Genomic DNA, 56,035 nt, shown 5'->3' on the forward strand with positions numbered 1-56,035 from the left:
GGGGCATCGCGATCCATCCCGGTTCATGTCAGCCGACGCCATTCTGACGACATCAAGCACCAACTGCCCGAGTTGATCTTGCTGAGATCACCTCAATGGAAGCCGTTCAGGGATTTGCGGATCATGAGGTGCCTGAGCTGAGGATTACCGCCGTGGCCAGGCACAATCAGATCGTGAAACCTTTTCATCCTGAAGTCGCAGCTCAGAGCGGTTTAGCCGGTAGAGGTGAACACCCAGGCCGCCAAGCAGGTCGTCGGGCGATCCTGTCCGGTCCAGGCAACTCCACACCACCAACTCCCGAGCTGTCCAGCTGGGAAGATGAAATAGCTCACTGATCACTAAAATCCTGAGTTCACACTGGCCAAGGTGCGTCACGCCGCATTGCGCCCAGCCCCATCATCCTGTGACGACCGGGTTCTGTGCCTGTCGGTGGCGGCTGGCAGCATGACGACATGACTATGCAGCCCCTCGACATCTCTTGGCTCTGCGGCGAATACTCCGAGGAGTGCTACAGCTTCATCTACATCCGTGCCACGCCTGAGCAGGTGGTTGCCCGCCTCGGCGGTCGATGGGAGGACTTCACGCCGGGTCCCTTCCCGGACGACCCGGATCACTACCCATGTTCTGGGGAGCCTCTCGGCGTCACCTCCATCGGCGATTGGACGTTCGTTTTCGACCCTGACTGGCTCGGTATCTGCGAAGACGTGATCACTGAACTCTCCGAGGGCACCCGCCTCGTCTCCCAAGCCGCACTCGCCATCAAGGGCATGGACTACTTCTACTGGTGTGAGAACGGCGAGATCCGATTCTGCTCCGGAGTCGATGACGAATACGCGACGGAGACCCCGGACGAACTCGTGGACACGATGGCGGAGATCGACAGGCTTTACCCATCGTTTTTCCCGTTCTACGAAGGGCCGGCTTTCCTACTCGTCGAGCACCTGACCGGGATCAGGGTGACGGAGCAGCTACTGAAGGGCTCCACGTTCATGTGGGGCGTCGTACCAGAACCAACCAAGTCGTAACGTTGGCCGATAGTGAGCCTTCTCCATCCTGAAGCCGCAGCTCAGAGCGAGTGGACCAGTAGAGGTGAACACTCAGACCGCCGCCGGGCAGGTCGTCGGGCGATCCTGCCCGGTCAAAGCAACTCCACATCACCCGCTTCCGAGCTGTCCGGTTGAGAGGATGAAAAGGGCTCCGTGGACTTCCAGGATTCCCCGCTTCTGAAAGCTGCCCGGCTCTGTCCCGTCGACGTCCGGACCGAGGAAGCCGGCATCAGCGTGGCCGACGTGCTGGAGTACCTGGAACATGACGAGTGGGAGACGGCCCTCCTCCTTCTCGAAGAGCTCGGCGACGCGCATCCTCAGTGGCCCGAGTTCTGGAGCCTGCTGGCCGGTGCCGCTCGCCTGATTTGGCTTCATGGGGACGCCGACCGGTGCGAATGGCGATGTGGTGAGGCCCGCAACCGTGCCGACCTCTGCCTTACGAGCGCCGAGAACGGAGGCCGCATGAGCCCCGTACCTCTCCGCGGAGTGCTTCGGCCCATGTGGGACATCGTCCTTTTCACGCCCGAGGATGAACCCCTGCTCGGCATCGCCCGCCTCTGGGTCGAAGGTCGTGATCGGCTGGAGCCAGGTGAGTGCGGGTCGGTGAGACTGCTTCCCCTGACCTTCGAACACTGGCGGCACCTCGAACCAGACGATGTGATCACCATGCACGAGATCCGAACCCCTATCGGGACCGCGCATCACCGAGATCACTCTGCCCGTGGCAGCCGGTTCCTAGTTGCAGTTCTAGTTGCAATCCAGCCCCGTTCAGGAGGGACCGGCCGCGCCCGTTGGTCAAAGTGGAACTGATTTGAACGGGAAGATCAGAGCTGCTAATACGGTTTACGTTTCCCTCACGACATCTGGTCAGGACGGCAGGAGGCAACCCAGAAGGTTGCGCCCGAGTGCGCCGTCTTAGAATTGACGCATGCCAGGCTTTGAGATTGTCACGCATGTCATGGCTCCTCCGGAACGAGTCTTCGACATCTCGTTGAACGTGGATGTTCACGCAGCCTCAATGGCGGGATCTTCCGAGGAAGCAGTCGGAGGCGTGACCGCCGGTAACTTGAAGCGGGGTGATACCGTTACGTGGCGGGCACGACACTTCGGTATCCGTTGGCGAATGACGTCTACGATCAGCGCTTACGATCGCCCTGGATATTTCGTCGATGAGCAGGTGTCAGGACCTTTCAAACGCTGGTATCACGCTCACTATTTTCGACCTTACGGCCACGACGGTACGGTAATGAGCGACGTCATTGAATTCGCCGCGCCTCTCGGTCCTCTCGGGAGGATCGCTGAAATGCTGGCTCTCCGTCACTACATGCCCAAGTTGATCCGGGCCCGGAATCAGTACATCAAGCAGGTTGCCGAAGCCAATCTCACCGCCGATTGAGGATCTCCTCGCTACTTGGGTAATAGAGGATTGGCAATCCCCTGAAGCCGTGGAGACTTTTCTATGCGGCGATGAGCCGCTGACGTCTCGCCGTGGTGGCCGCTCGGACAGCCGTGATCCGCTGTTCGTAGATGATCGGCGGTAACCCGTCGGCGGCGGGTGTTGTAGAAATCGGCGATCCTCACCCGGGTGGCGAAACGGCGGATTCAACTGGTCGTCACAACACCTCGATTCTCAAGGAGGATGTTGTGGCGCAAGGAAGGGCGTGTGCGTTGGGGCCGCGGTGGTTTCGTGAGGGTGGCGGTAAATCGCCGATCAGCCTGGATCCACCGAGCAGGGGGCTCCACCTTGCCCCCGTGGCCCTGGCCCGCTTCCCCTACGGGCATCGACGGCGGACGGGATGATCAGGGCGCGGAGGTGTGCGCGGCGCGCAAGAAAAGCCAGGTCGACGGCTGATCGTCGTGCAATTGGCGTGCAACAGGACAGGGTGACGACGGGTCGACCATGGTCACTCATGACCCGCCGCAAGCCCAGGTCAGCGGCCCTACGAGGCGGATCCATGCGATTCCCGAGCTGACAGCGCGGGTTCGATTCCCGTCACCCGCTCCAAGATCCCTCTTTACACCGAGCGAGGTCTCCGGCCAGGAGACGCAACAGCCCCTCTGGGCCCTCACGGTGTGGATCATGTCCGGTAGGCAAGGACATCGTTCGCACCAACGACGCCTCTCTCGCACAGTCGCCCCCAGCTCATGCTCTACCCATGCGCAGTACGCGTTCCAGGCAGGAGGGAGGCTTCCCGCCAGTTGCCGAACGCGCCCGTCCGCAGGTCCTCGGGGGACGGAATGCCGTCGATGTCGGCCGCCAGGAGAATACGTTCCGGCCCCGGGATGAACCCTGCGGTCTGCAGCGATTCGGCAGGCGATGGTGCGCCTCCACTCGATCGGTTCGCAGCGTGCGGCGAAGACCTCCTGTTACCGGCGGATCGGTCCTGCCAGGTCGTCGCAGGCGGGACCAGCGTGGTCGACGGCCCCCGGGGAGGCGTTCACGAACGCACCCGGTCTGGAGCGGAGGAGAGGCGAGGAAGATCGCTTCCCGGGAGAGAAATGACCGTTTCCCGCGCTCACCGGCGCATAAACGCTTGCGACTGCCTCCAGGCCCGATGGCGATGCAGTCGCACTTGCGAGGAGATAGCGTCAGCGGCGATGGCCGGAGCTGAAGTCGGCGGCGACGAACTGCTCTGCCGTCGGCGCACGTTCAGGGTCGGTGAGCCATTGCGAGGCAAGCCCGACGAGCAGGGCGAGGTAGTGTGATCCGATCGCGTGGACCTCGCCCGGATCGCTATCCGGCCCGAGGCCGGCGAACGCCCGCGCCAGCGAGGCCCTGGCGAGCTCCTGACCGCCGACGATCATCCCCCGGATCTCGTCGTCCTGCCGTACGGACGCGACAGATTCGAAGTTGACGAACCACAGCGATCGGTTGGCCTGAATCGAGTCGATGATCCGACCCCACAGGCCTTCCTGATCGCCGAGCCCGGACCGCGTCCCACCGGCGACGTCGTCGGGTTCCTCGAGTACCGCGAACAGCAGCTCGCCCCACTCCGTGTTGAGATCGCGCAGGGCCAATGTGAGCAGCTGCTCCTTGGACCCGAAGTGGTAGTTGATCGACGCCTGGTTCGCCCCCGACGCCGCGACCAGGTCCCGCACGGTCGTGTGCGCGTACCCCTTGGTCAGCAGACAGTCACGCGCCGCCAGCAACAGCTTGTCCTTGGCACTCATATGCTCTACCGTATCAAATAAACATTCGTATGAAACGATCGTTTAAAACACTCTTTTAGAGAGGTGCCATGACCCGGTATGCCACTGCCGCGCCCACGCCGCCCGTACTGCGCATCCGCGCTCTCCGCTGCGAATATCCAGGAGAGGCCGGACCCATCCACGCCCTGCGCAACATCGACCTCGATGTCGCCCGGTCATCCTTCTTAGCGATCATGGGACCGTCGGGGTCCGGCAAGACCACCCTCCTGCACTGCGCCGCCGGGCTACAGAATCCGACGTCAGGCTCCGTCGAGCTCGACGGGCAAGACCTTCGCGGGCTCGATCAGACACAGCTCGCGCAGTTGCGCCGACGCCGCGTCGGATTCGTCTTCCAGTCGTTCAACCTCCTGCCCGCGCTCTCGACCATCGACAACGTCGAGCTCCCCCTGCGCCTGGACTCCCGGAAGACCGAACCCGCGCGCACAACCGAACTGCTCACCCGCGTGGGGCTCGGCAACCGGGGCGGCCACCGCCCTCATCAGCTATCAGGCGGCCAGAAGCAACGCGTCGCCGTCGCGCGAGCATTGATCACCGACCCCGACATCGTCTTCGCCGATGAGCCCACAGGCGCCCTCGACATTCGCAGCGCCAGGGAAGTCCTGCGGTTGATGCGTGAACTCGCGGACCACGGTCAAACGATCATCATGGTCACCCACGATCCGGTCGCCGCCTCCTATTCCGACGCCGTCCTCTTCCTCGCCGACGGCCGGATCGTCGATCACCTCCCTCACCCCACCGCGCAGCAGGTCGCCGGCAGAATGGCCGTCCTGGTCGAATCGGCGGAACAGGCCGCCCACGATACGGCGGTGAACCGGTGATCAAGATCGCCATGCGCTCTTTCGCGCATCACCGCGCCGCCGCGATCGCCACCGGCCTGGTCACGCTCGTCGGCACCATCCTGGTGACGGGCATGATGAGCCTGCTCGGCACCGGGCTGGCCGAGAGTACGGTCGCCGCCGACCGCGCGTTCCTGGTGCAGTTCCCGCTCATCATGGGCGGCTGGGCGGTCGCGATCGTCCTGTTCGCCATGGTCTCGACGATCAGCGTCGCTCTCACCGGCCGCGCCGGGGAGATCGCGGGCATCCGTCTCATCGGCGCGAGCCCCCGACAAGTGCAGCAGATGCTCGCCATCGAGACAGCGGCCATCTCGGCCGTCACGGCGCTCCCGGGCCTGGCCACCGGCTACATCGTCGGCTGGATCGTCACACAGAGCATCCATTCCGCCGGGCTCACCGACGCGGCCTCGGTCTTCGCGCCCGGCTTGCTCCTCCCGATCCTCGGCATGCTCATCGTGCTGGCCACGAGCGTACTCGCCGCCTGGATAGGCAGCCGCTCCCTAGCTCACCGCAGCCCTGTAGCCGATGCGCCTCCGCCCCCACGCCGTCGCACGGGACGGCAACCGGGACGGCGACGCCGAATCGCCGCGGCGATCATGATCGCCGCCGGCTTGGCCTCATCGGCCGCGGTACTCGCCATGGACCCGACCGACGTGCTCACCACCGCGATGACCGGGCCCGGCTGCGTACTCGTCGCCGTCGGCATGTGCGTCCTCGCCCCGGAACTCGTCGCCGCGGCGAACAGCACGCTCAATGCCTTCCGCCCAGCACACACCACCGCTCCCTCCCACCTGGCCGCGATCAACCTCTCCGCGGCCCCGGACCGGGTACGACCGACCGTGACCTTCCTGACCCTCTTCGTCAGCGTCGCCGCAGGCACGCTCAGCATGCAAGGCATCGAGAACAGCGTCGGCACGGCGAACAGCACAGCTCAGGTCCTCGCCTCGATCAACTACTTCGTCGTCGCCCTGATCGCGGCATTCATGGCCATCGCCCTCACCAACAACCTCGTCGCCTCCATCACCCAACGCCGCGCGGAGTTCGCGGTCATGTCCCTCATCGGCTCGACCAGCGCCCAAACACAGCGAATGCTCGTACGCGAGATCGGTGCGGCCACCGCCATCAGCACCATCGCCGGAAGCATAGGAGCGTTCGTCACCGTCCTGCCCTTCGCCATCGTCAAAACCGGCAATCCCCTACAGGCAGCGGCCCCCCTGCCCTACGCGGTCACCATCGTGATCGGGATCGGCGTCACCCTCGGCGTCACGTCTCTCGTCGGAAGGCGCGCCATCCGCACGGCGTGAGGTCGCGGCAGGCAAGGGAGCGCGCCGTTGCGCACCGGCGCCCTCTCCCACCCCTAACCTGCCGCCCACCGGTCGCACGCCTCGGAAACGCGAGATCCCGTCCGGTCAAGACGATCGGACGGGACTTCCTTCAGGCCATCTCACGAACGGCCCCGTGGGTGCCCAGCGGTCCATCTCGCTCGGCTACGGCTTCCCACAGCGGGTCCCGCGGCCCCAGGCCCCGCAGTTGGTTCTCGTACGCGGCCGGCGGCGCCTCAGCCGCTCCGGTCACGCCGCCCCCTGATCAGTCCCGGCCCGACCTTATTGGTGGCCTGTTGGATCAAGCTTTGTGCCGGGTGTCACCTGATTAATGCTCATTCGAGCGTTTCGGGGGAGGTGGGTGATGACCGCTCGTCTGCCGTGCCCGGTGGCGCCTGGTCCAACGCGCCCCCGCCCTCTGAGATCCAGCGTCCACTCGCCGTCGTCGGAGCCGGACATGCCCTCAACCTCTACGCCCGGATTTAACAGACCACCGGTAACAGCCTGGCGCAGCGGTCTCCACAGCTTTTCCTGCTGAACGGCGGCGTCTTCACCTCCTGCCAAGGCCGGCACACCATGGCTCGTGTACCAGATGCGCGCCAGAACAGGCGGGGAACCACGGTCACTCACGGGGACTCGACCCGCCCTGACCTGCACCCTTGTTTTCCCAGCTCAGGGCAGCCAGGTCAGTGGATGATCCCCACCGACAGCGCGGGGTCGATTCCCGTCACCCGCTCCACTCATGAAGGCCTAGGTCAGGATATGAACCCAGACCCTGGATCTTCGTTAGCTTCTGAAGTAACTCTCTGGGCCAAGAGGCCTTCGGGCGCTTGCTCATTCGGGCCGGCGCCGCCTGGTGCGATAGTGATCGGCACGTTCCGCTGCCATACGTTCCCGTCGCTCCTGAGTCAGGATCTCTTGGGGACTCGGCACCCGCCGCTTCTCATGTCTGATCGCCAGGCGGATCGCCCAATAGAGAAAGAAGAACACCAGAACCGCCGGAACGGCCCATATCACCAGCAAGAGCAGAATCTCGGTGAACCCGATCGCCATCTGATCCTCCGTGCAGGGGAAACCAGCATGCCCGATCTTGCAGACTGCGTCCATCGAGGACTTCGCCCAGTCGTCGACCTAAGATCAGCTTTCATGTGCCATCGACACCGTTCCATGATCACCATCTGCAGGGATCAGGCTTGTTGGTCTCGGCCCCGCCAAGGGGCGAATCATCGCCGCCTTGGTGTTGGAGTGGCCCATCCGCGCCATCGGTTTCCTGAGCGAGGCGCCGGTCAGCACCGCCAGGGTGTTGCGTCGTGAACGTGGATCCACGGAAGCCCGGCACCCTTGAGCGCTTTCGCCCAGACCTTCGTGAAGTTGCCGCACCGGAGTCGTGCGCCTTTCTCTCTCACGGAGTCCGGCTTCGTACCGCCTGATTTGGTTGCCGCGGACGGACCGACGAGGTGACCCTGACGAGGGCTCTCTCAGCAGAAGCCTGACGACAGGAAAGCGGCCTGACAGGGCGGACGTCCGCGTGCTAGGCAGGCCGGGGTACGGAGGCCCATTCGGGGAGTGTGAACCATCGGGGCACGGCGCGGCGTAGCGCTTCGGGACCCTGCACCTCGACCGCGTGCAGGCGCAGCGCGTCCGACCAGCTCAGGTTGCCGCGCCAGACCTCGACCATGCTGCGCACACCGGCGGTCACCGTCACGGTCACGGCGTGGCCAGGGTCCGTGTCGCAGACATCGACCTCGTCAGATGTGATCACGAGCCACCAACGGCGACTGTTGGACGGCACGTCCGGGAACTGGAACTCGATGACCGTCCGCCCGTCCGGAACGGCGGTCCGGTCGACGTTGCGGTGCATATCCCACAGCAGCAGCTTCGGGTCCAGGTCCTCGTCGCCCAGCTCTCCGATCCAGCGAATGCCCCAGGCGGCGAGTGCCTCGACCACTGGTCGCAGCTCGTGGCCGGCCTGGGTCAGCACGTATCGCACATCGTTGTCCTTGACGTGCCTCTCCACGATGCCGGCATGTGTGAGCTGGTGCAGCCGTCGGGACAGCAGCGTGGGGGACATGCGTGGCAGGCCGCGACGCAGCTCGTTGAAACGCTCGGTCCCGCACACCAGTTCCCGGATGACGAGCAGGGTCCAGCGTTCGTCGAGCAGTTCAACGGCCTTGGCCACGGGACAGAACTGACGGTACGAGGAGCCCATGTCCCGCAGTCTAGATTCAGCCGCCACGAATGCCAGCTACCCCGATCGGGACTCGGCCGGATGCCGGTACAGATCGTGTACTGGATAGCGAATTCGTCCTTCCTTACCGTCGATTCCAGTCCACCGCAGATCACGATGAGGGAGCAGTACGATGACCGTCCAGAGCGACCCGCCAGTGGCCGACCGTGCCCTGAAGGCCAGGCATCGCGCCATGTGGGCGCTGGGTGACTATCCCGCGGTCGCCGCCGAGATCATCCCCGATCTGGGCGCGATCCTGGTCGAGGCCTGCGGGGTAGGACGCGGGGACAGGGTGTTGGATGTGGCCGCCGGGTCCGGGAATGCCGCCATTCCCGCCGCGCTGGCCGGGGCGAGCGTGGTGGCCAGTGACCTGACCCCCGAGCTGCTGGAGGCCGGGCGGGCCTTGGCGGCGCGGCGCGGCGCGGAGGTCGAGTGGCGACAGGCAGACGCGGAGGCCCTGCCGTACGCCGACGGCGAGTTCGACACGGTCTTGTCCTGCGTCGGGGTCATGTTCGTTCCCAACCACCAGGCCGGCGCCGGCGAGCTGATCCGGGTCTGCCGCCCGGGCGGCACGATCGGCCTGCTCAGCTGGACGCCGGAGGGGTTCATCGGTCAGATGTTCGCGACGATGAAACCGTATGTACCCCCACCTCCGCCCGGCGCGCAACCCCCTCCGCTGTGGGGCAGCGAGGATCACGTCCGTGCACTGCTCGGGGACGCGGTCACCGACGTCGAAGCGCGCCGGCAGACGGTCACGATCGACCGGTTCGCTCACCCCGGCGCGTTCCTTGACTACTTCAAGGCCAACTACGGCCCGACCGTCGCCGCCTACCGAGGGATAGCCGGGGACCCCGACCGGGTCGCCGCCCTGGACCACGCTCTCACCGAGCTGGCCCGCAGTCATCTACAAGGTGAGGAGGAAACGGTGATGAAATGGGAATACCTTCTCCTCACGGCACGCAAGCACGACTGACGACGAGGACCATCGATAGCCATCCTCGTGCCACAGCTGCGGGAAGCCGGGTGAAACCCCTCATCGGGCCGCCATGGCGGCCCGAGGTCGGCGCGTCTCGATACGGTACGGCCGTGGCTGACATTCACGAACTCATGGTCACGATGGACCTGCGTGGCGACCTGCCCGAGACCGAACTCGCCGAGTTGCGCTGGCACTTGGGCCTCGGCTCGCGGCCCGAGCACATCACCGAGAAGACGATCGTCGTCAACGAGGTTCTCGATCTGCTGCCCGACGAGCAGGAGCCGGTGCAGGATGAGAACGGCCACTGGGTGATCAAGGAGTTTCCGCAACCGGCGCGGGAGGACGGGTCGCCGTACGCGGCCTCGAAGATTCCCGGCGCCGGCTGCTCGATCCTGGTGCGCGCGGATGACCACGCCGACGAACGCTGGGCGCTGACCTGCCGTTGGGAGGTCCACCCCGACGGGCATGCCGAGGTGGCCGAGTGGATCGACTGGTTGACCGCCCGGCTCCACAAGAACGAGTCCTTTTTCGGTTACCAGCGCTGGTACGAGGCCGATGAGCCGGAACTGCTCAGCGTCCGCGATGGGAAGGTCGTGACGTGTCGCGACGGCGCATTCGTCCCGCCGTTCTGGGATGAACCTGACGCGAACTGAGCGTCGATCACCGTTCTATCTGGACCAAGGTCGCTCACGGGAACTCACGGTCACTCGATCGCCTTGACCTGCATCCCTGTTTTCCCGGCTCAGCCCGCCAAAAGCAGTAGATGATTCCCAAGCTGACAGCACGGTTTCGATTCCCGTCACCCGTTCTCCTTCAGGGCCCTGGCGGGGCGGAATCACCTCCGGCACCATGAGCGAGGGCCCGCCCTTCCGAACTCGGAGTGAAATGGTTCAGGGCGGGGTGGGCTCGTTCAGCGGGTTCACCCGGTCGCGTGCCGCGATGGCCAAGGCGATGAAATCACGAAACCGCGCGAACTCCTCCTGGTTCATCTTCAGTCTCGTCCCCCCTGTGACCTGGTCGTCGCCCCGCCTGGCACCGAGCCGAACCTTGAACCCGTCGCCGTGCGGCTGGACATCCACCCCGAGAAACGCCACGTGGTATCTGCTGCTCTCGGACAGATCCCGGTGAAAGATCTCAAGGGTTCTGCCGTCCTGCACCAGGATGTAGTCGCCGAGCTGAAACTCCGCCGCCATAGCTCCCACTTCGAAATCGTGTAGACAACAGTGCCCCCGACTGTCCCACAAGCTTTTGGCGTACGTATCGGCAATCCGGAGGCCCGAACTCCATGCTGTTCCCGTCGAAGACGTTGTAGATCGTCACCCGGCCCTCCGGGAGGACGAAGCCGACTACGAAGCCCCCGGAGAAGGCTTCGTCGGAATCGACAGCCACCCTGCTGCGACAATGCACCCGACCATGGGAATCACGAGTGCCAGAGCCAGATCAGGCGACCAGTCCATCACCTTCTGGCCCAACACCAGAAGAAAGGCGAAGACCGCTATCAGCAGCATCGCCCACCCGTAGCGGCGGGGCTCGTAACGATCACGCCAGAGAACGGGCAGCAGAGCAGGAATCCGATTGGCCGTCAGCACGTAGGCGCCTATCACGACGTCCAGGAACGCCGCTGTCAGCACGAATCCTTGAAGCAGGGTAAGACTCATTCAGGTCGGCTCCTCCAGCATCTGGAAAAGATCCTCTCATGGAGACTGCCGCGAACTCCCTTAGACTCACCGCGCATGCGACCAAAGTTGATCTTCGCTCTCGTCTTCCTCTACGCCGTCACGGCGGCGCCCCCGTTCCAACTGAGGGAGTTGCGGCTGATCGTCCATCCTGCGAGCAAAGAGGCGGCCGAGGTCTACTTCCAGCCGATCCACCCTGTGATGCTCAGATCGTACGAGGGGATCGAGCCGTTCAACCAGGCGTTCATAGCTGCCGAGCAGCGGGCGGAGGCGTACTCGCATGACCTCGCTCCGCCGTACATCCGGCATGGGCCGTACCGGCTGGTCACTCCGTACGTCACCGAACGGGGACGCGAACTGGCCGCTCTGCCGTTCGCCGGAACATACCAGTCGGAAGGGAAGACAGTCTCGTACAGGATCGTGCCCCAAGCGGAACAGGTGAAGAACAGCCACGCTGAACTGAGGGCGCTACTGGAGAGAGAGGGAGACGATCCGCTCGACGAAACGGAGGCCTCCCTGAGCATGGGGATCTATGCGGAACTCAACCGCGTGGTTCTGGAGGTGAACGCATTCGACCAGAATTTGCGGCGCAGGTTGGCCGCAAAGCACGGAGGACTCATCGCTATCCAATGGAGCCCCTTCGAAGAGCGATTAAAGCTATTGCCCTTGAAAGGCTGAGGTCATGTTCGGGGCAGGCCGGTCATGGCTCTTGATTTCCGTGGCCGCACACCGGAGAAATGAGATATCCGGACAGCAGAGGCCTGTCGGCTCGGATGCGGCCGCAACACGAGTGCCTGCGCTTTCGAGCGGCGAACACGGGCAGCACGGCGAACATATCCCGCCGACCAATAAATGATGTCCGATATGCGTTGATATGGAGGACCGAATTCATTTACCATGGGGAAAGACTTTCCGTTCGTCCTGGCGGAGTTTTCCGCGGGGTCTCGGCGGAGTTCGATTTCCAAGGCATGGAGAGTGGCATGACGGCTTCATCCGGTATCCGCGGCGGGCTCGACCTGAGCGGGCGGGCCTGCATCGTCACCGGGGCCGCGCAGGGCATCGGGGCGGCCGAGGCTCGGCTGCTGGCGCGGCGCGGGGCGGCGGTGCTGTGCGCGGACCTGGCGGACAGCGGGCCGTTGGCCGAGGAGATCCGGGACGCGGGCGGCACCGCCGCGGCCTGGCGGGGGGACCTCGCCGAGAAGGGCGCGGCCGAGGACGTGCTGGACGCGGCCGAGGGGTTCGGGGTGCCGGTGTCGGTGCTGGTGAACAACGCCGGGATCGTCCGGGACCGGATGGTCTTCAATCTGGACGACGAGGACTGGGACGCGGTGCTCGCGGTCAACCTGACCGCGCCCTTCCGGCTGTGCCGGGCGCTGGCCCGGTACTGGCGGGCGCGACCGGGGGGCGGGCGCCGGATCGTGAACACGAGCAGCGAGTCGGGCCTGTACGGCAACGCGGGACAGGGCAACTACGCGGCGGCCAAGGCCGGCCTGGCCTCGCTGACCCTGACCATGGCGGCCGAGCTGGGCCGGTACGGGGTGTGCGTCAACGCGATCGCGCCGCGGGCGCGGACCCCGATGAGCGAGGCGGCGTTCGGCGGGTTGCCCGACGGCACGCTGCCCGCCGAGCGAATCGCGACCGTGGTGGCCTGGCTGGCCGGCCCGGCGGGCGAGGACATCACCGGGCAGGTCCTCGTCGTCGCCGGGGACACCGTGCGGCGGATGCGCACCTGGTCGCCGGTGCGCACGGCCCGGCAACCGGCGGACTGGTCGGCGGAGTCCGCCGCGCGGTTCCGGGACGGGTTGTTCGCCGGGGACGGCAGCCGGTACGAGCCCGCCCCGATCGGGGCCCTGTTCACCGAGGGGTCCGGCGAGGGACCGGGCTGAGCGGGCGTCCCGGCCCGACGTGCCCGCCCCGGTACCCGCCCCCGCCGGGCAGACCGGCAGGGGCGGGCGGGGGGAGTCAGGCGCCATGCCGGTCGGCGCCGGCGGTGCCGGGGATCAGGGAGCTGCGGACCTCGTCCTCGATCAGCTTCCAGATGTGGTCCACGTACCGGGTGAACTTCTCGCCGCGCTTGGTGTGCAGGTCGCGCGGGCGGGGGATGTCGATCGGGATCTCCTCCCGGACCCGCCCGGGGTGCGCGGCCATCACGATCACCCGGTCGGCGAGCAGCACTGCCTCGTCGAGCTGGTGGGTGATGAACAGCACGGTCTTGCGGTGCCGGGTCCAGATGTCCAGCAGCTCGGTCTGCATCACCTCGCGGGTCTGCGCGTCCAGCGCGGCGAACGGCTCGTCCATCAGCAGCAGGGTCGGGTCGACCGCCAGGGCGCGCGCCAGGTTGACCCGCTGGCGCATCCCCCCGGACAGCTCGTGCGGGTAGTGGTCCTCGAAGCCGCGCAGGCCGACCAGCTCGACGCACTCGCGGCTGCGCGCGTCCGTGGCGGCCGAGCGGGAACCGCGCACGTCGAGGCCGAACCGGACGTTGGCCAGCACGGTCCGCCAGGGGTAGAGCGAGTCCTGCTGGAACACCACGGCCATGTCCCCACGGCGGGGGTCGGCCGGGCGGCCGGACACCCGGACCTCCCCGGCCGCCGGGGCGATCAGGCCGTCGATGGTCTTGAGCAGCGTGGTCTTGCCGCAGCCGCTGGCGCCGACCACGCAGACGAACTCGCCGTCCCGCACGGTGAGGCCGACGCCTTCGAGGACCGGCGTGTACTCGCCGGCCCGCTCGTAGCCGACCGACAGCCCGTCGATCTCCAGCAGCGGGGTCCCGGGCGGGGAGGCGGTCGGGGGGTCGTCGGCGGGGCGGCGGCGCGGGTACCGGAACATGAGGTCTTCCTCTCGGTCACGGCCGCCCTGGGGGCGGCGGGGGCGAGGGCGGGAAGGAACGGGCGTCGACCGCGGCCAGCGACTCCAGGGCGAGCCCGTGCGCCAGGCCGAACTGCAGCTCGCGCCGGATCAGCATGGTCAGGCAGGCGCGGGTGTACCGCAGGGTGAGGGTGGTGTTGCAGGCGAGCTGCCGGGCGAGCTCCCAGGCGCGCTCCAGCAGCCGCTCCGGCGACAGCACCTCGGCGACCAGGCCGAGCTCCAGCGCCTCGCGGGCGCCGATGGTCCGGCCGGTGAGCAGGAAGTGCCGGGCCCGGTTCATCCCGAGCAGCCAGGGCCAGACGATGTGCACGCCGTCGCCCGGCACCACCCCGGCGACCACGTGCTGGTGGTCGGCGAAGGCGGCCGTCTCGGAGGCGAGCACGATGTCGGAGAGCAGCGCCAGCTCGGCGTGCTCGGTGGCCGGGCCGTTCACCGCGGCGATCACCGGGACCTCGATGTCGAGCAGGTCGAAGAGCAGGTGCCGCCCCTCGTGCGCGATCCGGTCCCAGCCCAGCGGGGTGGTGTTGCGCCGCTCGAACGCCATCTCGGTCAGGAAGTCGGGACCGGTGCCGGTCAGGATGACCACCCGGTTGTCCGGGTCCGTGGCGATCCGCCGGAACGCCTCGGGCAGCTCGCGGTGCGCCCGCTCGCTCCACTTCAGCGACCCGCCGTCGGTGTGCAGCGAGACCTGCAGGATGCCGTCGTGCCGCTCCATCGCGACGTCGGCGAACCGGTCGCGGTACTCCTCAAACCTGCTCACCGGCCCGGCGCTCCCGCCTTGCGGTCCTCCGGGCGGCGGCCGTCGGGCGCCCAGGCCCGGTAGCCCGGCTCCAGCGGCACCTCGAAGGTGGCCATCAGGGTGGTGAGGGCACGCCAGATCGCGATCACGTAGCAGATCTCGACCACCTCGCCGTCGTTCGCCAGCTCCGACCTCAGGTCGTCCAGGGTCTCCGGGGAGATCCGGTCGTCGCGCACCATCTCGTCCACCGCGCGCATCACGGCGCGCTCGGCGGGCCCGAACCCCGGGTGGTCCGCGCCCTCGCGGACGGCGAGCACGTCGGCGGGGCGCTTGCCGGGCAGGTCGACGTCGACCGTCGGCGCGTAGTGGTGGGCCCACAGGTACTCGGAGCCGGTGGCCCAGGCCACCCGCATGATCGCGAGTTCGCGCAGCCGGGTGGCCTCCGGGCGGACGGTCAGCCGCCCCTCCCACAGGATCCGGTCGTTGATCTCGTTCTCCACCCGGGCGGACTGCGGGGAGTTCATCAGCAGGCGGTAGAAGTGGATCCGCGACATCTCCTCGCGCATCCCCACCTCGATCGCGATCCGCGAGGCCTCCTCCACCGGGAGCATCGGAATCAGGCCCTGGGGTTCGTCGGTCGGCATGGCCGCCCCTTTCTGATAGGCGTGGATCACGGGCGGCCCGCCTTCCACGGCGCGGCACGCTGTTCGAGCCATTCGAAGAGCTTCACGAGCAGCACGCCCGTGACGGCGAAGATGAGCACCCCGGCGAGCAGGGCGTCGGTCTGGAAGTACTGCGAGGAGACGAGGATCCGGTAGCCCAGGCCGCTCTGCGAGCCGAAGAGCTCGCCGACCACGACGCCGATCAGCCCTCGCCCGATGCCCATCCGGATGCCCGCGATCAGGAACGAGATCGCGGTCGGGAACCGGACCATGGTGAACAGCTGGAGCCGGCTCGCGCCGAAGGACCGGGCCGCCTCCAGGAGCTGCGGGTCGGTCACCCGGATGCCCGCGTCGGTGTTGATCGCGATCGGCAGCACCACCAGCATGAACACCAGCAGCACGGTCTTGGCCTCGCCGATGCCGAACCACAGGATGAACAGCGGCGCGAGCGCGACGATCGGGGTGGCGTAGAGCCCGTTGATCAGCGGGTCGATGTAGTCCTTGGCCCGGCGGCTCGTCCCCAGCACCAGGCCGAGCAGGACGCCGCCCACCAGGCCGGCCCCGAACCCCTTGATGAACTCGCCCGTGCTGACCAGCATGTCCTGCTGGAGCGTCCCGTTCTGCCACATCGTCACGACCGCGGCGGCGGTGCTGATCGGGCCGGCCAGGAAGAGCGGGTTGTCCACCACGTACTCGGCGGCGACGTGCCACACGAGGAGGAAGCCGAGGAGGCTGAGCGCGGCGCGGTGCCCGCGCGGTCCGGTGCCCTTCCCTGCCCGCCGGGTCCGTCGCAGTGCCGGCCACCGTGCCGGCCACCGCCCCCCGCCCGGCCGCCGCGCCGCTTCCGGGGCGGCGGCCGGGCCCGTGCCGGGCTCGCCGGAGACCAGGCGGCTCATGCGGGCCGCTGGCCTTCGGGGAGCAGCCCCTCGGGCCCGGGTCCGCTCTTCACCGAGTCGGGCAGCTCCTGGTACGCGGCCTTGACGTGGGAGTTGTCGACCAGGCCGGCCACGTCGTCGGGTGCGGAGGCGTCCAGCGAGCCGCCGGACTTCATCAGCGCGACCGTCCGCGGGACCACGGTGGCGGCGATCACGCCATCGCGCGGGTAGGCACCGGCGGTCACCCAGGTGTAGGAGGCCTCGGCGACGCTCCGCTCGACCTGCGCGTTCCTGGCCAGCAGGTCGAGCACCTTCTCCTTGTTGGCCGGGTCGTACAGGTAGGCGATCGAGGCCAGGTAGCCCTTGAGGAAGGCGCGGGCGGTGTTGGGGTTCTCACTCAGCCAGGCCTGCATCGCGATGATCCCGAAGAAGGACAGGTCCTTGTACTCGGGCACCTGCTGCAGGTCGTAGAGGATCCTGTACCCCTGCTTCTCCAGCAGCGTGGAGGTGGGCGGCAGCACCGCGATGCACTTGATCTGCCCGGACTTCAGCGCGGCCAGCGCCGGCCCGGCGTTGAGGTTGACGTTGGTGAGCCGGTAGTCCTGGCCGAGCCTCAGCTTCCCGCCGTGCTCCATCATCTTGGACAGGTACAGCGCGTCGCCGATGCCCTCGGGGTTCTGCGCGCCGCAGGTGGCGCCCTTGAGGTCGGCGAAGGAGGTCACCTCCGGCGGCACGACCAGGTACTCGGGGTAGGACCGGTAGCCCTCGGCGACCGCGATGACCCGCGGGTCCTTCTGGTGGGCCAGGACCACGGCGTCGTACACGGTGGAGGTGAACTGCACCGAGCCGCCGATCATGGCGGCGAGCGCGTTCGGGCTGGACTGCGAGTAGATCATCGAGACGTCGAGGCCGTACTGGCGGAAGACGCCGAACTCGACGCCGACCTGGATGGCCCAGTTGCCGGCGTTGGCGGTGACCCCGCTGAAGATCACCTTCTGCGTCTCGAGCTTCGCCTCGGGTGCGGCCGAGCCGCCCGAGGTCGCGGGGACGGCGGCGGGTTCGTTTCCGGAGCCGCATGCCGCGATCGCCAGGAGCAAAGACAGAGCGACCGCGGAGCGGAGGAGGGTGAGGGGGGCGCGCATGGGGGGCATCGAATCTCCTTGCCAGGATTCGGGATGCTGCGGTGCCCTGACCTCACCCCGGGGCCGTTATCCCCGCCGTTACCGCGCGGGAGTCACCGGGACGACGGGGAGCACGAGCGCCGAGGGGTGCTCGGCGTCGTGCAGGACCGTCTGCAGCGCGACCCGCAGGTCCTCCGGCGAGGACGCCGTGCCGTCCGCGGTGTTGGGGTGCCGGTCGTACTTGGGGAACGAGCCGCTGGAGACCTCCAGCCGGATCCGGTGCCCGGGCAGGAACACGTTCCCGGTGGCGATCAGGTCCACCTCGACCCGGATCGGCCCGTCCCCCGCGGCCGCGACCTCCGCCGCGGTGATCCGCCGGATGCCGTCGCAGAGCAGGTACGCCCGGCCGTCGGGGTGGACGTCCACCAGCTTGGCGGTCACGTCGGTGGCCGGGGCGGTGGTGCGCAGGTGCAGCACGGCGTGCACCGGGCCGATCACCTCGACCGGCTCGGTCAGCGGGTCGCCGCTGTAGACCAGGACGTCGTCGCGGTCCTCGACCGCGCTCTGGTCCATCGGGCCGGAGTTGGCGGCCGGGTTGGGCAGGTAGACGGCGCCGCCGCGGGTGGGCACCGGGTGGCGCGGGTCGTACCGGAAGGCGTCGTACGGCTCGTCGTCGCACGGCGGCTCGGTGCTCAGCCGGCCGTCCCCGTGCCGGGAGTTGGCCGTCCCGCCGCCGCGCAGGTACCACTTCGTGGGGCGGGCGCGGGCGGGCGGCCACTCCTGTTCGTCGCGCCACTCGTCGGCGCCCATCACGAACACGCGCACCGGCGGCAGGTCGGGTCCCGGACCGTCGGCCAGGTGCCGCCCGAACCAGGCGAGCTGGATCCCCTCCAGGTCCATCCCGACCGGGAACCGCCGCTCCGGGCCGCAGGAGTCGCCGAACAGCGCGGGCGCCCACTGGGTCCACGGGCCGATGACCAGGCGCTGCGCCTCGGCGGCCGGCCCGCCCGCGTCCTTGATCGCCTGGTACGCGGCGAGGTTGCCGTCCAGGTGCACGTTGTACCAGCCGGCCACGTGCAGCACGGGGACGTCGGTCCCGGCCAGCGCCTCGCGGGCGCTGAGCCGGTCCCAGTACGGGTCGCCGGGCGGGTGGGCGAGCCACTCCCGGTAGTGCGGGGCGACCCCGTCCAGGGCGGGCACGTCCGGGAGCGGGAGGGCGCGGAAGGCGGCGTCCGGGTCACGCAGGGCGCGCGCCAGGGCGCCGGAGGCCGTCCGGTGGACGACCGCGCCGTCGCGGGCGACGGCGCGGCCGAGCTGGTCGGGGGCGAGGTTGGCCAGGCTCCACCAGAGGTTGAAGCCGAGCTGGAACGCGCCGCCGCGCCAGACCCAGCCGCCGTCGAACTCGGACGCGGTGAAGTGCGGCACGATCGTGCGCAACCCGGGCGGCCGGTGCCGCAGCGCCTGCCACTGCGGGACGCCGTTGTTCGACGCCCCGTACATGCCGACCTTGCCGTCGGACCACGGCTGCGCGGCGGCCCACTCCACGCAGGCGGCGGCGTCCGCGCCGGAGCCCTCGAACGGGCGGAACGGCTCGTCGCCGCCGGAGCGGAACCGGCCGCGCGCGTCCACCACCACGACGGCGAACCCGTGGTCCACCGCGCGCTCGGGATTGATCACACCGTAGACCGAGGCCCAGTTCGCCTTGTCGTAGGCGGTGTACTGGAGCAGCACCGGCCGCCGGCCGGGAGCCGGGTCGCGGTAGACGTCGGCGCGCAGCACCACGCCGTCCGGCAGCGGGATCCGCACGTCCCGCTCGCGCAGGACCGGGGGCCGCATCAGTCCTCGCCCGCGGCGGCCCGCACCACGCGGGTCTCCAGCGCGCCGAGCCCGTCGATCTCCAGCCGGACCACGTCGTCCGGCTTGATCCAGCGGTCGATCTCGATCCCGGCGCCGGTGCCGACCGTGCCGGAGCCGAGCAGGTCGCCCGGCAGCAGGGTCTCCCCGGCCGACGCGTGCGCGACGATCTGCTCGATCGACCAGTGGATCGTCGCGGCGGAGCCCTCCGACCACAGCTCGCCGTTGACGAAGGCCCGCATCCCGGCGCCGAACGGCCGGGGGATCTCGTCGGCGGTGACCAGGTACGGCCCGGTGGCGCAGCCGCGGTCGAAGCCCTTGGTCTTGGCCGGGCCGACCCGGGTGCCCATCTCGCGGCCCTGCACGTCGCGGCAGGACAGGTCGTTGAAGATGGTGAGCCCGGCGATGTGCTCCCAGGCCCGCTCGGGCGGGATGTCCCGGCCGCGGCGGCCGATCACGATCGCGAACTCCAGCTCGTAGTCGAGCTTCTCGGTGTAGGCGGGCCACTGGCCCGGCTCGTCGGGGCCGAACACCGAGGCGCTGCGCGTCACGTAGTGCGACGGGGCCTCGTACCACTCCTGCGGGACCTCGCGGCCCAGGTTGCGCAGGGCGTTGACCATGTGGTCCTCGAAGGCGAAGAAGTCGCGCACGGTCGGCGGCCGGTCGACCGGGGCCAGCAGGCGGACCGCGTCGCGCCGGTAGGCGTGCGCGCCGAGCGGGCCGGACCGCTCCAGCGCGGCCTCGGCGTCGCCCAGCGCGTCGAGCAGCCGCCGCGCCTCACTTTCGGCGCGCCCGCCCGACCCCAGCAGGGCGACGGTGCTCCCGGGGAAGACCGCGCGGGCCAGGTCGGCGGCGCGGCCGGCCTCTCCGCCGTCGGCGAGGATCTCCGAGGCGAGGAGCGCGGCGAGGTCGACGACGACCGGCGCGTCGAGCGCTCCGACCGCGGCTCCCGTCCGCACCTCGGCGTCCGGCCAGCCATGCGGTGTGAAGCGGCAAATCCTCATGGGAACCCTCCGTCGATCGCGACCGAATGGCCGTTCTGTTATGAAGTGCGGTTTATTGCGGGAGCCGTTACTCCGTCGTTACGGATCACGGGGAACGGCCCGGTAACTGGCCGCCTCGTTCGATACCGGCAGTGGATTCGGTCTGTGACTGCTGAGGAGTGAGACAGTGGGCGTCAAGGCGATCGTGCAGCTGTACCCGGTCATCCCGGTCGAGGGCGGGGCCGCCGGCCGCGCGGCCCGGCGACCGCTCGGGCGCGACCGCGACGAGTTCCAGAAGGTCATGCGGGACTGGGCGAGGATCGCCAAGGCCGCCGAGGACCTGGGGTACTGGGGCATCGCCGGTATCGAGCACCATTTCCACTCCGAGGGGTACGAGATCTCCCCGTCCCCGGGAGTGGTCAACGCCTGGCTGGGCGCGCACACCAGCCGGATCAACATCGGCACCAACGGCTACGTGCTGGGCACCCAGGACGCCATCCGGGTGGCCGAGGAGTGCGCCATGCTCGACCACATGCTCCAGGGCCGCTTCTGGGCCGGGGTCAGCCGCGGCTACCAGTCGCGCTGGACCGACGTGCTCGGCCAGCATCTGGGCACCCAGGCCACGCTGTCGGACGGCGGCGCGGCCGACAAGGCCAATCGCGGGATCTTCGAGGAGCAGGTCGAGCTGATGCTCAAGGCCTGGACCCGGGACTCCTTCGACTTCAACGGCTCCAGGGTCCAGGTGCCGTTCCCCTACGACACCGGCATCACCGGCTACCCGGCCGCCGACACCGCGTCACTGATGGGCGCGGTGGACGAGGTCGACGGGGACGGGGTGATCCGGAAGATCTCCGTCACTCCCGCGCCGTACCAGCGGCCGCATCCGCCGGTGTTCGTGGCGTCCTCCAGCTCGGAGGAGTCGGTCCGCTACTGCGCGCGCAACGGCTTCGTGCTGACCAGCTTCTCGCCCGCCTCCCGCACCGAGGAGTTCGCCCGGGTGTACGCCGAGGAGGCGGCCGCGGTCGGCCATCCGCTGCCGCTGGGCGCCAACCAGGCCCCGGTGCGGTGGCCGCACATCACCGACTCCCCCGCGGCGTTCGACAAGGCCCTGCTGGACTACGACGCCGACATCTTCGAGCACTTCTACTCGAAGTTCTTCAAGAAGAAGATGGCGATGGGCGACGACGTGGTGCAGGCCGTCAAGGACTCCGGCCTGTTCCTGGGCGGCACCGTCGACCAGGCGCGGGCCCAGTTCGCGGCGGAGTGGGAGCGGGTCCCCTACGAGTACTCGGTGCTGATCTGGCACTGGGCGCAGCAGCCGGCCGACGACGTGATCCGCGAGATGGAGCTGATGGCCACCAAGGTCTACCCGGAGATCGGCGGCATGGCCGGTCCCCAGGAGCGTCCGCTGGCGCAGTGGGCCACGACCTGACCCGGCGCCCGCGTACGGCCGCCGCCCTCGACCCGGGGCGGCGGCCCGGTGCGCCCGCCGTCCGACAACGGCGGGCGCACCGGGTAACGCCGCCTGTAATGCGGCGGCGGTATCAATATGAGCCGCAAGTACCAGTCCCAGATGACCGCAGATGCCAACGGACGAGGGCACGCTCGCACGCGTGCGCGTCCGCCGCCCGTCTCGCCGTCCCGCGAGGAGTCGTCGTGTTCGAGTTCTTCCCAGGCGACCGCGCCTGGTCGTCAACGGTGAACCTGGCCCTGATGGCCGGTGGCTCACTCGGCGACATGGAGCGCCGGCTGGGCCCGCTCCGCGACCTGCCCGCGGCGGACCCCTCCGCGGCGGACCCGCCGCCGGCGAGGCTGGAGGCCTGGGCCGCGGCCTGGGCGGGGATGGCGCACCGGCAGGAGGAGCTCGCCGCCCTGGACCTGAAGGCCGGGTACCCGCTGACGGCGGGGGCGCGCTACCTGCGCGCCTCGGTGTACCACGCGAGCGGGCAGCGGCAGATCCCGCCGGGGCCGGCGAAGTCGGAGAGCTACGCCGCGGCCCTGCAGGCGTTCGGGAACGCGGTGGAGTGCGCGGCCCTGCCGCTGGAGCGCATCCACGTCGACTCCCCCGACGGCATGATGCCCGGCTACCTGATCGCGCCGGACGCCGCCGACCCGCGGCCGGTGGTCATCGTCTACGGCGGCCTGGACCTGACCAAGGAGCTGGTGTACGCCGTGGTGGGCACCGCGTTCGCCCGCCGGGGCGTCACCTGCCTGGTCGTCGACACCCCCGGCACCGGGGAGCTGATCCGGCTGCGCGGCGTGCCCTCGCGCCCGGACTACGAGGTGCCCACCGCGGCGATCATCGACTACCTGGAGACCCGGCGTGACGTGGACGCCCGGCACGTGGCCGTGCTCGGCATCAGCTTCGGCGGGTACTACGCGGCCCGCGCGGCGGCGTTCGAGCCGCGGGTCTCGGCCTGCGTCTCGTGGGCCGGCAACTGGGACTGCGGCGCGGTCTGGAGACGGCGCTGGGACGGCCGCTCCGGGTACGAGCCGGCGTCGTGGTTCCTGCCCTGGGTGCTCGGCACGCCGACCGTGGAGCAGGCCCTGGAACGGCTGGAGGAGTGGACGCTGGCCGACGTGTGGCCGCGGGTGACCCAGCCCCTGCTGATCGTGCACGGGGAGGACGACCGGGAGATCCCGGTCGCCGACGCGCACCGCGCCTTCGAGGCGGCCGGATCGGAGGACAGGACGCTGCGCGTGTTCACCGCCGGGGAGGGCGGCACCGAGCACATGCAGACCGACGACCCGGGCCCGGCCCTGCAGCTGATCGCCGAGTGGCTGTCGCTGCGGATGCCGGTGGAGGCGCACCTGCCGGTGCCCTCGCCGCGCACGGTCTGACCCCTGACACCGAAGCACCCCGCGGCACTGAGAGCCGCGGGGTGCTTCTCGGTCTGCGCCGGCCCGGTCCGCGTCAGGCGGCGGGGCGCCAGAACGGCAGGGACGCCTCATCGTTCAGCGGGACGAAGTCGACCTCGACCCGCATCCCGATCCGGACCTCGTCCACCTCGCAGCCGATCACGTTTCCCATGATCCGCGGCCCCTCGTCGAGCTCGACCACGGCGACCGCGTACGGGGTCCACTGGCTGAACGGGAACGCCCCGTTCTGCCGCACCACCGAGAAGGTGTGCACGACGCCCCTGCCCGCGGTGGTCAGCCAGCCGGGCACGGCGCCGCACTCGACGCAGATCTGCCGGGGGTAGAACTGCCGGTGGCGGCACTCGGGGCACTCCTGCACCAGCAGCTCGCCGCGCAGCGTGGCCTCCCAGTACGGCCGGGTGGAGGCGTCCAGCAGCGGTACCGGGCGGCCCTCCATCGGGGGTGCGTCAGTGGGTGTGGTGGCGTTCGTCATGCCTTGTCCTTTCCGAGGATCACGGTGCCCATCGCCGACAGCCAGCCGCCGGAGCCGCACGCCAGGGCGACCTCGGCGCCCTCGACCTGCGCCGCGCCGCCCTGGCCGCGCAGCTGCCGGGTGGCCTCGATGAGCAGGAAGATGCCGCGCATGCCGGGGTGGCAGGAGCTGAGCGCGCCGCCGTCGGTGTTCAGCGGCAGGGCGCCGCCGAGCTGCAGGGCGCCGGAGGCCGCGAACGGGCCGCCCTCGCCCTTCTTGCAGAACCCGAGGTCCTCCAGCATGAGCAGCGCGGTGATGGTGAAGCTGTCGTAGAGCTGCACCGTGTCGACGTCGTCGGGGGTGAGGCCCGCCTGGGCGAAGGCCTCCTTCCCGCTGCGCTCGGCGGCGGTGCGGGTGTAGTCGGGCATCTGGCTGATGTTCCAGTGCGTCTGCGCCGACGCGGCGCCCAGCACGTACACCGGCGGCTGGCGCAGGTCGCGGGCCCGCTCGGCGGTGGTGACGATCACCGCGCCGCCGCCGTCGGAGACCACGCAGCAGTCCAGCAGGTGCAGTGGATCGGCGATCATACGGGAGTTGACCACGTCCTCGACCGTCATCGGCTTGCGGTACTGCGCGTTCGGGTTGAGCGCGGCGTGCGTGCGGCAGGCCACCGCGATCGCGGCCAGCTGCTCGGAGGTGGTGCCGTACTCGTGCATGTGCCGCTGCGCGGCCATGGCGTAGGCGCCGATCAGCGAGTTGCCCCAGGGCGCCTCGAACTGCAGGACGCCCGGGACCGCCTCGCCCGGCCTCTTGGCGCCGAAGCCGGGGTTGGTGCCCGACTTGGTGTACAGGTCGGAGCCGTAGACGATCAGCACGTTGTCGCACAGGCCGGCCCGGATCGCGGCCGCCGCGTGCTGGACGTGCAGCTCGAAACTGGAGCCGCCGACGGCGGTGCCGTCGAAGTACCGCGGGTTGATGCCCAGGATCTCGGCCATGGTGCCGGCGTTGTCGGGCTGCGCGAAGTCTCCCTGGGCGCACATGAACCCGTCGATCTCGCTCTTGGCGAGGCCGCAGTCGGCGAGCGCCCGCTGCACGGCGAGTACGTGGTGCCCGACCGCGTCGAGATGCGGGGCCTTGGGGTAGTCGCTCAGGCCGATCCCGGCGACGACTGGCGTGCGGTCAACCATGGGTGTGGTCTCTCCTCGTGAGGGTGGGCTGCGGTCAGCGGTTGGGAGCGGGCTCGCGGGGGAGGCCGAGGATGCGCTCGGCCATGATGTTGCGCATGATCTCGTCGGTGCCGCCGGCGAGGCGCAGGGACGGCGCGCTCAGCGCGAGCTCGGCCCAGACGTAGGTGCCCCACTCGCCGGTGTCGGCGGTCATGCGGGCTCCGAGGACACGGCCGGCGAGCGCGCCGATGGCGCGCACGTTCTCCGAGTCCATCAGCTTGATGATCGAGGCCTCGGCCCCGGGCTCGCCCCCGGCGGCGCGGGCGGCGGCCCGAGCGGCGGTCCACCGGATGATGTCGCGCCGGATCGCGATCCGGGCGAACTCCGCCCGGATGCCGGTGTCGCCGTCGAGGCCGAAGTGCCTGATCAGGCCGAGCAGCCGCTCGACCGGGTCGGAGGCGGGCGGGGAGGTCCGGTAGCCCATGGACGCCCGCTCGTTGCCGAGCGTGGTCATGGCCACCTTCCAGCCGTCGCCGGGCCTGCCGAGCACGTGGCTGTCGGGGACGAACACGTCGTCCACGAACACCTCGTTGAACGCCTCGCCACCGGTCATCTGGCGCAGCGGACGGACCTCGACGCCGGGGTCGTGCATGTCGATCATCAGCATGGTCAGGCCGCCGTGCTTGGAGGCCTCCGGGTCGGTGCGGACCAGCATCTCGCCGATGTCGCTGTAGTGGGCGCCGGAGGTCCACACCTTCTGCCCGCTCACCCGCCAGCCGTCGCCGTCGCGGACCCCGCGGCTGCGGACCCCGGCCAGGTCCGAGCCGGCCTCGGGCTCGGAGAAGAGCTGGCAGGCGAGCAGGTCGGCCCGGTACAGCGCGCGGAGGTACCTCTCCTTGACCTCCGGGGTGCCCCAGGCGAGCAGGGTCGGCGCGACGATGTGGTGGCCGACGACGAAGCAGGCCTCCGAGGGCAGCTCGTAGTCGGCGGCCACCTCGTCGAACAGTTCCTGGAAGCACGCGTCCCGGCCGCCGCCGCCGTACTCGGCCGGGCCGGTGAGCCAGCCGAACCCGGCGTCGAAGAGCTCGCGGCGGAAGGCCGTCGCGGCCTCCACCATCCGCAGCTCCTCCTCGCGGGTCGGCTCGGCGCCGGAGCTCAGCTCGTCCGAGCCGACACCCCAGCCCTCCTGTGCCTCCGGGAGCGGCTTGGCGTGCGCGTCGAGGAACGCCCGGACGGCGTCCCGGAACGCGGCCTCGCCGGTCGGGGGGTGTTCGGTCTGGTCACTCACGCTTGCTCCCGCAGCAGACGGTGGAGCACCTTGCCACTGGCGTTCTTGGGCAGGGTGCCGGTGTGGATTCGGATCTCGTCGGGCACCTTGTACTTCGCGAGGCGGTCCCGGCAGAACCCGCGGATGTCCTCGGGCGTGGTCTCGGCGGCGGCCGCCCCGGCGAGTACGACATGGGCCCGCACGGTCTGGCCCCAGTGCGGGTCCGGGACGCCGACGACGGCGCACTCGACCACGCCGGGGAAGGCGGACAGGACCGTCTCGATCTCGATCGGGTAGACGTTCTCGCCACCACGGATGATCATGTCGTCCCTGCGGCCGGCCAAGTACAGGTAGCCCTCCTCGTCGAGGTGGCCGAGGTCGCCGCCCTTGAACCAGCCGTTCACCACCACCTGGGCGGTCTTCTCCGGCTGGCCGTGGTAGCCGCTCATCACCATGTCGCTGCGGGTGACGATCTGGCCGACCTCGCCGGTCGGCACCTCCCGGTCGTCGGCGTCCCAGATCTGCAGGTCGATGTTGTAGCCGGGGCGCCCCACCGACTTCAGCAGGTGCGGGTGCCCGTTCAGCGCGCGCAGGTGGTCCTCGGGGGTCAGCACGCTCTGCATGCCCGCCTCGGTGCCGGCGCCAAAGCCGTTGTAGAAGTCGCAGTCCATCACCGCCATCGCCCGGGTCAGCAGGTCGGGCGACATCGGCGCGGCACCGTAGAAGACCGAGCGCAGCGTGGCGAAGTCGGCCGGGTCCACGTCCGGCTGCCGCAGCAGCGCACTGATCATGGTCGGCACCAGGAACACGTCGGTGAGGCCCTTGCGGCACCACCTCAGCAGCTCCGCCGGGTCCCACTGCGGGATGATCAGCGACGTCGAGCCGCGGTGGATCGCGTTGAGCACCAGGCCGAGCCCGGCGACGTGGTACAGCGGGGAGGCCGAGTAGCGGAACTCGTCCCGCAGGAAGCGGTACTCCAGGACCGCGTTGGAGACCATGGTCTTCCACATGCGGTGCGACTGCATGACGCCCTTGGGCAGGCCGGTCGTGCCGCTGGTGAAGGCGAGCGCGATCACGTCCTCGTCCTCGACCGCCGCCGGCACCGGGGCGCCGGCCGCGCCGAGCGCGAGGACCTCCTCCAGCGGGACGGTCCCCTCGGAGGCCGTGCCGCAGCCGACCACGTGCGCCAGGTGCGGCAGCTCCGGCCGGGCCCGCAGCACGTCCGGCGCGTACCGGTCGCCGACGAAGATCCAGGACGCCTCGGCGGTGCGTAGCAGGGTCGTGATCTCGGCGGGCGACAGCCGGTAGTTCAGCGGCACCGCCACCGCGCCGAGCTTGAACAGGGCGAGCAGGATCTCCACGTACTCCGGCGAGTCGGTGTCCAGGATCGCGACCCGGTCGCCCTGCCGCAGGCCCGTCTCCTGCATGCCTCGGGCCAGCCGGTCCACCCGGTCGCGGACCTCGGCGAAGGTGCGTGAGCCGTCGGCGGTGACGAAGCACTCCCGGTTCGGGGAGCGCCGCGCGGCCATGTCGATCCACTCCCCGATCCGGATCCCCGACAGGCGCTGCCCGGTCAGCGGGGCCGGGCGGGGGTGCTGCGCGGCCATCTCACTTCCCCAGCATCTCGGCGAGGAGCTCCATCTCGGCCAGGCTGTTGCCCGGCACCTGGTAGCCGGTGTCGTCGAAGACCTCGGCCAGGTGGTCGCGGACGTCCTCGGCGCTGAGGGAGCCGTTGACATAACCACGGGTCATGCCGACGAACACCCGGGCCACCCGCCCGGCGCCCGCGCTGAGCACCTCGCCGGACAGCTCGCACGAGTCGTGGCACAGGTACGCGACCACGGACGAGACCAGCGCGGGGTCCAGCCGGTCGGCGAGCGGGTTCTCGAAGCCCTCGGTCATCCGGGTGAGCGCCACCGGGCCGACCGCGTTCGCCCTGATGTCGTACTTGCGGCCCTCGATGGCCAGCACCTTGATCAGCCCGATCAGCCCCATCTTGGCCGAGGCGTACGAGGCCTGGCCGAAGTTGCCGAAGAAGCCGGCCGAGGACGAGGTCACCACGACCCGCCCGAAGCCCTGCTCACGGAAGATCCGCCAGGCCGGGCGGGTGACATTGAAGGCGCCCTTCAGGTGCACGTCCAGCACCGGGTCCACGTCGTCGGGGCCGGTGTTCTGGAAGGTCTTGTCGCGCAGGATGCCCGCGTTGTTCACCACGACGTCCACCCGGCCGAACGCGGAGACCGCGGTCCGGATCAGGGCCTCGCCGCCCTCGACGGTGGCGACGGAGTTGACGTCGGCCACCGCGGTGCCGCCGAGCGCCTCGATCTCCTTGACCACGATCGCCGCCCGGCCGCTCTCGACGCCGTCACCTGACAGGGACGTGCCCATGTCGTTGACGACGACCTTCGCGCCGCGGCGTCCCAGTTCGAGGGCGTGGGCCCGGCCGAGCCCCCCGCCCGCTCCGGTGACCACGGCGACCCGACCGTCGAAGCTAAGATCCACGGTGACTTCCTCCTTTGGCGGCGGCCCCGCACCGGCGGCGGCGCGGCATCAGCTCGATAATCGGCATCGACACGAACGATCGCTCAAGGGGAGTTACTGCGGGCGTTACGGCTCCGGCCGCTCATGCCGGGTGCACACGCCCCTTCTAACGTCCTGGCCATGAGCGGACTTCAACAACTGGCCGACGCGACCGCGGCGTTCACCGGCCTCGCCGAGGAGCACGAGGAGTTCCGGGACAGCGTGCGGTCGTTCGTGGAGCGGGTCTCCCCGGAGTCGCAGGTACGCCGCCTGATGGACACCGATTCGGGTTACGACCCGCAGGTGTGGCGACAGATGGCCGAGCAGCTCGGTCTGCAGGGGATCGCGATCCCCGAGCGGTTCGGCGGCTCGGGGGCGTCCTTTCTCGAACTGGGCGTGGTACTGGAGGAGACGGGCCGGGCCCTGCTGGGCGGGCCGTTCTTCGCCACCGTGGTGCTCGCCGTCAACGCCCTGCTCCTGTCCGGCGACGAGCAGGCGCAGCAGGACTTCCTGCCCGGGATCGCCGCCGGGGAAACGGTCGCCTCGGTGGCGATCACCGAGCCGTCCGGGTCCTGGCGGCCCGGCGACGTCGCGCTGCGGGCGTCACCCGAGGACGGCGTCTGGCGGCTGTCCGGGACCAAGTCGTTCGTGCTGGACGGGCATGTGGCCGACCTGCTGCTGGTCTTCGCCAGGACCGGCGCCGGGCTCTCGCTGTTCGCGGTCTTCGGGGAGGCCGCCCGGCTGACCCGGACGCAGCTGCCGACGATGGACCGGACGCGCCGGCAGGCGGTGCTGGAGTTCGACCGGACCCCGGCGCGGCTGGTCGGCGCGGAGGGCGCCGCGGGCCCCGTGCTGGAGCGCCTGCTGGACCTGGCGGCGGTCGGCCTGGCCGCCGAGCAGGTCGGCGGCGCCCAGCGGTGCCTGGAGATGTCGGTCGAGTACGCCAAGGTGCGCAGCCAGTTCGGGCGGCTGATCGGCTCGTTCCAGGCGATCAAGCACAAGTGCGCGGACATGCTGATGGCGGTCGAGTCGGCCCGGTCGGCGGCGCACTACGCGATGTACACGGCCGGGGAGGACCTGCCGGAGCTCCCGGTGGTCGCCGGCCTGGCCAAGTCCTACTGCTCGGAGGCCTACACCATGGTGGCGGGCGAGAACATCCACGTACACGGGGGCATCGGGTTCACCTGGGAGCATCCGGCGCACCTGTACTTCAAACGGGCGGCGTCCTCGGCGCTGCTGTTCGGCGACCCCGACCACCACCGGGCCCGGTACGCCGACGGGGTGGGACTGTGAGCGCGCAGCCGGTCATCGCGGGCGACGACCTGCGCGGCGTGATGGCCTGTTTCGCCACCGGAGTGGTCGTGGTGACCGCCTCCGGGACGGACGGCCCGGTGGGGATGGCGGTCAACTCGTTCGTCTCGGTGTCGCTGGACCCGCCGCTGGTGCTGTTCTGCGCGGCGCACACCTCGACCACCTGGCCGGCGATCCAGGCCGCCGGGCACTTCTGCGCCAACGTGCTGTCGGCCGACCAGGAGGAGCTGGCCCGGCAGTTCGCCCGCCGAGGCGACCGGTTCGCGGGCGTGCCGCACACCTCCGGGACGACCGGCGCCCCCGTGCTGGGCGACGTGCACGCGCACGTGGAGTGCACGATCGTCGACACCTACGAGGCCGGCGACCACACCCTGGTGCTCGGCCGGGTGCTGGAGCTCGCCGCCGACGACGAGGCGGCGCCGCTGCTCTTCTACCGCAGCGCCTACCGACTGTTCTGAGCAAGATCCCGACTGGTCGACATGACGAAGGAGTGACAAGTGGTAGCCGCGATCCGCAACGCCGAGTGGTGCGCCTGGTTCCCGGAGGACTACCGGTGGGCGTACAACGTGATGCTGGTGCTCGCCGTGGTGCCGACCGGCGGCGCCGAGGTCGGCGAGATCGACCGGGTCTGCCGGCGGCTGGCCGGCCACGTGGGCGACGACGAGCGTTGGTTCCGCGAGTGGGGCGCCATGGGCGACCACGTCCGGGGCCTCGCCGAGAAGGCCGAGGCGCGGGGCGACCGCCGCGCCGCCCTGGCGCACTACCGCCGGGCCACCAGCTACTACTTCGCCGCCGAGCGGTTCCGTTTCCCCAAGGACGCGGAGGCGCTGGCCTCCTACCGGGCGATGACGGACTGCTTCCGGCGCGCCGCCGAGCTGGACGACCGGTACCGGATCGAGCACGTGGAGATCCCGTACGAGGACACCGCGCTGCCCGCGATCTTCATCTCCGCCGCCTCCTCGCCCGGTGACCGGCGGCCCGCGGTGCTGTTCATGAGCGGGTTCGACGGCAACAAGGAGCACAACTGGTTCCTCGGCGCCGAGGACCTGATCGCCCGCGGCGTCTCGGTGCTGTCGCTGGACAGCCCCGGCGTCGGCGAGGCCGTCCGCTTCCGCGGCGTTCCGCTGCGGCACGACTACGAGGCGGCCGGCAGCGCCGCGATCGACTGGCTGGAGGGCCGCTCGGACGTGGACGCCGACCGGATCGGCGTGATGGCGCTGAGCCTGGGCGGCTACTACGCCTCGCGCTGCGCCAGCATGGAGCCCCGGTTCAAGGCCTGCGTCGCCTGGGGCGCGATCTGGGACTACCACCGGATCTGGCGCGAGCGGATCGAGGCCGCGTACGCCAAGCAGCTGCCGGTCCCCGGCGAGCACCTGGTCTGGTCCACCGGGACCTCCTCCAACACCGAGGCGCTGCGGCTGCTGGAGGGTTTCCGGCTGGCCGACGTGGTGCCCCGGATGGACTGCCCGTTCCTGCTGGTGCACGGCGAGGACGACCAGCAGGTGCCGGTGTCCGACGCCCACCTGCTCTACGACGCCTGCGGATCGGCGGACAAGACGCTGCGGATCTTCACCAATGAGGAGGGGGCCGCGCAGCACTGCCACATGGACAACCTGTCGATCGCGGTGCCCGAGATCAACGCCTGGCTGGCCGACCGGCTCGGCGCCTCCGCCGGATAACGGCCCGTTCGGATAACGACCGGCTTAACGGCGGGCGGCCTAGCGTGCTCCCGCCGGAAGGCGGTCGCTCCACCCACGACCCACCACGGCCGCCGCGCCGGCACGACCCATCTGGAGATTGCGATGACCACTGGTAAGCCCCGCCCGCTCATCTCGGTCGACTCCCACGTCGTGGAGCCGAAGGACCTCTGGCTCAAGCGGCTGCCGCAGCGCTTCCAGCACCAGGCCCCCCAGGTCCAGTCCACCGACAAGGGCGACTTCTTCGTCGTGCCCAACACCGGGATGTCGCCCAAGCCGGTCGGCACCGAGGGCGCCATGATCAACACGAAGATCAACAGTGTGATCACCAAGCCCACCGGCTACCGCTTCGAGGACCAGCGGCCCGGTGCGTACGACCCGGCCGCCCGGCTGGAGGACCAGGACAGCCAGGGCATCCTGGCCGAGGTCGTCTACCCGGGCTGGCTGATCGTGCACAGCATCCCCGACTTCGAGCTCAAGGTCGCCTGCGTGCGCGCGTACAACGACTGGCTGTTCGAGGAGTTCTGCTCCTACAACCCCGACCGGCTGATCGGCGCGGTCGCGCTCCCGGTCGGCCCGGGTCCGATCGAGCCCGCGATCGAGGAGGCCAGGCGCTGGGCCGAACGCGGCGCCAAGACCTTCCTGCTCCCGCAGGCGGTCCCCGGCATGGCCTGGGGCGACGACCACTGGGAGCCGCTGTGGGCGGTCCTGGAGGAGATCGGGCTGCCCGTCGGGTTCCACCAGGCCGCCGGCCAGGTGGCCATGTTCAACGACAAGACCACCCCGGGCGTGTTCTGGACCACCGCCGTCGGCAACAAGATCAGCCTGGGCTGGGTGTTCATGCAGCTGGTCTACGGCGCGGTCCCCGAGCGCCACCCGAACCTGCGGTTCATCCTGGTCGAGGGCGGCATCGGCTGGATCGCCTTCCAGCTCAACACCATGGACCACCTGTTCACCGACCACCACCGCTGGACGATCCCCGAGCTGGCGATGAAGCCCAGCGACTACTTCAACCGCAACTTCTGGGCCACCTTCGAGGACGACCGGCCCGGCATCCTCACCCTGCCCATGCTGGACGAGAAGCGGCTGATGTGGGCCGGAGACTACCCGCACACCGAGGGCAACTTCCCCTACTCCCAGGAGCAGGTCGCGCACGACTTCCAGGGCATCGACGAGTCGGTGATCTCCGCGATCACCCACGACAACGCGATCGACCTGTTCGGCCTGTCGGTGCCCCGGCTCGTCAAGGCCTGACGGGCGCACCCGGATCCGGCGGCGGTCGTCACGACCGCCGCCGGACCGCGTTCGCGGTACCCGCGGACGAGTCGGGGCGGCGCGTTCCGATGGCACGTTCCAAGGGGCGTGTCCGGAGGGCGGAGGCGGCGGAGGTCAGATCCCGCGCAGCTCGCTGACCAGCTGCCGGGTCGTCGGCATCGGCCCCACGCCGAGCTCGGCCAGGGCCTTGGTCAGCCGCTGGAACTCGGCCAGCACGGCGTGCGGCGCGCCCAGCGCCCCCTCCACCTGCATCCGCACGCAGTAGGCGGACTCGCAGAACGGATCCCGGTTGATCGCGAACGAGGCCGCCTGCCTGGCACGCTCCAGATGACCGAGCGACAGCGCCACCTCGGCGGCGTCGACCGCCGCGTTGACGATCATCACCTCCAGCTCGTGCCGGCGCTCCTCGGCCCACTCCAGCTCGCTCTCGGGCAGGTAGGGCCCCTCGACCAGCTCCAGCGTCGACTCGATCCGCTCCAGCCGCTCCGCGCCGCGCAGCCCGTACGCTTCCTTGATCATCCGCTCGAAGCGCAGGTCGGTGCTGTCCACGTACAGGCCGTCGGCCCAGCGGACGTGGCTCTGCGAGGTCCGGGCCAGGTTCACCCCGGTCGCCTGCCGCAGCTTGTGCACCACCTGGCGGAAGTAGTTGCCGCCGCGGCGCGGGTCGGCGTCGGGGAACAGCCGCTCCTGCAGCCGGTGCCGCTCCACCCCCTCGGGGTGCAGCGTGAGGTAGGCGGCCAGCTCCAGCACCTTGGTCCGGCGCGAGCAGCGCGGCACGCCGTCCACGATCAGGTCGAGTACCGGGCCGTGCGTGTGCACGTCGATGACGATCACCCGCTCGGAGGCCACGGCCGGCTGGCGCTTGCGCGCCTCCGGCGGCTGGTGGCCGACCAGCTGACGCCAGCGGGTGCCGCCGACGTCGTTCTCGATCTGGCGGCGCAGCACCCCGGGCACGTCGTTCAGCGCGTTCTTCAGGATGAACAGGCAGCCGATCGCGTTCGCGGTCTCGTAGGCGAGCTCGACCGCGGCCGACGCCGCCTCGGCGTGGCCCAGCCGGGCCTCGGCCTCGGCCAGGTAGGTGGCGGCGAAGGGCAGCATCAGGGTGCGGCCGGCCGCCCGCATCGCCTCGGTCGCGGTGCGCAGCACCCGCACGGCGTCCTCGGGCCGGTCGATCCGCAGGTAGGCCAGGCCCTGGAAGGTCTGGCCCCACTCGGCGTAGCAGCGGTTGCCGCTCGCGGCCGAGCGGCTGATCGCGTCGGCCAGGGTCATCCGGGCGTCGTCCACCCGGCCCAGGGTGAGCTGCAGGACGCCGACCACGACCTCGAAGCAGGGCTCCCAGCCGAACCGGGTCCTGCGGCTGTGCTCGACCGCCGACTCGGCGGCCCACAGCGCCTTCTCGGTCTGCCCCTCGGCCCACAGCAGCCACGCCTCGTGGAAGAACCACAGGTCGGTGTGCGCGCCGAACTTGATCGCCTCGGGGACCTCGTCCAGCAGCTCGCGGGCCAGGGCCAGCTCGCCGCGCCAGACCAGGGCGAGCAGCGGGTGCGGGGTGCGGAAGAACGAGCGCGGCGGCCAGTCGTCCTCGTCGGGCAGCATCCGCAGCAGCTGGTCCAGCCGCCCCTGCACCAGCAGGCCCCAGGAGTACACGCGCTCGCTGTCCACCCAGTCCCGGCCGGGCGGGGAGGCGACCGGCTCGCGGCCCGCCACCGCCTCCAGTTCGTAGCGGACCGCCTCGGCCCGGAAGTCGCCCTCGTAGTTGCGGATCAGCTCCAGCGCCTCGGCCGGGCGCCACTGCATGGCGTACCCGACGAACGCGACCGCGCCGGGGTCGGACTTGGCCACGTCGCCGAGCACGCCCTCCTGGTGCAGCCGGCCGATCAGCGCCTGCGCCTCGGGGATGCGCCGCACCCCGTACAGCGCGCGCAGCAGAGCGCCGAGCAGGACCGGGCGGGACTCGACCACCTGGTTGCCGAACGCCTCCAGCCAGCGCAGCAGGACCAGCCAGTCGGCGCGGGCGGACAGCGCGGCGACGGCGCGCTCGGCCACGTCGGCGGCCTTCTCCAGCTCCCCCGCCTCCAGGTAGGTCTCGACCGCGTCCTCGTGCATCCCGATCTCCTCCAGGAGCCGGGCGTACCGGCTCTGCAGGCCGGGCAGCTCGCCGGGCAGCCGCGCCTGCAGCTGCTCGCGCAGGTACTGGCGGAACCGGGGGTGGTAGACCAGCGCGCGGTCGGCCTTGGTCGCCGGCAGGTGCCGCGAGCCGAGCGACTGCCACAGCCGGTAGCCCTTCTCGCCGCAGAGGGCGACCGCGGCCCGCGCGGTGACGATGGCCGGGATCGAGGTGCGCAGCAGGAAGTCCTGCTCCTCCTCGGGGAGGCGGGCCAGGATCTCCCGGGAGACGAAGCCGGCCAGCGCGTCCGGCCCGTTCTCGGACTGGAGCCCGGGGACGATGTCGAAGGCGACGGCGGCGATCCAGCCCTTGGTGGCCTCCATCAGCGGCGCCGGGTCCCGCCCGCCCTGGCCGTGCGCGGCGAGCAGCGTGCGGGCCTCGTCCATGTTGAGGGCCAGGTCCTCGCCGCTCATCCGGGCGATCCGGCCCTGCATCATCATCCGGCCGATCGGGCCGCTCAGGTCCTCGCGGCTCAGGATGACCGTCCGGACGCCCGGCGGCAGGTAGTCCAGGAAGACGCCGAGCACGGCGAGCGTCTCGTCCGCGTCCACCAGCCACTCGCAGTCGTCCAGGACGAGCAGCAGGGACGCGTCGGCGACGCTCTCGGCGAGCATCGCGGCCACCTCGGTCGCCGGGAAGCCCTCCGCCAGGGCGGTCTCCACCGTCCGGGACGCCTCGGGATCCAGGCCGGACAGTGCCTCGGCCAGGTAGACCATCAGCCGGGACGGGCTGCGGTCGCCGGCGTCGAGCGTCAGCCAGGCCAGCGGCCAGCCGAACCGCGTGGCGAACATCCGGGTCTGCACGGTCTTGCCGGATCCGGCCGCGGCGAAGATCACGATCGTTTCGTGGGACTCGAGGAGGGCGGCGAACTGCTCGTCCAGCCGGTCCCTGGTGATCGTCCCACGCGGCAGTCCAGGGGGTTGGACTTTGTGACTCAAGATCATGCCAGCCTCAGTTCACCAGAACGTAGCGTCACAGCGACTCCACCGAAACACCCCCGGTCCGGTGAAGCCGCGCTTCAATCAAGTGCTATGGCAATACTTATGTCAAGACTATTGCCGTTTTTAATGCCCTTTTCGACATGGTGAGGGCTTTATTGATCACTGCGAGCTAAGTAACCGGCAGGGAGGATCGTCCCTGGCTCCGGGCGGCCCCCGCCTGCCGATACTGCGCCGCCGGGCGTCACCCCGGCCATCACCCGGGCCGTCGCCGCGGCGGCCCCCGATCCGGCCCCGGGCCCATAACGGCAGCGGTAACGCCGGGTGGGATGAGGTGGCCGCGGAGCCCCCCGTACCCTTCCCGCACGCGAACGGAGCCCCCGGTGTTCTACTACTTCCCGGACAACTACATGTGGTCGTCGGCCTTCAATCTGGCCCTGATGGCGGGCGGCTCGCTCGGCGAGATGAACCGTTGGCTGTCGCCGCTGCGCGAGGGCGAGCCCGACGGCGAGGCCTGGGGCAAGGCGTGGGCCGGGATGGCCGAGCAGCAGGAGGCCCAGGCCGCCGAGGACCTGGCCACCGGGCTGCGCCGCAGTGCCGGTCTCCGCTACCTGCGCGCCTCGGTGTACCACGCCAGCGGCGAGCGGCAGATCCCGCCGGGCCCGGAGAAGAGCGCGAGCTACCGGGCCTCGCTGGACGCCTTCGAGAAGGCGATCGAGCTGGCACCGCTGAACGTGGAGCGGATCGAGGTGGACTCGCCCGACGGCGTCCTGCCCGGGTACCTCATCCCGGCCCGGACCGCCGAGCCCGCCCCGGTCGTGATCTTCTACGGCGGCTTCGACGTCACCAAGGAGATCCTCTACGGCTTCGTCGAGGAGGAGTTCGTCCGAAGGGGCATCAGCTGCCTGGTGATGGACAGCCCCGGCGTGGGCGAGCCGCTGCGGCTGCGCGGCGTGCCCTCGCGCCCCGACTACGAGGTGCCGACCGGCGCCGTGATCGACTACCTGGAGACCCGCGCCGACGTGGACGCGAGCCGGATCGGCGTGATGGGCATCAGCCTCGGCGGCTACTACGCGCCGCGGTCGGCCGCGTTCGAGCCGCGGATCAAGGCGTGCGCCGCCTGGGGCGGCATCTGGGACTGGGGCGCCACCTGGGAGAAGCGCTGGGCGACCCGGTCCAAGACCGTGTCCGTGCCGTGGTTCCAGCTGCCCTGGGTGATGGGCACCGACACCATGGAGGCCGGCCTGGAACGGGTCAGGCAGTGGACGCTGGTGGACGTGCTGCCCAGGCTCACCCAGCCGCTGCTGATCGTGCACGGCGAGAACGACCGCCAGGTCGCGGTCGAGGACGCGCGCAAGGCCTTCGAGGCGGCCGGCTCGGCGGACAAGACGCTGCGGATCTTCACGGTCGCCGAGGGGGGCGCCGAGCACTGCCAGACCGACGAGCCCGACCCGGCCCGCCAGCTGATCGCCGACTGGTTCGGCCGGCGCTTCGGCACCCTGCCCGAGCGGGGCTGACCCGCCGCCGTCCACGAGTTCGCGAGGGTTTCGTAAGGATCGCGAGGATTTCGCGAGGATGAGGAGACATCGGCATGAGCACTGACACCGACGGGGCGCCAGTCCGCAAGGTGACGCTCGACGACGTGCACGCGCTGTGCGACCGGTACCGGAACTGGGGCAGGTGGGGCCCGGACGACCAGCTCGGCACGCTCAACCACATCGAGCCGGAGATGATCGTCGCCGCGGCGGGGCTGGTCCGGCAGGGCAAGGTCATCTCCTGCGCGCTGCCCTACGACGGCAACGGCCCGCAGAACGGCTGGGGCGGGCGGGTCAACCCGCTGCACTTCATGCTGCAGGACGGCGGCGACGCGGCCATCGGCGCCCAGGACCACATGGCCCGGCTGCGGTACGCCGACGACGCGATCTACATGCCGCTGCAGTCCGGTACCCAGTGGGACGCGCTGTCGCACGTGTTCTACGACGGCAAGATGTACAACGGCTACGGGCAGGAGCATGTCTCCAGCACCGGGGCCGAGAAGAACGCGATCCACCTGATGACCGAGAAGGTCGTCGGACGCGGCGTACTGCTGGACATCCCCCGCCACCGCGGCGTGCCCTGGCTGGAGCCGGGGCAGGGCATCGACAGCGCCGAACTGGCCGCGTGCGCCGAGTCCCAGGGCGTCACCGTCGGGCGCGGCGACTTCGTGCTGGTCCGGACCGGCCACATGGCCATGTGCCGGGAGCAGGGCGCCTGGGGCGGGTACGCCGCGGGCGACGCCCCCGGGCTCACCCTGGACTCGGCGCACTGGATCTGCGGGAACGAGATCGCCGGCGTCGCGACCGACACCTGGGGCATGGAGGTGCGGCCGAACGAGCTGGAGGAGATCTTCCAGCCGGTGCACATCGTGCTGCTGGTCAGCGCCGGCCTGCTGATCGGCGAGATCTTCGACCTGGAGAAGCTGGCCGAGGACTGCGCCGGCGACGGCGTGTACGAGTTCATGTTCGCCGCCGGACCGCTGCCGTTCACCAAGGCGGTCGGCTCGCCGCTGAACCCGATGGCGATCAAATGAACGTCGACGAGCTCAACCGGCTGCCGGTCGCCTGGGAACCGGACCCCGCCGACTTCCCCGGCACCCCGCTGGGACGGATGGCGGCCCGGCACGGAATCGCCACCTTCGAGGAGGTGGCCGCCCGCGCCGCCGCCGACCCCGAGTGGTTCTGGGGCGCGGCCGCCGACGACGTGCTGCGCTGGCTGCGGCCGTACGACAAGGTGCTCGACCTGTCGGACGGCCCGCAGTTCCCGCACTTCTTCAAGGGCGGCGGGCTCAACTGGGCCGACTACGCGGTGGACCGGTGGGTCGAGGAGGGCCGCGGCGGCGACGAGGCGGTCGTCTGGGAGGGCGACGACGGCTCGGTCCGCACCGTCACCTACGGCGAGCTGAAGGAGCAGATCGACCGGGCCGCGGGCGCGTTCGCCGCGCGCGGCGTCGGCATGGGCGACGTGGTCGCGCTGTACCTGCCGATGGTGCCCGAGGCCGTGGTGGTCGTGCTGGCCGCCGCCAAGATCGGCGCCGTCGTGGCGCCGTTCTTCAGCGGCTTCGGGCCCACCCCGGTGCGCGAGCGGCTGCTGGACTCCGGCGCCCGGCTGATGGTCACCGCGGACGGTTTCGAGCGCCGCGGCAGGCTCGTCCCGATGAAGGAGACCTTCGACGAGGCCGCCGAGGACCTTCCGGGGCTGCGCGACGTGCTGGTGCTGCGCCGGCTGGGCCGGGACGCCCCGATGACGGCGGGCCGCGACGAGTGGTGGGACGAGGCGCTGGCCGCGGCCGAGCCCGTCACCGAGACCCCGGTCCTGGACGCCGAGACCCCGTGCATCCTGCTGTACTCCTCCGGCAGCACCGGCCGCCCCAAGGGCTGCCTGCACACCCACTCCGGCCTGCCGTTCAAGTTCGCGCAGGAGGCCCGGCACGGGTACGGCCTGGACTCCGGCGACCGGCTGCTGTGGCTCACCGACATGGGCTGGGTGATGGGCGTCTACACGGTGACCGCCGCCCTCTCCAACGGCGCCACCGCCGTGCTGTACGAGGGCACCGCCGACCACCCCACACCCGACCGGCTGTGGTCGCTGGTCGAGCGGCACCGGGTGACGGTGCTGGGGGTCTCCCCCACCCTGGTCCGGATCCTGGCCGGCCTGGGCGACCGATGGCCCGACGCGCACGAGCTGCCCGACCTGCGGGCGATCTGCAGCACCGGCGAGCCGTGGAACCTGGAGCCGTGGTGGTGGTGCTTCCGCCACGTGGGCAAGGGGCGGCTGCCGATCGTCAACATGAGCGGCGGAACCGAGTGCGGCGCGTCCATCGTGAGCGGCTCGGTGCACCGGCCGATCAAGCCCGCCGGGTTCTCCGGCCCCACCCTGGGCATGGCCGCCGACGTGTTCGACCCCGACGGCCGCTCGATCCGGGGCGCGGTGGGCGAGCTGGTCGTGCGGGGCCCGTGGCCGGGCATCACCAAGGGGCTGTGGGACGGCCCGGAGCGGTACCTGCAGACGTACTGGAGCCGGTACCCGGGCAACTGGCAGCAGGGCGACTTCGCCTACGTGGACGCCGACGGGCACTGGTTCCTGCTGGGCCGGTCCGACGACACGATCATGCTGGCCGGCAAGCGGGTCGGCCCGGCCGAGATCGAGTCGCTGCTGGTCGACGACCCGGAGGTGATCGAGGCGGCGGCGGTCGGCGTCCCCGACGAGCTCAAGGGCGAGGCGCTGGTCTGCTTCGTCGTGCTCGCCGACGGCGCCGACCCGGCCGAGGTGCTGCCCCGGCTGGAGGCGTCGGTGGTGGCCCGGGAGGGCAAGGCGACCCGGCCCAAGGCGGTGCACGCGGTGCCGGCACTGCCGAAGACGCGCAACGGGAAGGTGCTGCGACGGGTGGCGCGGGCGGTGTACATCGGGGCGGACCCGGGCGACGTGACCGCGCTGGAGAGCCCGGAGCCACTGGCCTCGCTGCCGCGGCAGGCGAATACCGCGTGACCCACGGACGAAGGCGCCCTGAGCGAGCTCGCTCAGGGCGCCTTCGTCCGTGGTCAGGACATGCCGAACCATCAGCCCGCCGGGACACGGAGGGCGCGCTTCTCGGCCACGATCTCGGCCAGGGCCTCCTCCAGCGGCCAGCGCATCTCGTACCCGTAGTCCCGCCGGAAGTACGAGTCGTCGAAGTTCATCGGCCAGCGGTGGTCGGCGTCCACGGGCTCGATCCGGGCGCCCGGGATCAGCCGGCGCGCGATCTCCGCCATGTCCCCGACGCTGCGGTAGTCGCCGCGCACGTGGTAGGCGGCGTGCCGCGGCTCGGGGCCCTGGCTCGCCCGGACGAACGCGTCGGCCGTGTCGTGGATGTACACCATGTTCATCATCGACCCGGAGCGGAACGCGGGCCGCCCCGTCTCGCCGGCCAGCGGCTTGGTGACCAGCTCGTCGACCAGCCGGCGGGCGGTGCCGATCAGGCAGGCGGCGCCGTAGGCCAGGCCGATCCGGATCGAGGTGTTCAGCACGCCCAGCGAGCTCCGGTAGTACTCGCCCATGGTCTCGCCGAAGACCTTGCTGCCCTCGTACACGTCACCGGCGTGGATCCGGGCGTCCTCGGTGATCGGCTCCCCGGCGCCGTACTCGGCCGGGTCGAACAGGGCCGCGCTGCTCGCCAGCACCGTGCGCTCCACGCCGAGCAGCCGGGCCGCCTCCAGCACGTTGTAGGTACCGACGATGTTCGACTGGATGCACTGCCCGCGCTGCGCCGCGGACCGGTCGTGCAGCTCGGCGGCCAGGTGGATGACCCGGTCCACCCGGTACGTGCTGACCAGGTCGGCGACCAGCGCGAAGTCGGTGACGTCCCCCTCGACGAGGGTGAGCGCGGCCGGGTCGCCGGACGGCTCGGCCGCCCACTCGGGCCGCCGGTCGAGCGCGACGACCGGGTGGCCGTCGCGCAGCAGCCGGTCGACGACGTACGAGCCGATGAACCCGGTCGCGCCGGTGACCAGATAGGTCATCGTGATACTCCTGACTCTCAAGGCGTTACGGAAGTACGGGGTGGGGGCGTCACGCGGTGCTCGGCCGGTACCCGGCGTCGACCTGGAGCGCGGCGCCGGTGACCGAGCGGGCGTCGTCCGAGGCCAGGTAGGCGAAGGCCGCCGCGACCTCCTCCGGGTCGATCATCCGGCCGAGCGCCGTCTTGGCCGCGTACCGGGCCTCCAGGCCGTCGTCGGCCGCGCCCGCCGCCGCGAAGATCGCGGTCCTGGCCGGGCCGGGCACGACCGCGTTGACCCGCACCCCGTCCGGCCCGTACGCGAGGGCGAGCGAGCGGGTCAGGTGCACCACGGCGGCCTTGGCCAGCCCGTACGCCGGGGCGCCGGGGGTGGGCCACAGCGCCGCCGACGACGCCGTGTTCAGGATGACGCCGCCGCGCGGCCGCATGTGCGAAAGGGCCGCGCGGCAGCCGTACCAGACCCCGGCCACGCAGATCCGCCACAGCCGCTCGAAGTCCTCGTCCGCGCCGCCGGCGTGGATCGGGCCGCCGGCGATGACGCCGGCGTTGTTCACCGCGATGTCGCACCTGCCGAAGCGGTCCACGGCCGCCGCGAACGCGGCCTCCACCTGCTCGGCGCTGCCGACGTCGGTGCGCTGGAACACCACCCGCTCCCCGGAGGGGTCGATCTCGGCGGCGACGGCGGCGGCCGCCTCGGCGAGGTCGGCGAGCAGCACCGAGGCGCCCTCGGCGACGAAGCGCTCGACCGTGGCGCGGCCGATGCCCGAGCCGCCGCCGGTGACCACGGCCGTGCGGCCGTCCAGCCGCCCGCTCACTGCGCCGGTCACTGCGCCGGTCACTGCGCCGGTCACGACGCCCCGCCGGACGGGCGCAGGTGCTTGTCCAGGAAGGCCCCGGCGATCTCGGCGGTGGTGTCCACCAGCGACCCCATCGGCCCGCCGTGGCCGCCCTCCGGCGGCAGGTGCAGCTCCTTCGGCTCGCCGGCCCGCGCGTACACGGCCCGGGAGTGGTCGGCCGGGATCACCGTGTCGTCGACCGGGGTGACCAGGCACAGCGCGCGCGGCGCGATGGCGGCCGCGAGGCTCTCCGGGGAGAAGTCCAGCGCCAGCCGGCCGTTCTCCAGCGGGTATCCCTCGGGGTGGACCGACCGGATGAACGCGGCCTCGGCGTCGAGGGCCGGGCTCGGCGGCAGCGGCATCAGCACCGACAGCGGCACCCGCTCCCCGGACCCGGTGCGCGCCCGCTCCGCGTCGTCGCGCTCCAGCCGCGCCAGCAGGGCGGGCCAGCCCGCCCCGTGCAGCTCCTCCAGCCAGCGCCGCCCGTCGGCGAGCGGGACCAGCGAGAGGCACGCCTTCAGCCGCTCGTCGGCGGCCGCGGCGGCGACCGCGATCGCCCCGCCGAAGCTGGCGCCCATCACGCCCAGCGCCGAGCCGTCGACCTCCGGCCGCCCGGCCAGGTAGGTCGCGGCGTTGGAGACATCGCGCACCTGCTCGTCCGGGTCGCAGCGCAGCCGGACGCCCTCGCTGCCGCCGAAACCGCGGTGGTCGACGGCGAGGACGGCGTACCCGCGCTGGGCCAGCCGCCCGGCGAGCGGCAGCACGCGGAAGTTCACCGCGCCGCTCCAGCCGTGGCTCGCGACCAGGGCCGGTACCGCCCCGGACCGCTCCCGCGGCGTCACCAGAACGCCGCGCAGCCGCAGGCCGTCGCTCTGGAAGTACACGATCTCGGCGTCGACCTCAGGACCGCCGGAGAGGTTGAGCTGAATGCCGCCGTCTGCCGACACGATCATCGTGGCAGGACCCCCGTTCGGATGGTTCCGGTACTCGGCGCCACGTAACGCGACCCCCCATTACCCGCCGCGTTACGCCGTGCGCGGGTGCGGCCGGGTGCTCCCGGCCCGGTGTAGTGGGCACGGGAGAAAGGAGCCCCGCATGGGCAAGGGACCGCTGCCGATCGAGGCGGACGAACTGTACGACTACCTGCTGACGCGCAAGAGCCTGCACCTGGCCACGCTGAACCCCGACGGCTCGCCGCACCTGGCCACGATGTGGTTCGGCCTGATCGGCCGTGACCTCGTGATGTGGACCCAGCGGAGCTCGGTGAAGGCGCGCAACCTGCGGCACGACCCCCGGATCACCTGCCTGGTGGAGTCCGGCGACGACTACTCCGAGCTGAAGGGCCTGACCGTGTCCGGCCGGGTGGAACTCTTCGAGGACGACGAGTCCATGCTGCGCATCGGCGAGGCGATCATCTCGCGCAACTACACCGACGCCAACAGGCCCGACTACCGGAAGATGGCACTGTCGGGCCTGCGGGTCGGCATCGTGGTCCGCGCCGAGCACTGGGCGAGCTGGGACTTCGCCCGGACGGTGAAGCGCCGCTAGGACCGCCGCGGCGCCGCCTGACGGGGCCGCTCAGCCGACCGGGTCCGGGGCCGCCGCGAGGGCGGGCAGCAACTCGCCGAGCACGGCGGCCCCGTGCCGGTCCGACTCGTCCAGCGGGTGCAGGATCAGGTCGGTGACGCCGTGCCGGACCAGCTCGGCCAGCTGCTCGGCGCAGGACTCGGCGTCCCCGTAGACGGTGGCCTCCCGGCCGTACTCGGGGCTTCCGTAGAAGGCGGAGAACCAGGCGTCGACCGCCTGCTCGGCCCGGGAGCGCCGCGACTCGACCAGCAGGTACACCCGCTTGGCCACGGCCAGCGTGTCCCGGGCGCGCCCCTCCTGGGCGAGCACCTCGTCCAACCGGGCGGCCAGTTCGGCGAACCGCGCGGTGGGCTGCCGTCCGGCGGCGACCCAGCCCGACCCGAGCCGCACCGCCCGGCGCAGCGCCGGGACGGACCCGCCGCCGACCCAGAGCGGGGGCGGCGCGATCGGGCGCGGACTGATCCCTACCCCGGTGAAGGGCCAGATCGGGCCGTCGTGGTCGACCTCGTCCTCGGTCCAGAGCCGGCGCACCGCGGTGAGGAACTCGTCCAGCACCGCCCCGGGACCCCAGTCGCCCAGCCGTAGCGAGGGGAACAGCCGACGGTCGCCGCTGCCGACCCCGACGACCAGCCGGCCGCCGCCACCGAGCCGGTCGAGACCGGCCAGCTCCTTGGCCGCGGTGATCGGGTTGCGCCCCGTGGCGACCAGCACCGCGATCCCCAGCCGCACCCGGGAGGTGTGCGCCGCGGCGAAGCCGAGCATGCCGACCGGCTCCGGCGTCGGCAGCCGACCGGCGAGCTGGTCCAGGGTCCACAACGCGTCGACCGGCGAGGCGTCGGCCTCGCGCAGCCAGGCCGCGATCTCCTTCGGGGCGGTGCCGGCGGCGAAGCGCAGCGGCAGGTTGAGCCCGATCCGCGGTCGTGCAACGGCGGACACTCGTGCCTCCTCGGCGACGGCGTCTCGCCGTCGCGAAACGGTGGCGGCCAGCGTGCCCGTGCGCGCGTTACCCGTGACGTTACGAACCGCGTCCGTAACCCCGGGGTGAACGGCGGCACGCGAAGATCAAGATCACCGAGCAGGAGGGACAGGCATGGCAGTCGAGCGGTTCCCGGTCGAGGGGGGCCACATCATGATGTTCGCGCGGGCCATAGGCGACCTCGACCCCGCCTACCACGGCGCGCTGACCGGCGCTCCGGCGGTCGCCCCGCCGACCTTCGCCTGGGCGGCCGAGCACTACGACCCGGACAGCGCGGTCCGCCCGAAGCCGGGCGAGCCGTGGATCGGGTCGGGGAGCACGCCGTCGGGGACCGGCGGCCCGGACCCGGCCGGTGTCGGCCTGCACGCCGAGCAGCGGTTCGAGTACCACCGGCCGGTGTGCGAGGGCGACGTGCTGAGCGCGGTGGACCGCCCCGGCCGCACCTGGACCAAGGAGGGCCGCCGCGGCGGTGTGCTCACCTTCACCGAGCGGATCACCGAGTACCGCGACCAGGACGGCGAGCCGGTCGTCACCTCGACCATGGTGATGGTGCAGACCGCCCGCCCGGTCGGAGCGGGCGGATGACCGCCCTCTCCCGCACCGCGGCGGCGGCAGTCGCGGTCGGCCAGAGCAGGGAACTGGTGCTGGTCCGGGATCTGACCCGGACCCGGATCGTCCAGTACGCGGGCGCGTCGGGCGACTTCAACCCGGTGCACACCGACGAGCGGTTCGCGGTGGAGGCCGCCGGTTACCCGTCGGTGTTCGCGCACGGCATGCTCACGATGGGGATGGCCGGCCGGGTGATCACCGAGTGGTTCGGCCCCGAGTCGCCGCTCCGGTACGAGGCGCGGTTCCGCACCCCGGTGTTCCCGGGCGCGACGCTGACCGCGCGGGCCGAGGTCGAGTCGGTGGACGGCTCCGCCGGGACGGCCGCGGTCGCGCTGACCGTGACCGACCAGCACGGCGCGATCGTGATGACGGGCACCGCCGTGGTGCGCACGCCCGCCGCCGGTGGCGCCGGCGCCGAGGACAAGTGACGACCGCCGCCCCGCGCGCGGGCGAAGGAGAGGGAACCGCCATGCCGGATGGGAACGAGCTGATCGGCCGCGTCGGCTTCGGAAGCGGCACGATGATCGCGCAGGGGTACGGCGCGGTGGACGAGGAGTCCGCCCGGGGCGCCGTCGACGCCGCGTACCGCGCCGGGGTGCGGTTCTTCGACACCGCGCACTTCTACGGCTCGGGCCGCTCTGAGGCGATCGTCGGCGAGATGCTGGAGGGACGGCGCGACGAGGTCCGGCTGTGCACCAAGGGGGGCGTGCGCTACAGCGACCCGACGAACCTGCTGACCCTGGTCTGCGACTCCTCCTACGACGCGCTGCGCCGGTTCATGGACGAGTCGCTGACCCGGCTGCGCACCGACCACGTCGACGTGTACCTGCTGCACCAGTTCGACCCGGCGCTCACCCCCGAGCGGCAGATGGAGAACCTGCAGCGGCTCAAGGACGAGGGCCTGGTCCGCGACGTCGGCTTCTGCAACTTCGGCGCCGAGGCGAGCCGGCGGGCGCTGGCCACCGGCATCCCGTCCGCGGTCGAGTACAGCTTCAGCCTGCTCGACCATCGCTACCTGACCGAGCTGTCGGACGCCGGGGCGCGCGGCGGGCTGCGCGTCACCTACGGCTCGTACGTGCACGGGCTGCTGTCGGAGGACTTCCGCCCGGACCACGAGTTCGAGCCGGACGACTGGCGCGGCCGCAGCCGGCGCGAGGGCCGCTCCGGGACGTCGGGCAACGTGTTCTTCGCCGGCGACGCCTTCGCCGCCAACGTGGCGATCGCCGGACGGCTGCGGGAGCTGGCCGGCTCGCTGGGCCTCTCGCTGGCCGCGTTCACCCTGGCCCTGACCGTGCGGGAACCGTACTCGGACGTCGCGCTGTTCGGCTGCCGCAACGCGGCCGAGGTGGCGGACGGGCTGAGCGGCCTGGCGGTGGACCTCGACGACGAGGTGCTCGCCCGGGTGGCGGAAATCCTGTCGGCCGCCGACCGGCCCACCGAGAACCTGCTGGGCCTGTGAATCGGCAGGGGCTGTCCTGATTCGACCGTTGCCGTCTGTGACCCCGCGACTCCACCCCCCAACGTAACGCGCACGTTAACGAGACCTTCGCAGTATCTGGTCCTGCCGGCGCTTCGCCGTCACGTTCCAGGTGGCTCCCCGCTGCGGAGCCGGCGACATGAGAGGTTCAAATGCGAAAGAGCAGACTCGGAACAGTTGTTCTGGGAGTGGCCCTGCTGGCGACGGCGTGCGGCTCCGGCGGCGACGAGGGAGGCGGCGCGCAGTCCGGCGGCCTGCCCGCCACTGTCAAGATCGGTGTCCCGCTGGACGTCAGCGGCGCCGCGGGCATCGCCGGTGTGGGGACCAGCGAGCGCGACGGCGTGCGGCTGGCGGCCAAGGAGATCAACGACACCGGTTTCCTGGGCGGCTCGAAGATCGAGCTGGTGGAGATCGACACCAAGGCGGACAAGCAGGAGGCCGTGCAGGCGGTGCTCAAGCTCGCCTCGGACCAGGTCGACGCGGTCGTGGGCTTCACCCTCACCCCGTCGTTCCTGGCCGCCGGGCCGCAGCTCCAGCAGAACGGCATCCCGACCATGGCGGTCGGACTCTCCTCGGGCGGCGTCACCGAGGTCGGCGACTACATGTTCCGCCTCTATCCCGACATGGCCAACGTGATGCCCCAGGCCGACAAGGAGTTCGCCACCGCGTTCAGCGGCCTCAAGTCTGCGGCGTACCTGTACCAGAGCGACTCCGAGGCGGCCAAGAACGTCATCGGCAAGCGCCAGCAGGCACTGGAGGGCGCCGGCATCCAGACCCTGGGCGTGGAGACCTTCGTCGGCACCGACACCGACGTGCGGGCCCAGCTGACCAAGCTCAAGCAGCTGAACCCCGACGTGCTGGTCACCATGCCGCTGCCCGGCATGATGAGCACGATCTACCTGCAGCTCGACGAGATCGGCTTCGACAAGCCGGTGTTCATGGCGCCGGACGTCAGCGACGCCACCATGGAGCAGTCCGGCAAGGCCATGCAGTGCTTCGTGTACGTGACGGCCTGGAACGGCCAGAGCAGCGAGGGCAACAACACCCACTTCCTGGACTACTGGCGGCAGAACGGCGCGCAGCGCTCCGCCACCGTCTTCGAGGCGGCGGGCTACGCGTCGCTGTGGTCGATGGCGCACGCCTTCAAGAACGCCGGCAGCAACGACAAGAAGGCCGTCCGGGACGCGCTGGCGGCCCTGAACGGCGTCGACACCCCGTTCGGCAAGATCGGCTTCACCCAGAACCGGGCCGCCGACGTCAAGGGCACCAAGCTGCAGATCGTGGACAGCAAGATCACCCTGTTCGACGCCCAGACGGCCCCCGGCTGCAAGCGCTGACCCGCGAACCTCCGGCCCCGACCGACCCGCCGCCCCGGCACGCCGCACCACGGCGCGCCGGGGCGGCGCCGTTGGCGGGCCCCCGCCGTCCGCTCCAGAGGAGACCCCGCGATGCCTCTCACCATCGACCACCTCGTCCACGCCAACGTGGTCTGCAGCGACTTCGACCGGTCGCTCGACTTCTACACCCGCCTGCTCGGCGCCCGGATCCTCGGGCAGCCGTTCGAGTTCGACGCCGGAGACGACTTCCGGGCGATCCTGGACGTCACCGGCCCGGTCCGCTGCAGGGCGGCTCTGCTCAGCTGGAGCTCCCAGGACACCGACACCTACCTGGACCTGCTGCACTTCACCGACGACGGCGGCGCCCCGGCGCCGCGCACGGCCAAGGACGCCGGGCTGGCCCGCCTGGGGCTGCGGGTCGGGGACATGGACACCGCGATGGCCTGGATCACCGAGCACGGCATCCCCGTGGTCGGCGGCCCGGTCACGCTCGTCCCCATGCCGGGCCGCCGGCGGCGCGTGGTCACCATCCTCGACCCGGACGGGACGCTGCTGAACCTGATGGAGTTCTCAGAGCTCTCGGCGCTCTCGGCGCTCTCGGCGCTCTCGGCGCTCTCGGCGCTCTCGGCGCGCCCGGTCGAGAACGGGCGCGGATGACCGGCGGCGCCGCCCCGAAGGCAGCCGCCCCGGAACCACCGGCAAGGGGCACCGATAACGGCCGCGGCCGTCCCCGGCGGGGCTCTCCGACGCAGGTAACGCCGGTGTTAACGAGGAAACGCAACGCTGGCCCCGATCTCGTCACACCGCGGACAGCCCGGCCCGGGGCTACGAGAGGAAGCGGAGGATGGTGTGCAGCAGACCATTAACGGTTTGGCCTTGGGGAGTACGTACGCCCTGTTGGGCGTGGGCGTCACCCTGGTCTGGGGTGTCCTCAACCTCCTCAACTTCGCCCACGCGCAGATCCTGACCTGGGGCAGCTTCGCCGCCCTGGCCGCGCTGCGCCTGGGCGTCCCGGTGCCGGTCGCGATCCTGGTGGGCATGGTGACGGCCGGTGTGCTGTCGGTGTTGATCGACCTGGTCGTCCTCGCGCCGCTGCGCGGCCGCAAGGCCCCGGAGTTCTCCTTCGTGGTCGCGACGATCGGCGTCTCGCTGGTGCTCACCACGGTGCTGCGCACCTACACCGACGCGCAGACCGAGGCGTTCCCCCGCCAGGGCTTCCCGGTCGGCGCCTTCGAGTTCGCCGGCCAGAACGTGCCCCGGCTCCAGGTGGTCATGCTGGTGATCGCCGTGGTGGCGATGGCGGGCCTCGGGTACTGGCTGAACCGGACCAAGTCCGGCCGGGCCGTCCGCGCGGTGGCCTACAACCGGGAGACCGCCGAGCTGCTCGGCGTGAACAGCCAGCTCGTGTTCTCGATCTGCTTCTTCGTGGCCGGCGCGCTGGCCGCCGTGGCGGGCATCTTCGTCGCCGCGTCGGCGGCGCAGGTGTCGTACTCGTCCGGCGACGGGCTGCTGCTGATCGCCTTCGCGGTGATCATCCTCGGCGGCATGGGCTCGGTGAAGGGCGCGATCATCGGCGGCCTGGTCCTCGGCGTGATCGAGGTCTACGCCACCACCTACGTCTCCAGTGTGTTCCGGGAGATCATCGCGTTCGCCGTCATCCTCGCGGTGCTGGTCGCGCGGCCGTCCGGGTTCTTCGGCAAGAAGGAGGCCGCCCGTGTTTGAGTGGCTCGAACCGCTCCAGCTGTTCCGGCTGGACACCGCGCTCATCCTGACCCTGCTCGTGATCAGCGTGCACGTCACGTTCCGGGTCGGCATCATGTCGCTGGCCCCGATGGGGTTCGCCGCGGTCGGCGGCTACACCGCCGCCCTGATCGCGACCAAGTCCGAGCTGCCGTTCGCGGTCGGCCTGCTCGCCGCCACGGTGCTGGCGGGCGCGATCGGCGCGCTGTTCGCCCCGCCCGTGCTGCGGCTGCGCGGCATCTACATGGCGCTGGGCAGCCTGGCCCTCGCCCAGGCCATCGTGGTGCTGATCCGGATCAGCGACTACACCAACGGCCCGAACGGCATCGCCGGCATCCCGATCGAGGTCAGGACCGAGCACCTGGTCGTCACGCTGCTGGTGGCGTTCGTAGTGCTGGAGCTCAGCCACCGCTCCCACTTCGGCCGGGCCGCCAAGGCGGTGCGGCTGGACGAGCGCACCGCCGAGGGCATGGGCGTCAACGTGTTCCGGGTCCGGTTCATGAGCTTCACCGCGGCCGCCGCCATCGCCGGGTGCGCCGGCGCCCTGGAGGCGCACCGCACCACGGTGATCAGTCCCGACCAGTACGGCTTCGCCACCCTGGTCATCGTGTTCACCTACGTGCTGGTGGGCGGCAACGGACACTGGGCCGGGCCGATCCTGGTCACCTGGGGGCTCACGGTCCTGCGCGACTCGCTGCACTTCGCGGGCTCCAACTGGGAGGACGTGATCTACGGCGTGCTGCTCGTCGTGATCCTGCTGGTCGCGCCGAACGGCCTGTCCGACCGCTCGCTCTACCGGGGTCTGCGGCGCCGCCTGCGCGGCAGACAGGACCGGCCCGCACCCGACGTCCAAGACCCTGCCGAGAAGGTGGCGAGCCGATGACCGCGATGCTGGAGCTGTCCGGAGTCAGCAAGCACTTCGGCGGGATGAAGGCCGTGAACGACGTCTCGTTCTCCGTGCGGGAGGGCACCATCTGCGGCCTGATCGGCCCCAACGGCGCGGGCAAGACCACGGTGGTCAACCTGATCAGCGGCTACCTGCAGCCCACCGCCGGCCGGATCACCCTGGCCGGGTCCGACGTCGCCGATCTGCGCCCGCACCGGCTGGCCGCCGCGGGCGTCGCCCGCACGTACCAGAACCTGAAGCTCTTCGACGAGAGCACCGTGCTGGAGAACGTGCTGATCGGCCGGCATCTGTCCTTCAAGGGCCGCCGCTGGCAGCTCGGCCGGGTGCGCAGGCGCGAGGAGGCCGAGCAGCACGAGGTGGCGCGGCGGCTGATCGACCGGGTCGGCCTCACCTCGGTGACCGACGTGGACGTGGCCGAGCTCTCCTACGGCATGCGGCGGCGGGTCGAGATCGCCCGGGCGATGGCCACCGAGCCGCGGCTGCTGCTGCTCGACGAGCCGACCGCCGGGATGAACCGGGCCGAGTCCGACGACATCGGCCGGCTCATCCAGATGATCAACGCCGAGGGCGTGACCGTGCTGCTGGTCGACCACAACGTGCGGCTGGTCACCGAGGTCTGCCACCGGGTCGTCGTCCTGGACTGGGGCAGCGTGCTCACCGAGGCCGGCCCGCACGAGGTGTGGCAGGACGAGCGGGTCAAGACGGCCTACCTCGGCACCAAGGAGCGTCGCACAGCGGACACCGTGGAGGCACCCGATGCTGGTCGTTGATTCCCTGGTCACCCGCTACGGCGCCGTCGAGGCGCTGCACGGGGTGAGCCTGGAGGTCGGTGCGGGCGAGGCCGTGGCCCTGGTCGGGCCGAACGGCGCGGGCAAGACGACCCTGCTGCGCACGATCTCCGGTCTGGTGCGGCCGGCCGCCGGGACCGTGACGATCGACGGCAGGGCGACCGGGCGCACCGCCGCCTACCGGGTCGCCCGGTTGGGCGTCAGCCACGTGCCCGAGGGCCGGGCGATCCTGTCCCCCCTCACCGTGCGGGACAACCTGCTGATGGGCGGCAACCGGCTGCCCGGCTCCGAGGTCGGCGACCGGATGGACGAGATGATCGAGCTGTTCCCGGTGCTGGGGCGGCGGATCGACTCGCTCGGCGGCGTGCTGTCCGGCGGCGAGCAGCAGATGCTGGCGATCGCGCGCGGGCTGATGGCCCGCCCGCGACTGCTCATGATCGACGAGCCGTCGATGGGGCTCGCCCCGCGCATCGTGGGCGACGTGCTGGACGCGCTGCACCGCGTGGTCGCCACCGGCACCGCGGTGCTGGTGGCGGAGCAGAACGTGGGTCTGGCGCTGGAGGTCGCCGACCGGGCGTACGTGATGGTGGTCGGGGACATCGTGGCGTCCGGCCGCAGCGCGGACATGGACGAGAACAGCCTGCTGGAGACGTACCTGGCCTGAGTTCGGGAACGTACGCGGGCGCCCCGCGGAAAGCGGCCGGGCCGGCGGTGATCCGCCGGCCCGGCCGCTTTCCGTTCGGTCCTCTGGTTCGGTTCGTGCCTCCGGGGCTCTACAGCCGCTCGATGATCGTGACGTTGGCCTGGCCGCCGCCCTCGCACATCGTCTGCAGCCCGTACCGGCCGCCGGTCCGCTCCAACTGGTTGAGCATCGTCGTCATCAGCCGCGCGCCGGTCGCGCCGAGCGGGTGACCGAGCGCGATCGCCCCGCCGTTCGGGTTGACCTTGGCCGGGTCGAACCCGGTCTCCTTCAGCCAGGCCAGCACCACCGGCGCGAAGGCCTCGTTGATCTCCACGGTGTCGATGTCGTCAGGGGTCAGCCCGGTCCGCTCCAGTGCCCGCCTGGTCGCCGGGATCGGCGCCGAGAGCATCATCAGCGGGTCGTCGCCCATCACGGTCATGTGGTGGACGCGCGCCCGCGGCGTCAGCCCCAGATGCCGCACCGCGCGCTCCCCGGCGATCAGCAGGGCGGCCGAGCCGTCGCTGATCTGGCTGGCGCAGGCGGCGGTGATCCGGCCGTCGGGCAGTAGGGTCGGCAGCGACCTGATCTTGTCCCAGTCGGGCTCGCGCGGGCCGTTGTCGGCGGTCAGGCCGCCCAGCGGCGCGATCTCCGGCTCGAACAGCCTCTCGGCGTTCGCGCGCAGGGCCCGGGTGTGCGACTCGACCGCGAACCGCTCCATTTCGTCGCGTGAGATGTCCCAGTGCGTCGCCATCATCTCGGCGCCCCGGAACTGGCTCACCTCCCCCTTCCCGAACCGGCTCGTCCACCCCTCGGAGGTGGAGAACGGGTCCTCGAAACCGAGCGCTTTGCCGGAGTCGGCCGCCGACATCAGCGGCACCATGCTCATGTTCTGCACGCCGCCGGCCACGACCATGTCCATCGTGCCGCTCATCACGGCCTGGGCGGCGAAGTGCACGGCCTGCTGCGCCGAGCCGCACTGCCGGTCGATGGTGACCCCCGGTACGTGGGCCGGGAAGCCGGCCGCCAGCCAGCAGGTGCGGGCGACGTCGAAGGACTGCGGGCCGACCGAGTCCACGTTGCCGAACACCACGTCGTCGACCAGCCCGGGGTCCACCCCGGCCCGCTCGATCAGCGCGCGGATGGCGTGCGCGCCCAGGTCGGCCGGGTGGATCGTGCTCAGCGGCCCGCCACGCCTGCTCACCGGAGTGCGGACGGCGTCGATGATGAATGCTTCAGCCATGCCGCCGACCGTACGGACGGGGCGTTAACCGGCCGTGCACCGCCGGACAGGGGCGGCGTTACCCCCACCTCTATCCCGTTCCTGCCGGTACGTGCCCTCAGTAGGCGAGGCCGCCGCGTTCGACGAGCTGGCGGGCGATCACGTTGCGCTGGATCTCGTTGGTGCCCTCGCCCACGATCATCAGCGGGGCGTCCCGGAAGTACCGCTCGACGTCGAACTCGGTGGAGTAGCCGTACCCGCCGTGCACCCGGATCGCGTTGAGCGCGATCTCCATCGCCGCCTCCGAGCAGAACAGCTTGGCCATCCCCGCCTCCAGGTCGCTGCGCGCGCCCGAGTCGTACCGCTCGGCGGCGTGCAGCAGCAGCTGCCGGGCGGCGGTCAGCTTCGCGGCCATGTCGGCCAGGTGGTTGCCGACGGACTGATGCTGCCAGATCGGCCGGCCGAACGTCTCGCGCTGCCGCGCGTACCCGAGCGCGTCGTCGAACGCGGCCCTGGCCACGCCGGTCGCCCGCGCCGCGACCTGGATCCGGCCGATCTCCAGGCCGCGCATCATCTGGGCGAACCCGGCGCCCTCCCGCCCGCCGAGCACCGCGTCCGCCGGCACCCGGGCGCCCTCGAAGACCACCTCGCAGCTCTCCACGCCCTTGTAGCCGAGCTTGGGCAGGTCGGTGGTCACCGTGACCCCCGGCACCTTCTCGACCAGAAGGACGGAGATGCCGCGGTGCCGGGGCACCGCCTCGGGGTCGGTCTTGCACAGCAGTGCGATCAGCCCGGACGTCCGGGCGTTGCTGATCCAGGTCTTGGTGCCGTCGACCACGTACCCGCCGCCGTCGGCCTCGCGCCGGGCGACGGTGCGCATGCCCTGCAGGTCCGAGCCGCCGCCGGGTTCGGTGAGCGCCATCGTGGCGCGCAGCTCGCCGGTCGCCATCCGGGGCAGGTACCGCTCCTTCTGCTCCGGGGTGCCGTAGGTGAGGATGAGCTTGGCCACCACGGTGTGCCCGCCCATCGCCCCGGCCAGGCTCATCCAGCCGCGCGCCAGCTCCTCGGTGATCAGGGCGTAGCAGGGCGTCGACACCCGCACGTCCCCGTACGGTTCCGGGATGGCCAGGCCGTAGACGCCCATCCGCTTCATCTGGTCGATCAGGTCGGCCGGGTAGGTGTTGGCGTGCTCCAGGTCGCGCGCGACCGGGCGCACCTCGCGGTCGACGAAGTCGCGGACGGCCTCGACCATGGCCGTCTCCTCGGGGTTCAGCGTCATGGGCGGGTCCTCACTCTGGTGCGGCCTGGCTGGGTAGGGGTGGGGGTCAGATGACGGACCGGGCCGAGAGGTCGGCGATCTCCTCCGGCGAGCGGCCCAGCTCGGCCAGCACGTCGGCCGTGTGCCGGCCCAGCTCGGGCACCGGGTCCATCCGCGGCTCGACCCCGTCCAGGGAGATCGGCGGCAGCAGCGCCCGGACGGGGCCGCCGGGTGTGCCGACGTCCCGCCACCGGCCGCGCTCGCGCAGCACCGGGTGGTCCAGGAAGTCGGCCACCGTGTTGACCCCGGCGTTGGCGACCCCGGCCTGGTCGAGCAGCTCGGCGGCGTCGGCGCCGTCCAGCTCGGCGAAGCGCGCGTCGACGATGGCCTCAAGCGCGTCCCGATCGGCCACCCGCAGCGTGTTGGTGGCGAAGCGCGGGTCGGCCGCCAGCTCGGGGTCCTCGAGGAACACCGCGCAGAACCGGATCCACTCGGCCTCGTTCTGGATCGAGAGCAGCACGGTCCGCCCGTCCCGGGCGGTGAACGGCCCGTACGGGGCGATGGTGGCGTGCCGGGCGCCCGCGCGCGGCTGCTGGCGCCCGCTGCCCGCGGTGTAGTTGGCCGGCTGCCCCATCCACTCGGCCAGCGCCTCGAACAGCGACACCTCCAGCGTGGCCCCCAGCCCGGTGACCTGCCGCTGGTACAGGGCCGTCAGCACCGCGCCGAAGCCGTACATCCCGGCGGCGATGTCGGCCACCGAGACGCCGACCCGGGCGGGCTCGTCCGCCGACCCGGTCAGCGACACCAGCCCGGTCTCGCACTGGACCAGCAGGTCGTACGCCTTGCGCCCGGCCCACGGGCCGTCGCCGCCCCAGCCGGTGATGCCGAGCACGATCTTGCGCGGGTCCCGCTCCCGGACGGCGGCGGCGGCCAGCCCGAGCCGGTCGGCGGCACCGGGGCCGAGGTTCTGGACGAGCACGTCGGCCCGGTCCACCAGCTCGTGCAGGATCTCCCGGCCGTGC

General features: G+C 70.8%; 53 protein-coding genes (1 of these 53 cut by a window edge). 27 read left to right on the forward strand and 26 right to left on the reverse strand.

What is annotated here, in order from left to right; all coding sequences use genetic code 11:
- Positions 1–452 precede the first annotated feature (452 nt).
- Entirely contained in the window at positions 453–1,025 is a 573-nt protein-coding gene (locus AB0J58_RS29000; protein ID WP_364221391.1) for a DUF6461 domain-containing protein, read from the forward strand.
- Between the two features lie 129 nt (positions 1,026–1,154).
- On the opposite strand, the gene AB0J58_RS29005 is transcribed toward AB0J58_RS29000, so the two are convergent.
- Positions 1,155–1,760 carry a hypothetical protein gene (locus AB0J58_RS29005; RefSeq protein ID WP_364221394.1) on the reverse strand — a complete coding sequence of 202 codons (606 nt, stop codon included), beginning with the start codon at positions 1,758–1,760 and terminating at the stop codon, positions 1,155–1,157.
- Between the two features lie 214 nt (positions 1,761–1,974).
- On the opposite strand from AB0J58_RS29005, the gene AB0J58_RS29010 reads away from it, so the two are divergent.
- Complete coding sequence (locus AB0J58_RS29010) at positions 1,975–2,442, forward strand: SRPBCC family protein (protein ID WP_364221396.1); 468 nt, start codon at positions 1,975–1,977, stop codon at positions 2,440–2,442.
- Positions 2,443–3,635: 1,193 nt separating this feature from the next.
- Here the strand turns inward: AB0J58_RS29010 and AB0J58_RS29015 are convergent.
- On the reverse strand, positions 3,636–4,217 hold the full coding sequence (locus AB0J58_RS29015; RefSeq protein WP_364221399.1) for a TetR/AcrR family transcriptional regulator: 582 nt from the start codon (positions 4,215–4,217) through the stop codon (positions 3,636–3,638).
- Between the two features lie 68 nt (positions 4,218–4,285).
- Between AB0J58_RS29015 and AB0J58_RS29020 the strand changes: the two genes are divergently transcribed.
- Positions 4,286–5,074, forward strand: a complete 789-nt coding sequence (locus tag AB0J58_RS29020; protein ID WP_364221402.1) for an ABC transporter ATP-binding protein — start codon at positions 4,286–4,288, stop codon at positions 5,072–5,074.
- Complete coding sequence (locus AB0J58_RS29025; protein ID WP_364221405.1) at positions 5,071–6,396, forward strand: ABC transporter permease; 1,326 nt, start codon at positions 5,071–5,073, stop codon at positions 6,394–6,396. The genes AB0J58_RS29020 and AB0J58_RS29025 overlap by 4 nt, the downstream gene beginning before the upstream one ends.
- An 852-nt stretch (positions 6,397–7,248) precedes the next feature.
- Here AB0J58_RS29025 and AB0J58_RS29030 read toward each other — a convergent pair.
- Together AB0J58_RS29030 and AB0J58_RS29035 are read right to left on the reverse strand one after the other, a co-directional pair.
- Entirely contained in the window at positions 7,249–7,467 is a 219-nt protein-coding gene (locus AB0J58_RS29030) for a hypothetical protein (RefSeq protein WP_364221408.1), read from the reverse strand.
- 478 nt (positions 7,468–7,945) lie between these two features.
- On the reverse strand, positions 7,946–8,623 hold the full coding sequence (locus AB0J58_RS29035) for a helix-turn-helix domain-containing protein (protein ID WP_364221411.1): 678 nt from the start codon (positions 8,621–8,623) through the stop codon (positions 7,946–7,948).
- A gap of 151 nt (positions 8,624–8,774) precedes the next feature.
- On the opposite strand from AB0J58_RS29035, the gene AB0J58_RS29040 reads away from it, so the two are divergent.
- Together AB0J58_RS29040 and AB0J58_RS29045 are read left to right on the forward strand one after the other, a co-directional pair.
- The gene (locus AB0J58_RS29040; protein WP_364221414.1) at positions 8,775–9,614 is read left to right on the forward strand and encodes a class I SAM-dependent methyltransferase; all 840 of its coding nucleotides are present in this window, start codon (positions 8,775–8,777) and stop codon (positions 9,612–9,614) included.
- Positions 9,615–9,727: 113 nt separating this feature from the next.
- Entirely contained in the window at positions 9,728–10,270 is a 543-nt protein-coding gene (locus AB0J58_RS29045) for a hypothetical protein (protein WP_364221417.1), read from the forward strand.
- Positions 10,271–10,507: 237 nt separating this feature from the next.
- On the opposite strand, the gene AB0J58_RS29050 is transcribed toward AB0J58_RS29045, so the two are convergent.
- Together AB0J58_RS29050 and AB0J58_RS29055 are read right to left on the reverse strand one after the other, a co-directional pair.
- Positions 10,508–10,810, reverse strand: coding sequence for a hypothetical protein (locus tag AB0J58_RS29050; RefSeq protein ID WP_364221420.1), 303 nt, complete (start codon positions 10,808–10,810; stop codon positions 10,508–10,510).
- A gap of 153 nt (positions 10,811–10,963) precedes the next feature.
- A complete protein-coding gene (locus AB0J58_RS29055; protein WP_364221423.1) occupies positions 10,964–11,275 on the reverse strand; it encodes a hypothetical protein in 312 nt (103 codons plus the stop codon).
- Between the two features lie 75 nt (positions 11,276–11,350).
- Here AB0J58_RS29055 and AB0J58_RS29060 point away from each other — a divergent pair, with 75 nt between their 5' ends.
- Together AB0J58_RS29060 and AB0J58_RS29065 are read left to right on the forward strand one after the other, a co-directional pair.
- Positions 11,351–11,971 (forward strand): hypothetical protein, encoded by a 621-nt coding sequence (locus AB0J58_RS29060; RefSeq protein ID WP_364221426.1) that lies wholly within the window; start codon positions 11,351–11,353, stop codon positions 11,969–11,971.
- A gap of 302 nt (positions 11,972–12,273) precedes the next feature.
- Complete coding sequence (locus tag AB0J58_RS29065) at positions 12,274–13,179, forward strand: SDR family NAD(P)-dependent oxidoreductase (RefSeq protein ID WP_364221429.1); 906 nt, start codon at positions 12,274–12,276, stop codon at positions 13,177–13,179.
- A 76-nt stretch (positions 13,180–13,255) separates the two neighbouring features.
- Here the strand turns inward: AB0J58_RS29065 and AB0J58_RS29070 are convergent, their stop codons facing one another.
- The 7 genes from AB0J58_RS29070 to AB0J58_RS29100 all read right to left on the reverse strand — a co-directional run bounded on the left by AB0J58_RS29070 (position 13,256) and on the right by AB0J58_RS29100 (position 20,416).
- A complete protein-coding gene (locus AB0J58_RS29070; protein ID WP_364221432.1) occupies positions 13,256–14,122 on the reverse strand; it encodes an ABC transporter ATP-binding protein in 867 nt (288 codons plus the stop codon).
- Positions 14,123–14,138: 16 nt separating this feature from the next.
- Complete coding sequence (locus tag AB0J58_RS29075) at positions 14,139–14,921, reverse strand: enoyl-CoA hydratase/isomerase family protein (RefSeq protein ID WP_364221435.1); 783 nt, start codon at positions 14,919–14,921, stop codon at positions 14,139–14,141.
- Positions 14,918–15,544, reverse strand: coding sequence for a carboxymuconolactone decarboxylase family protein (locus AB0J58_RS29080; RefSeq protein ID WP_364221438.1), 627 nt, complete (start codon positions 15,542–15,544; stop codon positions 14,918–14,920). The genes AB0J58_RS29075 and AB0J58_RS29080 overlap by 4 nt, the downstream gene beginning before the upstream one ends.
- A gap of 26 nt (positions 15,545–15,570) precedes the next feature.
- Positions 15,571–16,458 (reverse strand): ABC transporter permease, encoded by an 888-nt coding sequence (locus AB0J58_RS29085; protein WP_364221441.1) that lies wholly within the window; start codon positions 16,456–16,458, stop codon positions 15,571–15,573.
- Complete coding sequence (locus AB0J58_RS29090; RefSeq protein ID WP_364221444.1) at positions 16,455–17,588, reverse strand: ABC transporter substrate-binding protein; 1,134 nt, start codon at positions 17,586–17,588, stop codon at positions 16,455–16,457. Before AB0J58_RS29090 ends, AB0J58_RS29085 begins: the two co-directional genes overlap by 4 nt.
- A gap of 69 nt (positions 17,589–17,657) precedes the next feature.
- Entirely contained in the window at positions 17,658–19,394 is a 1,737-nt protein-coding gene (locus AB0J58_RS29095) for a CocE/NonD family hydrolase (protein ID WP_364221447.1), read from the reverse strand.
- A complete protein-coding gene (locus tag AB0J58_RS29100) occupies positions 19,394–20,416 on the reverse strand; it encodes a fumarylacetoacetate hydrolase family protein (protein ID WP_364221450.1) in 1,023 nt (340 codons plus the stop codon). Before AB0J58_RS29100 ends, AB0J58_RS29095 begins: the two co-directional genes overlap by 1 nt.
- Before the next feature lie 166 nt (positions 20,417–20,582).
- On the opposite strand from AB0J58_RS29100, the gene AB0J58_RS29105 reads away from it, so the two are divergent.
- The gene (locus AB0J58_RS29105) at positions 20,583–21,827 is read left to right on the forward strand and encodes an LLM class flavin-dependent oxidoreductase (protein WP_364221453.1); all 1,245 of its coding nucleotides are present in this window, start codon (positions 20,583–20,585) and stop codon (positions 21,825–21,827) included.
- Positions 21,828–22,051: 224 nt separating this feature from the next.
- Positions 22,052–23,236, forward strand: a complete 1,185-nt coding sequence (locus AB0J58_RS29110) for an alpha/beta fold hydrolase (protein WP_364221456.1) — start codon at positions 22,052–22,054, stop codon at positions 23,234–23,236.
- A 73-nt stretch (positions 23,237–23,309) separates the two neighbouring features.
- On the opposite strand, the gene AB0J58_RS29115 is transcribed toward AB0J58_RS29110, so the two are convergent.
- Genes AB0J58_RS29115 through AB0J58_RS29135 form a run of 5 tightly spaced genes read right to left on the reverse strand, consistent with a single transcriptional unit; the run spans position 23,310 to position 28,661 of the window.
- Positions 23,310–23,747 (reverse strand): Zn-ribbon domain-containing OB-fold protein, encoded by a 438-nt coding sequence (locus AB0J58_RS29115; protein ID WP_343976069.1) that lies wholly within the window; start codon positions 23,745–23,747, stop codon positions 23,310–23,312.
- A complete protein-coding gene (locus tag AB0J58_RS29120; RefSeq protein WP_343976065.1) occupies positions 23,744–24,913 on the reverse strand; it encodes an acetyl-CoA acetyltransferase in 1,170 nt (389 codons plus the stop codon). The genes AB0J58_RS29115 and AB0J58_RS29120 overlap by 4 nt, the downstream gene beginning before the upstream one ends.
- A gap of 34 nt (positions 24,914–24,947) precedes the next feature.
- Entirely contained in the window at positions 24,948–26,180 is a 1,233-nt protein-coding gene (locus tag AB0J58_RS29125) for an acyl-CoA dehydrogenase family protein (RefSeq protein ID WP_364221459.1), read from the reverse strand.
- The gene (locus AB0J58_RS29130) at positions 26,177–27,766 is read right to left on the reverse strand and encodes an AMP-binding protein (RefSeq protein WP_364221462.1); all 1,590 of its coding nucleotides are present in this window, start codon (positions 27,764–27,766) and stop codon (positions 26,177–26,179) included. The genes AB0J58_RS29125 and AB0J58_RS29130 overlap by 4 nt, the downstream gene beginning before the upstream one ends.
- Position 27,767: 1 nt before the next feature.
- Positions 27,768–28,661 carry an SDR family NAD(P)-dependent oxidoreductase gene (locus AB0J58_RS29135; RefSeq protein WP_364221465.1) on the reverse strand — a complete coding sequence of 298 codons (894 nt, stop codon included), beginning with the start codon at positions 28,659–28,661 and terminating at the stop codon, positions 27,768–27,770.
- Between the two features lie 159 nt (positions 28,662–28,820).
- Between AB0J58_RS29135 and AB0J58_RS29140 the strand changes: the two genes are divergently transcribed.
- From AB0J58_RS29140 to AB0J58_RS29155, 4 genes are all read left to right on the forward strand, one after another.
- On the forward strand, positions 28,821–29,972 hold the full coding sequence (locus AB0J58_RS29140) for an acyl-CoA dehydrogenase family protein (RefSeq protein ID WP_364221468.1): 1,152 nt from the start codon (positions 28,821–28,823) through the stop codon (positions 29,970–29,972).
- Entirely contained in the window at positions 29,969–30,448 is a 480-nt protein-coding gene (locus AB0J58_RS29145; protein WP_364221471.1) for a flavin reductase family protein, read from the forward strand. Before AB0J58_RS29140 ends, AB0J58_RS29145 begins: the two co-directional genes overlap by 4 nt.
- 39 nt (positions 30,449–30,487) lie before the next feature.
- Positions 30,488–31,669, forward strand: coding sequence for an alpha/beta hydrolase (locus AB0J58_RS29150; RefSeq protein ID WP_364221474.1), 1,182 nt, complete (start codon positions 30,488–30,490; stop codon positions 31,667–31,669).
- 123 nt (positions 31,670–31,792) lie between these two features.
- Positions 31,793–32,941, forward strand: a complete 1,149-nt coding sequence (locus tag AB0J58_RS29155; RefSeq protein ID WP_343976041.1) for an amidohydrolase family protein — start codon at positions 31,793–31,795, stop codon at positions 32,939–32,941.
- A gap of 135 nt (positions 32,942–33,076) precedes the next feature.
- Here AB0J58_RS29155 and AB0J58_RS29160 read toward each other — a convergent pair whose 3' ends face one another.
- Positions 33,077–36,073: a BTAD domain-containing putative transcriptional regulator gene (locus AB0J58_RS29160; RefSeq protein WP_364221477.1), complete on the reverse strand. Its 2,997-nt coding sequence runs from the start codon at positions 36,071–36,073 to the stop codon at positions 33,077–33,079.
- Positions 36,074–36,450: 377 nt separating this feature from the next.
- On the opposite strand from AB0J58_RS29160, the gene AB0J58_RS29165 reads away from it, so the two are divergent.
- The 3 genes from AB0J58_RS29165 to AB0J58_RS29175 all read left to right on the forward strand — a co-directional run bounded on the left by AB0J58_RS29165 (position 36,451) and on the right by AB0J58_RS29175 (position 40,591).
- Complete coding sequence (locus AB0J58_RS29165) at positions 36,451–37,584, forward strand: alpha/beta fold hydrolase (RefSeq protein WP_364221480.1); 1,134 nt, start codon at positions 36,451–36,453, stop codon at positions 37,582–37,584.
- A gap of 74 nt (positions 37,585–37,658) precedes the next feature.
- A complete protein-coding gene (locus AB0J58_RS29170; protein WP_343976032.1) occupies positions 37,659–38,636 on the forward strand; it encodes a cyclase family protein in 978 nt (325 codons plus the stop codon).
- Positions 38,633–40,591 (forward strand): AMP-binding protein, encoded by a 1,959-nt coding sequence (locus tag AB0J58_RS29175; protein WP_364221483.1) that lies wholly within the window; start codon positions 38,633–38,635, stop codon positions 40,589–40,591. The genes AB0J58_RS29170 and AB0J58_RS29175 overlap by 4 nt, the downstream gene beginning before the upstream one ends.
- A 71-nt stretch (positions 40,592–40,662) precedes the next feature.
- Here AB0J58_RS29175 and AB0J58_RS29180 read toward each other — a convergent pair whose 3' ends face one another.
- Genes AB0J58_RS29180 through AB0J58_RS29190 form a run of 3 tightly spaced genes read right to left on the reverse strand, consistent with a single transcriptional unit; the run spans position 40,663 to position 43,386 of the window.
- Complete coding sequence (locus tag AB0J58_RS29180) at positions 40,663–41,601, reverse strand: NAD(P)-dependent oxidoreductase (RefSeq protein ID WP_364221485.1); 939 nt, start codon at positions 41,599–41,601, stop codon at positions 40,663–40,665.
- A gap of 49 nt (positions 41,602–41,650) precedes the next feature.
- Positions 41,651–42,424: an SDR family oxidoreductase gene (locus AB0J58_RS29185; protein ID WP_364221488.1), complete on the reverse strand. Its 774-nt coding sequence runs from the start codon at positions 42,422–42,424 to the stop codon at positions 41,651–41,653.
- Between the two features lie 20 nt (positions 42,425–42,444).
- Entirely contained in the window at positions 42,445–43,386 is a 942-nt protein-coding gene (locus tag AB0J58_RS29190; RefSeq protein ID WP_364221491.1) for an alpha/beta fold hydrolase, read from the reverse strand.
- A 142-nt stretch (positions 43,387–43,528) separates the two neighbouring features.
- Between AB0J58_RS29190 and AB0J58_RS29195 the strand changes: the two genes are divergently transcribed.
- Positions 43,529–43,981, forward strand: a complete 453-nt coding sequence (locus tag AB0J58_RS29195) for a PPOX class F420-dependent oxidoreductase (protein ID WP_343970059.1) — start codon at positions 43,529–43,531, stop codon at positions 43,979–43,981.
- 30 nt (positions 43,982–44,011) lie between these two features.
- Here the strand turns inward: AB0J58_RS29195 and AB0J58_RS29200 are convergent, their stop codons facing one another.
- Positions 44,012–44,956: an LLM class flavin-dependent oxidoreductase gene (locus tag AB0J58_RS29200; protein WP_364221494.1), complete on the reverse strand. Its 945-nt coding sequence runs from the start codon at positions 44,954–44,956 to the stop codon at positions 44,012–44,014.
- A 154-nt stretch (positions 44,957–45,110) separates the two neighbouring features.
- On the opposite strand from AB0J58_RS29200, the gene AB0J58_RS29205 reads away from it, so the two are divergent.
- The 9 genes from AB0J58_RS29205 to AB0J58_RS29245 all read left to right on the forward strand — a co-directional run bounded on the left by AB0J58_RS29205 (position 45,111) and on the right by AB0J58_RS29245 (position 52,518).
- A complete protein-coding gene (locus AB0J58_RS29205) occupies positions 45,111–45,581 on the forward strand; it encodes a MaoC family dehydratase N-terminal domain-containing protein (RefSeq protein WP_364221497.1) in 471 nt (156 codons plus the stop codon).
- Complete coding sequence (locus AB0J58_RS29210) at positions 45,578–46,033, forward strand: MaoC/PaaZ C-terminal domain-containing protein (protein WP_364221500.1); 456 nt, start codon at positions 45,578–45,580, stop codon at positions 46,031–46,033. The genes AB0J58_RS29205 and AB0J58_RS29210 overlap by 4 nt, the downstream gene beginning before the upstream one ends.
- A gap of 41 nt (positions 46,034–46,074) precedes the next feature.
- Positions 46,075–47,064 (forward strand): aldo/keto reductase, encoded by a 990-nt coding sequence (locus AB0J58_RS29215; protein WP_364221503.1) that lies wholly within the window; start codon positions 46,075–46,077, stop codon positions 47,062–47,064.
- Between the two features lie 170 nt (positions 47,065–47,234).
- Positions 47,235–48,419, forward strand: coding sequence for an ABC transporter substrate-binding protein (locus AB0J58_RS29220; protein ID WP_364221506.1), 1,185 nt, complete (start codon positions 47,235–47,237; stop codon positions 48,417–48,419).
- 111 nt (positions 48,420–48,530) lie between these two features.
- Positions 48,531–49,076, forward strand: coding sequence for a VOC family protein (locus AB0J58_RS29225; RefSeq protein ID WP_364221509.1), 546 nt, complete (start codon positions 48,531–48,533; stop codon positions 49,074–49,076).
- A 213-nt stretch (positions 49,077–49,289) separates the two neighbouring features.
- A complete protein-coding gene (locus AB0J58_RS29230) occupies positions 49,290–50,141 on the forward strand; it encodes a branched-chain amino acid ABC transporter permease (protein ID WP_364221512.1) in 852 nt (283 codons plus the stop codon).
- Positions 50,134–51,042 carry a branched-chain amino acid ABC transporter permease gene (locus tag AB0J58_RS29235; protein WP_364221515.1) on the forward strand — a complete coding sequence of 303 codons (909 nt, stop codon included), beginning with the start codon at positions 50,134–50,136 and terminating at the stop codon, positions 51,040–51,042. Before AB0J58_RS29230 ends, AB0J58_RS29235 begins: the two co-directional genes overlap by 8 nt.
- The gene (locus tag AB0J58_RS29240; RefSeq protein WP_364146694.1) at positions 51,039–51,836 is read left to right on the forward strand and encodes an ABC transporter ATP-binding protein; all 798 of its coding nucleotides are present in this window, start codon (positions 51,039–51,041) and stop codon (positions 51,834–51,836) included. The genes AB0J58_RS29235 and AB0J58_RS29240 overlap by 4 nt, the downstream gene beginning before the upstream one ends.
- Positions 51,823–52,518 carry an ABC transporter ATP-binding protein gene (locus AB0J58_RS29245; protein WP_343970089.1) on the forward strand — a complete coding sequence of 232 codons (696 nt, stop codon included), beginning with the start codon at positions 51,823–51,825 and terminating at the stop codon, positions 52,516–52,518. Before AB0J58_RS29240 ends, AB0J58_RS29245 begins: the two co-directional genes overlap by 14 nt.
- Positions 52,519–52,627: 109 nt before the next feature.
- Here AB0J58_RS29245 and AB0J58_RS29250 read toward each other — a convergent pair whose 3' ends face one another.
- The 3 genes from AB0J58_RS29250 to AB0J58_RS29260 all read right to left on the reverse strand — a co-directional run.
- On the reverse strand, positions 52,628–53,776 hold the full coding sequence (locus AB0J58_RS29250) for an acetyl-CoA C-acetyltransferase (protein ID WP_364221518.1): 1,149 nt from the start codon (positions 53,774–53,776) through the stop codon (positions 52,628–52,630).
- Positions 53,777–53,873: 97 nt separating this feature from the next.
- Positions 53,874–55,034: an acyl-CoA dehydrogenase family protein gene (locus AB0J58_RS29255; RefSeq protein WP_364221521.1), complete on the reverse strand. Its 1,161-nt coding sequence runs from the start codon at positions 55,032–55,034 to the stop codon at positions 53,874–53,876.
- Positions 55,035–55,080: 46 nt separating this feature from the next.
- A protein-coding gene (locus tag AB0J58_RS29260; RefSeq protein ID WP_364221524.1) for a CaiB/BaiF CoA-transferase family protein crosses the window boundary here: on the reverse strand, positions 55,081–56,035 show its 3' portion. 224 nt of this gene lie beyond the right edge of the window; 955 of the gene's 1,179 nt are visible here — the last part of the coding sequence; its start codon lies off the right edge, out of view — the gene reads right to left on this strand; its stop codon occupies positions 55,081–55,083.

It is taken from the genome of Streptosporangium sp. NPDC049644 (assembly GCF_040675205.1).
GTDB classification, from domain to species: domain Bacteria; phylum Actinomycetota; class Actinomycetes; order Streptosporangiales; family Streptosporangiaceae; genus Streptosporangium; species Streptosporangium fukuiense.

Excerpts from the sequence above, each read along its gene's own strand:
- AB0J58_RS29000 (WP_364221391.1), top strand. The coding sequence starts at position 453 with ATGACTATGCAGCCCCTCGACATCTCTTGGCTCTGCGGCGAATACTCC.
- AB0J58_RS29010 (WP_364221396.1), top strand. The coding sequence starts at position 1,975 with ATGCCAGGCTTTGAGATTGTCACGCATGTCATGGCTCCTCCGGAACGA.
- AB0J58_RS29015 (WP_364221399.1), bottom strand. The coding sequence starts at position 4,217 with ATGAGTGCCAAGGACAAGCTGTTGCTGGCGGCGCGTGACTGTCTGCTG.
- AB0J58_RS29020 (WP_364221402.1), top strand. The coding sequence starts at position 4,286 with ATGACCCGGTATGCCACTGCCGCGCCCACGCCGCCCGTACTGCGCATC.
- AB0J58_RS29030 (WP_364221408.1), bottom strand. The coding sequence starts at position 7,467 with ATGGCGATCGGGTTCACCGAGATTCTGCTCTTGCTGGTGATATGGGCC.
- AB0J58_RS29035 (WP_364221411.1), bottom strand. The coding sequence starts at position 8,623 with ATGGGCTCCTCGTACCGTCAGTTCTGTCCCGTGGCCAAGGCCGTTGAA.
- AB0J58_RS29040 (WP_364221414.1), top strand. The coding sequence starts at position 8,775 with ATGACCGTCCAGAGCGACCCGCCAGTGGCCGACCGTGCCCTGAAGGCC.
- AB0J58_RS29050 (WP_364221420.1), bottom strand. The coding sequence starts at position 10,810 with ATGGCGGCGGAGTTTCAGCTCGGCGACTACATCCTGGTGCAGGACGGC.
- AB0J58_RS29055 (WP_364221423.1), bottom strand. The coding sequence starts at position 11,275 with ATGAGTCTTACCCTGCTTCAAGGATTCGTGCTGACAGCGGCGTTCCTG.
- AB0J58_RS29060 (WP_364221426.1), top strand. The coding sequence starts at position 11,351 with ATGCGACCAAAGTTGATCTTCGCTCTCGTCTTCCTCTACGCCGTCACG.
- AB0J58_RS29065 (WP_364221429.1), top strand. The coding sequence starts at position 12,274 with ATGACGGCTTCATCCGGTATCCGCGGCGGGCTCGACCTGAGCGGGCGG.
- AB0J58_RS29070 (WP_364221432.1), bottom strand. The coding sequence starts at position 14,122 with ATGTTCCGGTACCCGCGCCGCCGCCCCGCCGACGACCCCCCGACCGCC.
- AB0J58_RS29080 (WP_364221438.1), bottom strand. The coding sequence starts at position 15,544 with ATGCCGACCGACGAACCCCAGGGCCTGATTCCGATGCTCCCGGTGGAG.
- AB0J58_RS29085 (WP_364221441.1), bottom strand. The coding sequence starts at position 16,458 with ATGAGCCGCCTGGTCTCCGGCGAGCCCGGCACGGGCCCGGCCGCCGCC.
- AB0J58_RS29090 (WP_364221444.1), bottom strand. The coding sequence starts at position 17,588 with ATGCCCCCCATGCGCGCCCCCCTCACCCTCCTCCGCTCCGCGGTCGCT.
- AB0J58_RS29095 (WP_364221447.1), bottom strand. The coding sequence starts at position 19,394 with ATGCGGCCCCCGGTCCTGCGCGAGCGGGACGTGCGGATCCCGCTGCCG.
- AB0J58_RS29100 (WP_364221450.1), bottom strand. The coding sequence starts at position 20,416 with ATGAGGATTTGCCGCTTCACACCGCATGGCTGGCCGGACGCCGAGGTG.
- AB0J58_RS29115 (WP_343976069.1), bottom strand. The coding sequence starts at position 23,747 with ATGACGAACGCCACCACACCCACTGACGCACCCCCGATGGAGGGCCGC.
- AB0J58_RS29120 (WP_343976065.1), bottom strand. The coding sequence starts at position 24,913 with ATGGTTGACCGCACGCCAGTCGTCGCCGGGATCGGCCTGAGCGACTAC.
- AB0J58_RS29130 (WP_364221462.1), bottom strand. The coding sequence starts at position 27,766 with ATGGCCGCGCAGCACCCCCGCCCGGCCCCGCTGACCGGGCAGCGCCTG.
- AB0J58_RS29140 (WP_364221468.1), top strand. The coding sequence starts at position 28,821 with ATGAGCGGACTTCAACAACTGGCCGACGCGACCGCGGCGTTCACCGGC.
- AB0J58_RS29155 (WP_343976041.1), top strand. The coding sequence starts at position 31,793 with ATGACCACTGGTAAGCCCCGCCCGCTCATCTCGGTCGACTCCCACGTC.
- AB0J58_RS29160 (WP_364221477.1), bottom strand. The coding sequence starts at position 36,073 with ATGATCTTGAGTCACAAAGTCCAACCCCCTGGACTGCCGCGTGGGACG.
- AB0J58_RS29170 (WP_343976032.1), top strand. The coding sequence starts at position 37,659 with ATGAGCACTGACACCGACGGGGCGCCAGTCCGCAAGGTGACGCTCGAC.
- AB0J58_RS29175 (WP_364221483.1), top strand. The coding sequence starts at position 38,633 with ATGAACGTCGACGAGCTCAACCGGCTGCCGGTCGCCTGGGAACCGGAC.
- AB0J58_RS29180 (WP_364221485.1), bottom strand. The coding sequence starts at position 41,601 with ATGACCTATCTGGTCACCGGCGCGACCGGGTTCATCGGCTCGTACGTC.
- AB0J58_RS29190 (WP_364221491.1), bottom strand. The coding sequence starts at position 43,386 with ATGATCGTGTCGGCAGACGGCGGCATTCAGCTCAACCTCTCCGGCGGT.
- AB0J58_RS29195 (WP_343970059.1), top strand. The coding sequence starts at position 43,529 with ATGGGCAAGGGACCGCTGCCGATCGAGGCGGACGAACTGTACGACTAC.
- AB0J58_RS29205 (WP_364221497.1), top strand. The coding sequence starts at position 45,111 with ATGGCAGTCGAGCGGTTCCCGGTCGAGGGGGGCCACATCATGATGTTC.
- AB0J58_RS29210 (WP_364221500.1), top strand. The coding sequence starts at position 45,578 with ATGACCGCCCTCTCCCGCACCGCGGCGGCGGCAGTCGCGGTCGGCCAG.
- AB0J58_RS29215 (WP_364221503.1), top strand. The coding sequence starts at position 46,075 with ATGCCGGATGGGAACGAGCTGATCGGCCGCGTCGGCTTCGGAAGCGGC.
- AB0J58_RS29220 (WP_364221506.1), top strand. The coding sequence starts at position 47,235 with ATGCGAAAGAGCAGACTCGGAACAGTTGTTCTGGGAGTGGCCCTGCTG.
- AB0J58_RS29225 (WP_364221509.1), top strand. The coding sequence starts at position 48,531 with ATGCCTCTCACCATCGACCACCTCGTCCACGCCAACGTGGTCTGCAGC.
- AB0J58_RS29240 (WP_364146694.1), top strand. The coding sequence starts at position 51,039 with ATGACCGCGATGCTGGAGCTGTCCGGAGTCAGCAAGCACTTCGGCGGG.
- AB0J58_RS29245 (WP_343970089.1), top strand. The coding sequence starts at position 51,823 with ATGCTGGTCGTTGATTCCCTGGTCACCCGCTACGGCGCCGTCGAGGCG.
- AB0J58_RS29250 (WP_364221518.1), bottom strand. The coding sequence starts at position 53,776 with ATGGCTGAAGCATTCATCATCGACGCCGTCCGCACTCCGGTGAGCAGG.
- AB0J58_RS29255 (WP_364221521.1), bottom strand. The coding sequence starts at position 55,034 with ATGACGCTGAACCCCGAGGAGACGGCCATGGTCGAGGCCGTCCGCGAC.